56 protein-coding genes (1 of these 56 running past the window's edge) are annotated in these 55,445 nt (G+C 73.8%); 29 read left to right on the top strand and 27 right to left on the bottom strand.

Translation table 11 applies throughout. From position 1 onward, the window contains the following. Nucleotides 1–275, bottom strand: a 275-nt coding sequence (locus AB0I11_RS17615) for an endo-1,4-beta-xylanase (RefSeq protein ID WP_357320856.1), incomplete at its 3' end; no start/stop codon positions are given. A 366-nt stretch (nt 276–641) separates the two neighbouring features. After that, nucleotides 642–2,129, bottom strand: a complete 1,488-nt coding sequence (glpK, locus tag AB0I11_RS17620; protein ID WP_357320859.1) for a glycerol kinase GlpK — start codon at nt 2,127–2,129, stop codon at nt 642–644. 64 nt (nt 2,130–2,193) lie between these two features. On the opposite strand from glpK, the gene AB0I11_RS17625 reads away from it, so the two are divergent. After that, nucleotides 2,194–3,132, top strand: a complete 939-nt coding sequence (locus AB0I11_RS17625) for a ribose-phosphate pyrophosphokinase (protein ID WP_357320862.1) — start codon at nt 2,194–2,196, stop codon at nt 3,130–3,132. A 67-nt stretch (nt 3,133–3,199) separates the two neighbouring features. On the opposite strand, the gene AB0I11_RS17630 is transcribed toward AB0I11_RS17625, so the two are convergent. Further along, the gene (locus AB0I11_RS17630; protein ID WP_357320864.1) at nt 3,200–3,667 is read right to left on the bottom strand and encodes an ATP-binding protein; all 468 of its coding nucleotides are present in this window, start codon (nt 3,665–3,667) and stop codon (nt 3,200–3,202) included. Nucleotides 3,668–3,782: 115 nt separating this feature from the next. Here AB0I11_RS17630 and AB0I11_RS17635 point away from each other — a divergent pair, with 115 nt between their 5' ends. After that, complete coding sequence (locus tag AB0I11_RS17635; protein ID WP_357320869.1) at nt 3,783–4,907, top strand: DUF5931 domain-containing protein; 1,125 nt, start codon at nt 3,783–3,785, stop codon at nt 4,905–4,907. Nucleotides 4,908–4,918: 11 nt separating this feature from the next. Continuing rightward, entirely contained in the window at nt 4,919–5,551 is a 633-nt protein-coding gene (locus tag AB0I11_RS17640) for a response regulator transcription factor (protein ID WP_357321174.1), read from the top strand. 4 nt (nt 5,552–5,555) lie between these two features. Here AB0I11_RS17640 and AB0I11_RS17645 read toward each other — a convergent pair whose 3' ends face one another. From AB0I11_RS17645 to AB0I11_RS17655, 3 genes are all read right to left on the bottom strand, one after another. Further along, nucleotides 5,556–6,128, bottom strand: coding sequence for a DUF5709 domain-containing protein (locus AB0I11_RS17645; RefSeq protein ID WP_357320872.1), 573 nt, complete (start codon nt 6,126–6,128; stop codon nt 5,556–5,558). An 80-nt stretch (nt 6,129–6,208) separates the two neighbouring features. Next, nucleotides 6,209–6,937: an ATP-binding protein gene (locus AB0I11_RS17650; RefSeq protein WP_357320874.1), complete on the bottom strand. Its 729-nt coding sequence runs from the start codon at nt 6,935–6,937 to the stop codon at nt 6,209–6,211. Nucleotides 6,938–6,995: 58 nt separating this feature from the next. Then, nucleotides 6,996–7,994, bottom strand: coding sequence for an SDR family oxidoreductase (locus AB0I11_RS17655; protein ID WP_357320877.1), 999 nt, complete (start codon nt 7,992–7,994; stop codon nt 6,996–6,998). A gap of 233 nt (nt 7,995–8,227) precedes the next feature. Here AB0I11_RS17655 and AB0I11_RS17660 point away from each other — a divergent pair, with 233 nt between their 5' ends. Next, nucleotides 8,228–9,478 (top strand): glycosyltransferase, encoded by a 1,251-nt coding sequence (locus tag AB0I11_RS17660; protein ID WP_357320879.1) that lies wholly within the window; start codon nt 8,228–8,230, stop codon nt 9,476–9,478. Between the two features lie 91 nt (nt 9,479–9,569). On the opposite strand, the gene AB0I11_RS17665 is transcribed toward AB0I11_RS17660, so the two are convergent. The 4 genes from AB0I11_RS17665 to aroA all read right to left on the bottom strand — a co-directional run bounded on the left by AB0I11_RS17665 (nt 9,570) and on the right by aroA (nt 13,877). Then, nucleotides 9,570–10,439 (bottom strand): hypothetical protein, encoded by an 870-nt coding sequence (locus tag AB0I11_RS17665; RefSeq protein ID WP_357321177.1) that lies wholly within the window; start codon nt 10,437–10,439, stop codon nt 9,570–9,572. A gap of 60 nt (nt 10,440–10,499) precedes the next feature. Then, entirely contained in the window at nt 10,500–11,318 is an 819-nt protein-coding gene (hisN, locus tag AB0I11_RS17670; RefSeq protein WP_357320882.1) for a histidinol-phosphatase, read from the bottom strand. Nucleotides 11,319–11,475: 157 nt separating this feature from the next. Continuing rightward, nucleotides 11,476–12,606, bottom strand: a complete 1,131-nt coding sequence (gene rsgA / locus AB0I11_RS17675; RefSeq protein WP_357320885.1) for a ribosome small subunit-dependent GTPase A — start codon at nt 12,604–12,606, stop codon at nt 11,476–11,478. Next, entirely contained in the window at nt 12,576–13,877 is a 1,302-nt protein-coding gene (aroA, locus tag AB0I11_RS17680; protein WP_357320888.1) for a 3-phosphoshikimate 1-carboxyvinyltransferase, read from the bottom strand. Before aroA ends, rsgA begins: the two co-directional genes overlap by 31 nt. 102 nt (nt 13,878–13,979) lie before the next feature. Between aroA and AB0I11_RS17685 the strand changes: the two genes are divergently transcribed. The 7 genes from AB0I11_RS17685 (at nt 13,980) to AB0I11_RS17715 (ending at nt 18,866) form a co-directional block, all read left to right on the top strand. After that, nucleotides 13,980–14,690, top strand: a complete 711-nt coding sequence (locus AB0I11_RS17685; RefSeq protein WP_357320891.1) for an SOS response-associated peptidase — start codon at nt 13,980–13,982, stop codon at nt 14,688–14,690. A gap of 211 nt (nt 14,691–14,901) precedes the next feature. Continuing rightward, nucleotides 14,902–15,294 carry a WhiB family transcriptional regulator gene (locus AB0I11_RS17690; RefSeq protein WP_046563345.1) on the top strand — a complete coding sequence of 131 codons (393 nt, stop codon included), beginning with the start codon at nt 14,902–14,904 and terminating at the stop codon, nt 15,292–15,294. A 262-nt stretch (nt 15,295–15,556) separates the two neighbouring features. Next, entirely contained in the window at nt 15,557–16,174 is a 618-nt protein-coding gene (locus AB0I11_RS17695) for an alpha/beta family hydrolase (RefSeq protein WP_357320894.1), read from the top strand. A gap of 496 nt (nt 16,175–16,670) precedes the next feature. Further along, nucleotides 16,671–17,477: a sigma-70 family RNA polymerase sigma factor gene (locus AB0I11_RS17700; RefSeq protein WP_357320897.1), complete on the top strand. Its 807-nt coding sequence runs from the start codon at nt 16,671–16,673 to the stop codon at nt 17,475–17,477. A 2-nt stretch (nt 17,478–17,479) separates the two neighbouring features. Next, nucleotides 17,480–17,767 carry a mycothiol system anti-sigma-R factor gene (gene rsrA, locus AB0I11_RS17705; RefSeq protein ID WP_357320900.1) on the top strand — a complete coding sequence of 96 codons (288 nt, stop codon included), beginning with the start codon at nt 17,480–17,482 and terminating at the stop codon, nt 17,765–17,767. 368 nt (nt 17,768–18,135) lie between these two features. After that, the gene (locus AB0I11_RS17710) at nt 18,136–18,357 is read left to right on the top strand and encodes a biotin/lipoyl-binding carrier protein (protein ID WP_357321180.1); all 222 of its coding nucleotides are present in this window, start codon (nt 18,136–18,138) and stop codon (nt 18,355–18,357) included. Continuing rightward, on the top strand, nt 18,354–18,866 hold the full coding sequence (locus AB0I11_RS17715; RefSeq protein WP_357320903.1) for a GNAT family N-acetyltransferase: 513 nt from the start codon (nt 18,354–18,356) through the stop codon (nt 18,864–18,866). The genes AB0I11_RS17710 and AB0I11_RS17715 overlap by 4 nt, the downstream gene beginning before the upstream one ends. Nucleotides 18,867–19,024: 158 nt before the next feature. Here AB0I11_RS17715 and AB0I11_RS17720 read toward each other — a convergent pair whose 3' ends face one another. Continuing rightward, entirely contained in the window at nt 19,025–19,657 is a 633-nt protein-coding gene (locus AB0I11_RS17720; protein WP_357320907.1) for a helix-turn-helix domain-containing protein, read from the bottom strand. Nucleotides 19,658–19,768: 111 nt separating this feature from the next. Between AB0I11_RS17720 and AB0I11_RS17725 the strand changes: the two genes are divergently transcribed. After that, a complete protein-coding gene (locus tag AB0I11_RS17725; protein WP_357320910.1) occupies nt 19,769–21,355 on the top strand; it encodes an MDR family MFS transporter in 1,587 nt (528 codons plus the stop codon). A 331-nt stretch (nt 21,356–21,686) separates the two neighbouring features. On the opposite strand, the gene AB0I11_RS17730 is transcribed toward AB0I11_RS17725, so the two are convergent. Next, a complete protein-coding gene (locus tag AB0I11_RS17730) occupies nt 21,687–23,513 on the bottom strand; it encodes a tetratricopeptide repeat protein (protein WP_357320913.1) in 1,827 nt (608 codons plus the stop codon). Between the two features lie 183 nt (nt 23,514–23,696). On the opposite strand from AB0I11_RS17730, the gene AB0I11_RS17735 reads away from it, so the two are divergent. From AB0I11_RS17735 to AB0I11_RS17755, 5 genes are all read left to right on the top strand, one after another. Then, the gene (locus AB0I11_RS17735; RefSeq protein WP_357321183.1) at nt 23,697–24,728 is read left to right on the top strand and encodes an SIS domain-containing protein; all 1,032 of its coding nucleotides are present in this window, start codon (nt 23,697–23,699) and stop codon (nt 24,726–24,728) included. Between the two features lie 25 nt (nt 24,729–24,753). Beyond that, nucleotides 24,754–26,280: a histidine kinase N-terminal domain-containing protein gene (locus tag AB0I11_RS17740; protein WP_357320915.1), complete on the top strand. Its 1,527-nt coding sequence runs from the start codon at nt 24,754–24,756 to the stop codon at nt 26,278–26,280. Nucleotides 26,281–26,547: 267 nt separating this feature from the next. Further along, the gene (locus AB0I11_RS17745) at nt 26,548–28,200 is read left to right on the top strand and encodes a glycosyltransferase family 2 protein (protein WP_357320918.1); all 1,653 of its coding nucleotides are present in this window, start codon (nt 26,548–26,550) and stop codon (nt 28,198–28,200) included. Beyond that, nucleotides 28,197–29,201, top strand: a complete 1,005-nt coding sequence (locus AB0I11_RS17750) for a glycosyl hydrolase (RefSeq protein ID WP_357320921.1) — start codon at nt 28,197–28,199, stop codon at nt 29,199–29,201. The genes AB0I11_RS17745 and AB0I11_RS17750 overlap by 4 nt, the downstream gene beginning before the upstream one ends. Next, nucleotides 29,198–30,739 (top strand): glycosyltransferase family 39 protein, encoded by a 1,542-nt coding sequence (locus AB0I11_RS17755; protein ID WP_357320924.1) that lies wholly within the window; start codon nt 29,198–29,200, stop codon nt 30,737–30,739. The genes AB0I11_RS17750 and AB0I11_RS17755 overlap by 4 nt, the downstream gene beginning before the upstream one ends. An 18-nt stretch (nt 30,740–30,757) precedes the next feature. Here the strand turns inward: AB0I11_RS17755 and AB0I11_RS17760 are convergent, their stop codons facing one another. Next, nucleotides 30,758–32,395 carry a glycosyltransferase family 39 protein gene (locus AB0I11_RS17760; protein WP_357321186.1) on the bottom strand — a complete coding sequence of 546 codons (1,638 nt, stop codon included), beginning with the start codon at nt 32,393–32,395 and terminating at the stop codon, nt 30,758–30,760. A 517-nt stretch (nt 32,396–32,912) separates the two neighbouring features. Here AB0I11_RS17760 and AB0I11_RS17765 point away from each other — a divergent pair. From AB0I11_RS17765 to AB0I11_RS17780, 4 genes are read left to right on the top strand one after another with little or no spacing between them, the layout of a single operon-like run. Then, nucleotides 32,913–34,619 (top strand): nitrite/sulfite reductase, encoded by a 1,707-nt coding sequence (locus AB0I11_RS17765; RefSeq protein ID WP_357320927.1) that lies wholly within the window; start codon nt 32,913–32,915, stop codon nt 34,617–34,619. Continuing rightward, complete coding sequence (locus tag AB0I11_RS17770) at nt 34,616–34,774, top strand: hypothetical protein (protein WP_197087885.1); 159 nt, start codon at nt 34,616–34,618, stop codon at nt 34,772–34,774. The genes AB0I11_RS17765 and AB0I11_RS17770 overlap by 4 nt, the downstream gene beginning before the upstream one ends. After that, nucleotides 34,771–35,538 carry a phosphoadenylyl-sulfate reductase gene (locus AB0I11_RS17775; protein WP_357320931.1) on the top strand — a complete coding sequence of 256 codons (768 nt, stop codon included), beginning with the start codon at nt 34,771–34,773 and terminating at the stop codon, nt 35,536–35,538. Before AB0I11_RS17770 ends, AB0I11_RS17775 begins: the two co-directional genes overlap by 4 nt. After that, nucleotides 35,520–36,305 carry a CbiX/SirB N-terminal domain-containing protein gene (locus AB0I11_RS17780; RefSeq protein ID WP_357320934.1) on the top strand — a complete coding sequence of 262 codons (786 nt, stop codon included), beginning with the start codon at nt 35,520–35,522 and terminating at the stop codon, nt 36,303–36,305. Before AB0I11_RS17775 ends, AB0I11_RS17780 begins: the two co-directional genes overlap by 19 nt. 97 nt (nt 36,306–36,402) lie before the next feature. On the opposite strand, the gene AB0I11_RS17785 is transcribed toward AB0I11_RS17780, so the two are convergent. Together AB0I11_RS17785 and AB0I11_RS17790 are read right to left on the bottom strand one after the other, a co-directional pair. Further along, on the bottom strand, nt 36,403–36,660 hold the full coding sequence (locus AB0I11_RS17785) for a WhiB family transcriptional regulator (protein ID WP_088975879.1): 258 nt from the start codon (nt 36,658–36,660) through the stop codon (nt 36,403–36,405). A 451-nt stretch (nt 36,661–37,111) separates the two neighbouring features. Further along, nucleotides 37,112–38,062, bottom strand: coding sequence for a diacylglycerol kinase family protein (locus AB0I11_RS17790; RefSeq protein WP_357320937.1), 951 nt, complete (start codon nt 38,060–38,062; stop codon nt 37,112–37,114). Nucleotides 38,063–38,105: 43 nt separating this feature from the next. Here AB0I11_RS17790 and AB0I11_RS17795 point away from each other — a divergent pair, with 43 nt between their 5' ends. After that, the gene (locus tag AB0I11_RS17795; RefSeq protein WP_357320940.1) at nt 38,106–38,513 is read left to right on the top strand and encodes a hypothetical protein; all 408 of its coding nucleotides are present in this window, start codon (nt 38,106–38,108) and stop codon (nt 38,511–38,513) included. Here AB0I11_RS17795 and AB0I11_RS17800 read toward each other — a convergent pair. The 3 genes from AB0I11_RS17800 to sodN are packed head-to-tail and all read right to left on the bottom strand — an operon-like array spanning nt 38,507 to nt 39,872. Continuing rightward, the gene (locus tag AB0I11_RS17800; RefSeq protein WP_357320943.1) at nt 38,507–38,914 is read right to left on the bottom strand and encodes an ATP-binding protein; all 408 of its coding nucleotides are present in this window, start codon (nt 38,912–38,914) and stop codon (nt 38,507–38,509) included. The genes AB0I11_RS17795 and AB0I11_RS17800 overlap by 7 nt on opposite strands. 32 nt (nt 38,915–38,946) lie before the next feature. Continuing rightward, entirely contained in the window at nt 38,947–39,471 is a 525-nt protein-coding gene (locus tag AB0I11_RS17805; protein WP_357320946.1) for a GNAT family N-acetyltransferase, read from the bottom strand. Beyond that, complete coding sequence (gene sodN, locus AB0I11_RS17810; protein ID WP_357320949.1) at nt 39,468–39,872, bottom strand: superoxide dismutase, Ni; 405 nt, start codon at nt 39,870–39,872, stop codon at nt 39,468–39,470. Before sodN ends, AB0I11_RS17805 begins: the two co-directional genes overlap by 4 nt. Before the next feature lie 85 nt (nt 39,873–39,957). On the opposite strand from sodN, the gene AB0I11_RS17815 reads away from it, so the two are divergent. From AB0I11_RS17815 to AB0I11_RS17825, 3 genes are all read left to right on the top strand, one after another. Next, the gene (locus AB0I11_RS17815; RefSeq protein WP_357320952.1) at nt 39,958–40,308 is read left to right on the top strand and encodes a S24/S26 family peptidase; all 351 of its coding nucleotides are present in this window, start codon (nt 39,958–39,960) and stop codon (nt 40,306–40,308) included. A gap of 142 nt (nt 40,309–40,450) precedes the next feature. Beyond that, the gene (locus tag AB0I11_RS17820; protein WP_357320955.1) at nt 40,451–41,629 is read left to right on the top strand and encodes an NADP-dependent malic enzyme; all 1,179 of its coding nucleotides are present in this window, start codon (nt 40,451–40,453) and stop codon (nt 41,627–41,629) included. 76 nt (nt 41,630–41,705) lie between these two features. After that, nucleotides 41,706–42,668, top strand: a complete 963-nt coding sequence (locus tag AB0I11_RS17825) for a zinc-binding dehydrogenase (RefSeq protein ID WP_357320958.1) — start codon at nt 41,706–41,708, stop codon at nt 42,666–42,668. A gap of 27 nt (nt 42,669–42,695) precedes the next feature. Here the strand turns inward: AB0I11_RS17825 and AB0I11_RS17830 are convergent, their stop codons facing one another. From AB0I11_RS17830 to AB0I11_RS17840, 3 genes are all read right to left on the bottom strand, one after another. Continuing rightward, a complete protein-coding gene (locus AB0I11_RS17830) occupies nt 42,696–43,658 on the bottom strand; it encodes a chlorophyllase (protein WP_357320960.1) in 963 nt (320 codons plus the stop codon). Nucleotides 43,659–43,743: 85 nt separating this feature from the next. Next, nucleotides 43,744–44,283: an aminoglycoside adenylyltransferase gene (locus tag AB0I11_RS17835; RefSeq protein ID WP_357320963.1), complete on the bottom strand. Its 540-nt coding sequence runs from the start codon at nt 44,281–44,283 to the stop codon at nt 43,744–43,746. Nucleotides 44,284–44,409: 126 nt separating this feature from the next. Beyond that, nucleotides 44,410–45,357 carry an alpha/beta hydrolase gene (locus tag AB0I11_RS17840; protein WP_357320966.1) on the bottom strand — a complete coding sequence of 316 codons (948 nt, stop codon included), beginning with the start codon at nt 45,355–45,357 and terminating at the stop codon, nt 44,410–44,412. A gap of 159 nt (nt 45,358–45,516) precedes the next feature. Here AB0I11_RS17840 and AB0I11_RS17845 point away from each other — a divergent pair, with 159 nt between their 5' ends. Then, nucleotides 45,517–45,687 carry a hypothetical protein gene (locus AB0I11_RS17845; protein ID WP_357320969.1) on the top strand — a complete coding sequence of 57 codons (171 nt, stop codon included), beginning with the start codon at nt 45,517–45,519 and terminating at the stop codon, nt 45,685–45,687. 55 nt (nt 45,688–45,742) lie between these two features. Here the strand turns inward: AB0I11_RS17845 and AB0I11_RS17850 are convergent, their stop codons facing one another. The 4 genes from AB0I11_RS17850 to AB0I11_RS17865 form a co-directional block, all read right to left on the bottom strand. Then, on the bottom strand, nt 45,743–46,861 hold the full coding sequence (locus tag AB0I11_RS17850; protein WP_357320971.1) for an acetate kinase: 1,119 nt from the start codon (nt 46,859–46,861) through the stop codon (nt 45,743–45,745). Then, on the bottom strand, nt 46,858–48,927 hold the full coding sequence (pta, locus tag AB0I11_RS17855) for a phosphate acetyltransferase (protein WP_357320974.1): 2,070 nt from the start codon (nt 48,925–48,927) through the stop codon (nt 46,858–46,860). Before pta ends, AB0I11_RS17850 begins: the two co-directional genes overlap by 4 nt. A 71-nt stretch (nt 48,928–48,998) precedes the next feature. Continuing rightward, entirely contained in the window at nt 48,999–49,706 is a 708-nt protein-coding gene (locus AB0I11_RS17860; protein ID WP_357320976.1) for a DUF998 domain-containing protein, read from the bottom strand. Between the two features lie 72 nt (nt 49,707–49,778). Continuing rightward, complete coding sequence (locus tag AB0I11_RS17865; protein WP_357320978.1) at nt 49,779–50,282, bottom strand: GNAT family N-acetyltransferase; 504 nt, start codon at nt 50,280–50,282, stop codon at nt 49,779–49,781. Nucleotides 50,283–50,331: 49 nt separating this feature from the next. Here AB0I11_RS17865 and AB0I11_RS17870 point away from each other — a divergent pair, with 49 nt between their 5' ends. The 3 genes from AB0I11_RS17870 to AB0I11_RS17880 all read left to right on the top strand — a co-directional run bounded on the left by AB0I11_RS17870 (nt 50,332) and on the right by AB0I11_RS17880 (nt 51,995). Beyond that, complete coding sequence (locus AB0I11_RS17870) at nt 50,332–50,907, top strand: TetR/AcrR family transcriptional regulator (RefSeq protein WP_357320981.1); 576 nt, start codon at nt 50,332–50,334, stop codon at nt 50,905–50,907. A 147-nt stretch (nt 50,908–51,054) separates the two neighbouring features. Then, nucleotides 51,055–51,480 carry a hypothetical protein gene (locus tag AB0I11_RS17875; protein WP_357320984.1) on the top strand — a complete coding sequence of 142 codons (426 nt, stop codon included), beginning with the start codon at nt 51,055–51,057 and terminating at the stop codon, nt 51,478–51,480. Next, the gene (locus tag AB0I11_RS17880; protein WP_357320987.1) at nt 51,477–51,995 is read left to right on the top strand and encodes a WHG domain-containing protein; all 519 of its coding nucleotides are present in this window, start codon (nt 51,477–51,479) and stop codon (nt 51,993–51,995) included. The genes AB0I11_RS17875 and AB0I11_RS17880 overlap by 4 nt, the downstream gene beginning before the upstream one ends. A gap of 53 nt (nt 51,996–52,048) precedes the next feature. On the opposite strand, the gene AB0I11_RS17885 is transcribed toward AB0I11_RS17880, so the two are convergent. Together AB0I11_RS17885 and AB0I11_RS17890 are read right to left on the bottom strand one after the other, a co-directional pair. Next, nucleotides 52,049–52,228: a DUF6104 family protein gene (locus AB0I11_RS17885; RefSeq protein WP_089009804.1), complete on the bottom strand. Its 180-nt coding sequence runs from the start codon at nt 52,226–52,228 to the stop codon at nt 52,049–52,051. 76 nt (nt 52,229–52,304) lie between these two features. Then, nucleotides 52,305–55,445, bottom strand: the 3' portion of a protein-coding gene (locus AB0I11_RS17890) for a multifunctional oxoglutarate decarboxylase/oxoglutarate dehydrogenase thiamine pyrophosphate-binding subunit/dihydrolipoyllysine-residue succinyltransferase subunit (protein ID WP_357320991.1). It continues 597 nt past the right edge of the window; the window shows 3,141 of its 3,738 coding nt (coding positions 598–3,738); the start codon falls outside the window, past its right edge; the stop codon is at nt 52,305–52,307.

The raw sequence follows: 55,445 nt of genomic DNA on the forward strand, positions 1-55,445 counted from the left end.
ATCTCGTTCTCAGCCGTGATCATGTTGAACTCACGCGCCGCGATCGTGCTGTACGTCGAGTCACCGAGCCGGCCCGCCGCGATCGCCGTGCCGAAATACCGGCCCGACTGCGCGGCCGCCGCACCCAACGTGCTCGCCGCGGCGTTCGCCGACGGCATCACCATCACGGCACCCATCGCCGCGACGGCGGCGACGGTGCCGCCGATCAGCAGGCGGAACCTTAACGAGCGGCTCTGGGGGGAGTCAGCGGAGCGGGCAGGGGAACTGGTTGCCACGGTGGCCTCCTTTCTCGGGTCTGGGCCCCGGACGCCGAGCACCACACACCGGGCTGGCCGCAGCCGCCGCGCGTGCGAATCGGGATCGGTGGATCGCGTGACCTGGACCGGCGAACGACAGGTTTCAATGCCAGGTCATGCTGGCATGGCAACATCCCGGAAACAATGGGTTCCGGAAAACTTCCGGCAAGCTCTACTCGGCAAGGGTTCCGGAACGGGGGCAGGCTGCCGCCTCTACCAGCGGTTCTGATGGTTCCGGCGGCCTCCGGGCGGACCAATGGCCGGCAGGAGTGGCGGATCCGGTGGGGTGCCGTGCCGGACCGAAAGGTTGAAACTTCCGGGATTCGCTCGGTCTGAACGGGGGCCCTAGTCGTCCACCCAGTCGAGGGTGCGCTGCACGGCCTTGCGCCAGTTGCGCAGCTCCCGGTCGCGGTGCGCCGGGTCCATGGCGGGCTCCCAGCGGGCGTCCGAACGCCACTGCTCGCGCAGGGTGGCCAGGTCCGGCCAGAAGCCCACCGCGAGGCCCGCGGCGTACGCGGCGCCCAGGCAGGTGGTCTCGGTGATCCGGGAGCGCACCACCGGCACGTCGAGCACGTCGGCGAGGAACTGCATGAGCAGCGCGTTGCCGGTCATCCCGCCGTCCACCCGCAACCGCCGCAACGCCACGTCGGAGTCGGCGTCCATCGCGTCGACCACCTCGCGGGTCTGCCAGGCGGTCGCCTCGAGCGCCGCCCTGGCCAGGTGCCCCTTGGTGATGTAGCCGGTCAGCCCGGCGATCACCCCCCGGGCGTCGCTGCGCCAGTGCGGGGCGAACAGCCCGGAGAACGCCGGCACCACGTAGCAGCCGCCGTTGTCGTCGACGGTGCGGGCCAGCTCCTCGACCTGCGCGGCGGTCGAGATCAGGCCGAGGTTGTCCCGCAGCCACTGGACCAGCGAGCCGGTGACCGCGATGGCGCCCTCCAGCGCGTACACCGCGGGCTGGCCGTCGATCCGGTAGGCGACCGTGGTGAGCAGGCCGTGCCGGGACGGGACCGCGCTGGCGCCGGTGTTGAGCAGCAGGAAGCTGCCGGTGCCGTAGGTGCACTTGGCCTCGCCGGGCTGGAAGCAGGTCTGCCCGAAGAGGGCGGCCTGCTGGTCGCCGAGCGCGCTGGCCACCGGCACCCCGGCGAGCAGCTCGTCGGCGGTGCCGTAGACCTCGCTGGAGGAGCGGATCTCCGGCAGCATGGCCGCCGGCACCCGCAGCGCGTCGAGCAGCTCCGGATCCCAGTCCAGGGTTTCCAGACCCATCAGCATGGTGCGGCTGGCGTTGGTCACGTCGGTGACGTGCCGGCCGGTCAGCTTCCAGATCAGCCAGCTGTCCATGGTGCCGAAGAGGACCTCGCCCCGCTCGGCGCGCTCGCGCAGCCCGTCCACGTGGTCCAACAGCCAGCGCAGCTTCGGCCCGGCGAAGTAGGTGGCCAGGGTGAGGCCGGTGCGGGCCCGCAGCCGCTCCTCACCGTACGTCTCGGCCAGCTCGCGCAGCACCGGGCCGGTGCGGGTGTCCTGCCAGACGATGGCCGGGGCCACCGGGCGGCCGGTGGCCCGGTCCCAGACCACGGTGGTCTCCCGCTGGTTGGTGATGCCGACCGCGGCCAGCCCGTCCGGCCCGGTGCCGGCGGCGGCGAGCGCCTCCGTCACCACCTGCCGCACGTTGGCCCAGATCTCCTCGGCGTCGTGCTCGACCCAGCCGGGCTGGGGAAAGATCTGCCGGTGCTCGCGCTGGGCCACGGAGACGATCGCTCCGGACCGGTCGAACACGATGCACCGGGAGGAGGTGGTGCCCTGATCGATGGCGGCGACGAAGTCTCCGGTCACGGCAGCACCGTACCCGGCGGAAGCGTCCGGCGCCTCCCCCGGCCGCCCCGTACGATCATCAGGCGTGCGTGACATTGCCGTGTTCAGCGGGACCGCCCACCCCGACCTCGCCGCCGAGATCTGTGCCCACCTGGGCGTGCCGCTGCACCCGGTGCGGGTGTCCCGGTTCGCCAACGACTGCCTCGAGGTGCAGTTGCAGGCCAACTGCCGGGAGCGCGACGTCTTCCTGATCCAGCCGTTGGTGCCACCGGTGCAGGAGCACCTGGTGGAACTGCTGCTCATGATCGATGCGGCCCGGGGCGCGTCGGCCGGCCGGATCACCGTGGTGCTGCCGCACTACGCGTACGCCCGGTCGGACAAGAAGGACGCGCCGCGCATCTCCATCGGCGGCCGGTTGGTCGCCGACCTGCTCACCTCGGCCGGCGCGGACCGGGTGCTCGCGATGACCCTGCACTCGCCGCAGGTGCACGGCTTCTTCAGCGTGCCGGTGGACCACCTGCACGCGCTGCGCGAGCTGGCCGCCCACTTTACCCGCTACGACCTGGCCAACGCCGTGGTGGTCTCGCCGGACCTGGGCAACGCCAAGGAGGCCGCCGCGTTCGCCCGGATGCTCGGCACGCCGGTGGCGGCCGGGGCGAAGCAGCGGTTCCGGGACGACCGCGTGAAGATCAGCACGGTGATCGGCGAGGTGGCCGACCGGGACGTGATCGTGCTCGACGACGAGATCGCCAAGGGCAGTACGGTGATCGAGTTGATGGCCCACCTGCGCGAGCGGAAGGTCCGCTCGATCCGGCTGGCCTGCACCCACGGCCTCTTCTCCGGCGACGCGCTGGAGCGGTTGAGCGCCCAGGACGGCGTGTTGGAGATCGTCTGCACCAACACGGTGCCGATCCCGGCCGAGAAGCGGGTGCCGGAGCTGACGGTGCTGTCGGTGGCGCCGGCCCTGGCCGAGGCGATGCGCCGGATCCACAACGGCGAGTCGGTGAGCGCGCTCTTCGCCTGAGGCGGCGAGGGCGGTCAGCTCTCGGCGGGCTCGGTGGGCGCGCTCTTCGCCTGAGGCAGTGGGGCGGTCAGTTCTCGGCGGGCTCGGCGACCTGCTGCCGAGCGGCCAGCGTGGCGCTGATCCGCACGATCGTGCCGGCCTGGCCGGTCTGCACCGCCATGGTGTCGCTCAGCTCCCGGGCCAACCAGAGCCCCCAGCCGCCGGCGGCGTCCGGAGCGGGCCGGTCGCGGTCGTTGAGCTGCCGCGCGCTGATCCCCTGGCCGTGGTCGGCGACCTCGCAGAGCAGTTGGCCGTCCTGCTGCCACAACCGCAGCCGGCCCTGGCCGCCGCCGTGCCGCACAGCGTTGGTGATCAGCTCGTTGACCGCCAGCACGAAGTCGTCGAGCCGCTGGCCGGCCAGCCCGGCGCCGCGCGCACAGGAGGTGACCGAGTGGCGTAGCTCGGTCACCCGCCCCTGGTCGAAGGCTTCGGCGATGAGGAGGGAAGGTTCGATGGGCACAACCGTACGCGGTGCGGGGGGTTCTGCATTCGTCATGGCCCCGTCCCGACGGTTGATCTCGACGATTTTCGCGGCATTTCCACCGTACGTCAGGGTTTCCCGAGCCGCACCCACCACCCCGTCCCGCGTCGGTTATGGGATGGTGGCGCGCATGCCGTCGTCCCCGGGTGGTCTGGAGGTCCCGCTCTGGCGGTCGATCGCGGTGTTCCGCTTCGCCTCGCTGGCGTACGTGGGGCTGCTGGTCCTGCGCGACGCGGACCGGTACGCGCACCCGCTCGCCGCCGGCGGCGTACTCCTGGTCATGCTCGCCTGGAGCACGGCGACCGCGGCCGGCTACGCGCGCCCGGCGGGGCGGCGCTGGCCGCTGCTCCTGGCCGACCTCGGCGTGGTCCTGGCGATCATGCTGGCCAACCCCTGGGTGGTGGGCCGCGCGGCGCTCGCCGCCGGCGTGCCCACGCTGACCGTGGCCTGGCAGGCCGGGCCGGTGCTGGCCTGGGCGGTCTCCGGCGGGCGGCGGCGCGGCGCGGTCGCCGCCCTGGTGCTCGGCGGGACCGACCTGGTCGCCCGGGAGCGGGTCAGCCAGTCCTCGCTCACCGGGGTGATCCTGATGCTGCTGGCCGGGGTGGTGGTCGGGCACGTCGCCCGGCTCGCGGTGACCGCCGAGCAGCGGCTGCAACGGGCGGTGGAGCTGGAGGCGGCCAGCCGCGAGCGGGAGCGGCTGGCCCGGGACATCCACGACTCGGTGCTCCAGGTGCTGGCGCTGGTGCAGCGGCGCGGCGCCGAACTGGACGGCGAGGCGGGCGAGCTGGCCCGGCTCGCCGGTGAGCAGGAGGCGGCGCTGCGGGCGCTGATCGGCCGCGCCGGCGCCGCCCCGGCCGAGGAGGGCGACGCCCGGGACCTGCGCGACCTGCTCGACCGGTACGCCTCGGCGACGGTCGAGGTGGCCGCGCCGGCCACGCCGGTGCAGCTGCCCGCCCGGGTGGCCGGCGAGCTGGCCGCCGCCGTGGGCGCGGCGCTGGACAACGTGGCCCGGCACGCCGCCGGGCGGGCCTGGGTGCTGATCGAGGACGAGGGGGAGACGGTGACGGTCTCGGTACGCGACGAAGGGCCGGGCATCCCGGCTGGGCGGCTGGTCGAGGCCGTCGCGCAGGGCCGGCTCGGGGTGGCCCAGTCGATCCAGGGCCGGGTGGCCGACCTGGGCGGCCAGGTGCGGATCGTCTCCGCCCCGGGCGCCGGTACGGAGATCGAGTTGAGCGTGCCGAGGGGTGACCGGTGAGCATCCGGGTGATGGTGGTCGACGACCACCCGATGTGGCGCGAGGGCGTGGCCCGCGACCTGACCGAGGCCGGCTACCTGGTGGTGGCGACCAGCGGGGAGGGCCGGCAGGCGATCCGGGTCGCCCCGGCGGCCCGCCCCGACGTGGTCGTGCTCGACCTGCAACTGCCGGACGTCTCCGGGGTCGAGGTGATCCGCGGGCTGCGCGCCGCGCTGCCGCAGGTGCGGGTGCTGATGCTGTCGGCCAGCGGCGAGCCGCAGAGCGTGCTGGACGCGGTGAAGGCCGGCGCCACCGGCTACCTGGTCAAGTCGGCCGCGCCGGCCGAGTTCCTGGACGCGGTGGGCCGGACCGCGGCCGGCGAGCCGGTCTTCACGCCCGGGCTCGCCGGGCTGGTGCTGGGCGAGTACCGCCGGCTGGCCGCCGGGCCGGCCACCGCGGACGACGCGGCACCCCGGCTCACCGAACGGGAGACCGAGGTGCTGCGACTGGTGGCCAAGGGCCTGTCGTACAAGCAGATCGCCGAGCGGCTCGGGCTCTCCCACCGCACGGTGCAGAACCACGTGCAGAACACGCTCGGCAAGCTCCAGCTGCACAACCGGGTCGAGCTGACCCGGTACGCCATCGAGCGGGGCCTGGACGGCTGACCGGTCAGCTCGCCTCGGGCGGGCGGGTCTCGTGGATGGCCAGTTCCTCCGCGGTCGCCCCGCCGCCGGCCGAACCGGCGTCGTACGCGACGTTGTCGGTCTCCTGGTCGGTGTGGGCGCCCTCGTCCGGCTCGACCAGGCGGCCCACCTGGTGGTCGGCGACCGTACCGAGTTGGCCGTGGTCGTAGAGGGAGACCGGCGAGTGCGGGTCGGAGGTCGGGCCCGGGTCGATCACGTCCGCGTCGAGCTGGGCCTGCGCGGCGGCCTCCTCGCTGTCCGCCTCGGCGGCGATGTCCGGGTCGACCGGGCCGGCGAGCGGGTCGTCGGCGGGCCGCTCGTACTGCTCGCGATGGATCTTGTAGTCCAGTGACTCCCCGTCGAGCTGCTCCTCGGCGGTGGTGCCGAACTGGTCGACGGCCACCGGGGTCCGGTCGCCGGGCAGCTGGGCCGGCTCCGGGCCGTCCGCCTCGCGCCCGGTCAAGACGTCGTCGTTGGCCGTGGAGTCGTCGTCGGCGGTGTCGGGCAGGCCCTCCGCCTCGGGGTCGGACACGGGGGTGGGGTACTCGTCGTCGCGCATGACGGGGAACTACCCACTGCGCTCGCCGGATTAACCGCAACCGGCGGGGTGGATCGGGAGAAAGAGGGTCAAACCCGGCCTCAGCTCCGGAACGCCGCCTCGTCCTCGGCGTGCAGCACGCACCAGACCACCTTCCCGTCCGGCAGCGGAGTGCTGCCCCAGCACCGCGAGACCGTGTCGATGAGCAGCAGCCCGCGGCCCCCGGTCGAGGTCAGCGGCGCCAGCCCGGCGTACGCGGGCGGCCGCGACGAGTGATCGCGGACGGCGAGGTGGAGCGTGCCGTCGCGGGGGCCGACCCGCAGCGTCATCGGCGACCGGGCGTGGGCGACCCCGTTGTTGACCATCTCGGTCACCGCGATGCACGCCGGCTCGGCCAACTCCGGCATCCGCCACCGGGCGCAGCCGTCGGTGACCAGCGCGCGGGCCTCCCGGGCCGCCGCCACCACCGGCGGCAGGTCGGCGCTGAGCATCGCGGCCAGCGGTGCGGCGACCAGCGCGGCCTGCGCGGCGTCCAGCGTCGGGAAGACCGGGGCGTCGCCCGCCGGCGCGCCCGCCGGGTCCAGCACCAGCAGGCCGGCCGCCGGCCAGCCCGCCACCGCCCGGTGCACGTCGTCGACGACCGCCCGCGCCTGCGGCGCGACGATCCGCACCCCGGACAGGTCGACGATCACCGGGCCCGGCCGCTGCCAGAGCCGGGCCAGCAGCGCGTCCCGGACGGCATCCGCCCCGGGCAGGTCGAGCACCCCGGTCAGCCGGACGACGGCGGACGACTCGTCCGTCTCCACCAGGCATCGCACGTCCGTCGGCATGATCGTCCCATTGTGCATGCCCGCAGCGGCACGCGCACCCGGCCGGCTCACCCGTTCCTCACCGATCCGCCCTGGCCCGCCGGTTCATCGCGGCCATCGTGCCCACCGCGGTGCCCGCCGCGGCCAACCCGAAGGCGGCCGTCATCCGCACCAGCTGGCGGCGCCGGCCGTGCCAGCCGCCGGTCTGCTCGCCCGCCGCGTCCGGCCGGAACACGTTGCCGGTGCTGTCCAGCCGCACCCCGGGACCGAACTGGGTGCGCGCGGTGTACCAGCCGAGCACCCGCTCGGCCAGCGCCGGGGCGAGCCGCCACTGGAGCCCGAGCAGCCGCGCCGCGCCGCCCGCGTACGCCTCCCGACGCGGCCGGCGCAGCAGCCGGACGATCGTCTCGGCGACCACCTCCGGCGGGTAGACCGGCGGCGGTGGGACCAACTCCTGCCCGGTGTGGTTGGCGGCGTGCCGGAAGAACGGGGTGTCGATGGTGGCCGGCAGCACCGTGCAGACGGAGATGTGGCCGCGCCCGGTGACCCGCAGCTCCTGGCGGACCGTGTCGGACAGCCCGCGGATGCCGTGCTTGGCCGCGTTGTACGCCGACTGGTAGGGCATCGCGGCCTCGGCCAGCACCGAGGCGTTGTTGACCACCACGCCGCCGCCGGCCGCGTCCAGCCAGGGCAGCGCCGCCTTCGTCCCGTGCACCGTGCCGAGCAGGTTCACCGTCAGCACCCGGCGGAACTCCGCCACCGGGATCTCGTCGAAGAGCCCGACCACGCCCACCGCCGCGTTGTTGATCCAGGCGTCGATCCGGCCGAACTCCGCCGCCGCCTGCGCCGCGAGCTGCCGCACCGCCTCGGCATCGGTCACGTCGGTGGGCACCACCAGCGCCCGGCCGCCCAGCTCCCGGCAGTGTGCGGCGACCCGGCGCAGCGCGTCCTCGGAGCGGGCCGCGAGCACGACGTCGGCGCCCCGGCGGGCCAGCGCGTACGCGGTCGCCGCGCCGATCCCGCTGGAAGCCCCCGTGATCACCACCGTCGCGTCGTCCAGAGTGCGGGTGAGAGGCATTCCTCGCCCGTACCCCCGGCGCGGCCGGGTCATGCCGCCGGAGCAACGCGGATCACGGTTACCGCGCGGCCGTACGGGGCAGGTGTCACCAAGAACGGCGGAACGTCCGGGTGAGCAGCCCGGCCGGCCCGCCGGACCGGTCCCGATCTGCCAGGTTTCGGCGCAACGGGGCCGGGTTAATGGGACCCTCTGACCGGAGGACCACCGCTCGCGAGAACGCATGGAGGTGCACCATGCGCGTCGGCCTTGTGTGCGCGCACGCCGGCCCGTCCACCGACGGTCCCACCGTCGGCACGCACCAGCACGTCGCGCGGGTGGCGGCCGAACTCGCCGCACGGGGCCACGACGTCCGGGTGTACGAGCGCCGCGACGAGCCGAACCAGCCCGAGGTCGCCGAGGTCGGCGGGTACCGGCTGGAGCGGGTGCCGATCGGCCCGGCCAGCCCGCTGCCCACCGCCGAACTGGTCCCGTACGTGACCGACCTCGGCGCCTGGCTGGCCCGGCAGTGGTCGGGCGCCTGGGTGCCGGAGGTGGTGCACGGTCACTACTGGGTGGGCGGGCTGGCCGCCGCCCACGCCGTCCGCGAGACCGACATCCCGGTCGTGCAGACCTTCCACTCCCTCGGCGTCGAGCAGCTGCGCCACCTCGGGTCGCGCTACGACGGTCCGGGCGAGCGGATCCCGCTGGAACGGGCGCTGATCCGGGCCGTGGACATCGCCGTCGCCCAGTGCAACGACGAGGTCGACGAGCTGACCCGGATGGGGTTGCAGCGCACCTCCGTGGCCATGGTGCCCACCGGCGTCGACACCGAGCAGTTCCATCCCGACGGCGAGGCCGCCCCGCGCGACCAGCGCGCCCGCATCCTCTCCGTCGGCGGGCTCGCGCCCGGGCACGGACAGGAGGACCTGATCCGCGCCATGCGACTGGTCGGCGACGCCGAACTGGTCATCGCCGGCGGTCCGCCCGCCGAACAGCTCGCCGACCACGCCGAGGCCCGCCGGCTGCGCGAGCTGGCCGAGCACACCGGGGTGGGGGAGCAGGTCAAGCTCGTCGGCGCGGTGCCGCACGACCAGCTGGCCACCTGGTACCGCTCCGCCGACGTGGTCGCCTGCACCCCGCACTACGCCTCCGCCGGCCGGGTGTCGTTGGAGGCGATGGCCTGCGGCGTGCCCGTGGTCGGCTACGCGATGGGTGGCATCGCCGACGCGGTCGTCGACGAGGTGACCGGCAAGCTGATCCCGCCCGGCGACGTCCGGACCCTCGGGGTCACCCTGCGCCGGCTGCTCGCCGACAACGCCGGCCGGTTCGCGTACGGGCACGCGGCGGTCGACCGGGTCCGGTGCAGCTACACCTGGGAGCGGACGGCCGGCGCGCTGGAACGGCTCTACGAGCGGGTGATCGGCCGCCGCCGGCCGGCCGAGGCGGCGGAGCCGGCCCCGACCGTCGAGGTGGTCGCCGAGCGCGGGCCGGTCGAGGCGGCCTGACTCCGGCGCACTGCCGCGGCCGGGCCGGTCGAGGCTGGCTGACCCCGGCGCACTGCCGCGGCCGGGCCGGTCGAGGCTGGCTGACCCCGGTTCACTGCCGTGGCCGGGCCGCCGCCGCGGCGGCGATCATCGGGCGCTCCCGGGCGGCGCGGGCGACCGCGTGGTGGTGCTGCGGCTCCGCGTAGCGGGTCAGCCCGACCACCGCGGCCAGCGTGGCCAGGAAGCCGATCCCGGCCAGCCACTCCCGCCCCGGCCAGATCCGGTCGTTGAGCAGCAGCAGGCCGACGATCGCCGCGGGCACCGCGCCGGCGGCGTCCATCGCGGCCACCGCCGCCGTGGTGGAGCCGCGCTGCATGGCCAGGCCGAGCAGGAGCTGCCCGACCACCGAGTGGACGATCAGCAGGTAGAGCAGCGGATCCCGGACGAACGCCTCCGCCGAGTCGGCCGAGGCGAGCGGCCGGGCCGCCACCGCCGCCGCGGAGAACGCCATCCCGGCCAGCGAGCCGAGCACCACCGAGCCCGGCGGGCCGTGCAGCCGGGCCGCGAAGAAGCCGAGTACGGAGATCAGCCCGAGCGCGCCGACCAGCCCGACCAGCCCGGCCGTGCCGAGTTGCCGGGACGGCGCCGGCTCGGCGGCCAGCACCAGCGCGGTGATCCCGCCGAAGAGCAGCACCAGCAGCGCGACCTCGGCGGCCGGCAGGCGCCACTTGAGCACCACCACCCCGATCACCGCGGTCACCCCCAGCCCGGCCGCCACGCTGGCCTGGACCAGGAACAGCGGCAGGTCCCGGCGGGCCAGGAAGGCCAGCACGAACCCGGTGATCTGGCAGAGCAGCCCGACCAGGTAGGTGCGGTGGCCGGCCAGCCGCAGCAGCAGCCCCGGATCGAAGGTGTGGTGCACGGTGGTCCGCGCGGCGGCGATCGACTGGAGGAGGTTGGCGAAGCCGTACGCGACGATCATCGCCGCCAGGAAGCACCAACCGGAGGAAACCACCTGGCGAGGATAAGGGCTGTCGCCGGGTCAGTGCTCGGCCGGCCGGCCGAGCCGGGCCAAGATGTCGTCGTGCAGCAGGCCGTTGCTGGCGACCGCGCTGATCTCGTTCGGATTGGTCCCGGCGGGGGCCGGACGGCCGTCCAGGCTGGTGAAGGTCCCGCCCGCCTCGGTCACGATGGGCACCAGCGCGGCGATGTCCCAGAGCGACAGCTCCGGCTCCACCATCACCTCCAGCGCCCCCTCGGCGAGCAGCATGTAACCGTAGAAGTCGCCGTACGCGCGGCTGCGCCAGACGTCGCGCATGAGCTGGAGGACCGCGTCCAGCCGGCCCGCCTCCTCCCAGCCGGTCAGCGACGAGTAGCAGAAGCTGGCGCCGGCCAGCTCCTTGATGCCGGAGACCCGGATCGGCGTGCCGGCGGCCAGGTCCGGTCCCGCGTACGCGCCCGCGCCGCGCGCGCCCCACCAACGCCGGCCCAGCGCCGGGGCGGAGACCAGGCCGAGGACCGGGCGGTCCCCCTCCAGCAGCGCGATCAGGGTGCCCCAGACCGGCACGCCCCGGACGAAGTTCTTGGTGCCGTCGATCGGGTCGACCACCCAGCGCCGCCCGTCGGGGCCGGCCGCCGGCTGCTCGCCGTACTCCTCGCCGAGCAGGCCGTCGCCGGGCCGGTGCTCGGCCAGCAGGGCACGGATCGCCCGCTCGACGGCGGTGTCCGCGTCCGACACCGGGGTGAGGTCCGGCTTCGACTCGACCCGCAGGTCCAGGGCGCGGAACCGGGCCATGGAGATGGCGTCGGCGGCGTCCGCGAGTGTGTGGGCGAGGGCGAGGTCCTCGGCGTACCCGGTCATGGCGCAACGGTAGCGAGGCCGGCGCAGGCTCCCGGCCGCCGGGTCGTCGGCGTCCGCCGGTCGGGAGCGCCGGGTCGTCGGCGTCCGTCCGGGTCTGCAAGGTCGCCCGGGTCGGCGGGGTCCGCCCGGGTCGGCGGGGTCCGCCGGGGTCGGTGGGTCAGGAGCCGGCGAGGGGGTCGCCCGGGTTGCGCTCGACCTCGCGCGGGTCGCCCTCCCCGCTGCGGGAGGCCAGCAGCCGCCGGTACGACGCCAGCCGGCGCGGGTCCGCCCGGCCCGCCGCCACCCAGGCGTCCAGCGCGCAGTCCGCCTCGTCGGTGGTGTGCGGGCAGTTCGCCGGGCAGTCGACCGTCCCCTCCACGAGGTCGGGGAAGCCGTGCAGCAGGCTCTCGGCGGAGACGTGGGCCAGCCCGAAGCTGCGTACCCCGGGGGTGTCGATGATCCAGCCCGGGTCGTCGGTGCGGTCGTCGAGGGCGGGCAGCCGCAACGCCACCGCGCTGGTCGAGGTGTGCCGGCCCCGGCCGATCGCGCTGACCACGCCGACCGCCCGGTCGGCCGCCGGCACCAGCCGGTTGACCAGCGTCGACTTGCCCACCCCGGAGTGGCCCACCAGGACCGAGATCCGCCCGGCGAGCAGCGCGCGGAGCGCGGCCAGGTCGGCGTCCGGCTGGATCAGCACGTACGGCAGTTCCAGCTCGGTGTAGTAGCCGAGCACCGCCTCGGGGCCGGCCAGGTCGGCCTTGGTCAGGCAGAGCAGCGGCTCGATGCCGGCGTCGTACGCGGCCACCAGGCAGCGGTCGATGAACCCGGTGCGCGGCGGCGGGTCGGCCAGCGCGCTGACGATCACCAACTGGTCGGCGTTGGCCACGACCACCCGTTCCAACCGCCCTTCGGCGGTGGTGGCGTCGTCCTCGGCGGTGCGCCGCAGCACCGAACTGCGCTCGGCGATCCGGACGATCCGGGCCAGCGCCCCGGGCGCGCCCGAGGTGTCGCCGACCAGCCCGACCCGGTCGCCCACCACCACCGACTTGCGGCCCAGCTCGCGGGCGCGCATCGCGGTCACGGCCGGGACCGCCGGACCGTCGCCGGGGCGTACGCAGGTGTAGCGGCCCCGGTCCACGGCGATCACGAAGCCGTCGACCGCGTCCTCGTGCCGGGGCCGCGTCCGGGTACGCGGGCGCGAGGACTTCCCGGGCCGGACCCGGACGTCGTCCTCGTCGTACTCCCGCCGCCTGGTCGCCAGGACGTCCCCCCGTCGCGTCAGTTCTTGCCGGTCACCATCCCCGACCATAGTGCCGGGAACTCCGGCATGGTCTTCGAGGTGCACGCCACGTCGTCGACCTCGATCCCGGGGACGGCCAGCCCGGCCACCGCCGCCGCGTGCGCCATCCGGTGGTCGGCGTACGTCCGGAAGGTGCCGCCGCGCAGCGGGCGGGGCCGGATCTCCAGGCCGTCGCGGAACTCGGTGATGTCGGCGCCCAGCCCGGTGAACTCGGTGGCCAGCGCGGCGATCCGGTCGGTCTCGTGCCCCCGGATGTGCTCGACGCCGGTCAGCCGGGACGGCGAATCGGCGAGCATCGCCAGCGCGGTCAGCGCCGGGGTCAGCTCGCTGACGTCGGAGAGGTCCGCGTCCAGGCCGTGCACCACCCCGGTGCCCCGGACGGTCAGCCCGGCCGTGCCCAGCGTCACCTCCCCGCCCATCCGGGTGAGCAGGGTGCGGAGCTGTTCCACCGGCTGCATGCTGCTGTGCGGCCAGCCCTGGAGGGTCACCTCGCCGCCGGTGACCAGCGCGGCGGCGAAGAACGGCACCGCGCCGGAGAGGTCCGGCTCGATCTCCCAGCCCCGCCCGGTCAGCGGGCCCGGCTCGACGGCCCAGACGTCGGGCGTGCTGTCGTCGACCGCGGCCCCGGCGGCCCGCAGCATCTGCACGGTCATCCGCAGGTGCGGCGCCGAGGGCACCGGCGGCCCCTGGTGCCGGACCACCACGCCCCGGTCGAACCGGGGCGCGGCCAGCAGCAGGCCGGAGACGAGCTGGCTGGAGGCGGAGGCGTCGAGGACCACCTCGCCGCCGGCGACCCGGCCGGCGCCGAGGACGGCCAGCGGCAGGCTGCCGGTCTCCGGGGTGTCGATCCGTACGCCGAGGGAGCGCAGCGCGCCGATCAGCGGGCCGAGCGGGCGGACCCGGGTGTACGGGTCGCCGTCGAAGGTGACCCGACCCTCCGCCAGGGCGGCCACCGGGGGCAGGAAGCGCATCACCGTGCCGGCCAGGCCGACGTCGACGTGGGCCGGGCCGACCAACCGGTGCGGCCGGACCAGCCAGCGTTCGTCGTCGGAGACCGACACGTGCGCGCCCAGCTCCCGCAGCCCGCCGGCCATCAGCTCGGTGTCCCGGGCGCGCAGCGGCTGGGCGAGCGTGCTCGGCCCGCTGCCCAGCGCGCTGAGCACCAGGGCCCGCGCGGTCATCGACTTGGAGCCGGGCAGGCGCAGCGTGACGCCGACCGGATCGGTGGCGGTCGGCGGCGTCCACGGCTGCGGCGGGCGCGTAGCGGTCAGATTCCCCACGCTCACATTCTGCCAACTCCCGGAGCCGATGGAACCGCCCGTCGCCCCAGCTCCCGGCTGGCGGGACAACCGGGACGCCGGCGGCGCGTTAGCGTGTGCGCCATGTGCGGGAGGTACGCGACGACCCGGAGCGCGGGCGACCTGAGCGCGCTGTTCGAGTCGTACGACGAGACCGGCGGCGAGGTCGGCCCGGACTGGAACGTCGCCCCGACCGATCCGGTGCCGCTGGTACGCCTCGCGCCGGAGGGGCACCGGCTGCTGTCGGTGGGCCGCTGGGGTCTGCTGCCGCACTGGGCCCGCACCGCCGCGGGGGCGGCCCGCATGATCAACGCGCGGGCGGAGACGGTCGCCACCAGCCGGGCGTACGCGCCGTCCTTCGCCCGCCGGCGCTGCCTGGTCCCGGCCGACGGCTGGTACGAGTGGGTCCGCGAGCCGGGTGGCCGGCGGCAGCCGTACTTCATGACGCCCCGGGACGGCTCGGTGCTCAGCTTCGCCGGCATCTGGTCGGTCTGGGCGGCGGGCGACGCGGAGCTGCTCACCTTCAGCGTGCTCACCACCGCCGCCGTGGGCGAGCTGGCCGAGGTGCACGACCGGATGCCGCTGCTGCTGCCCCGCGAGCGCTGGGCGGACTGGCTCGGGCCGGCCGAGGATCAGGCCGCGCTGCTCGCCCCGCCGCCGGCGGAGTGGCTGGCCGGGCTGGAGATCCGCCCGGTCGCACCGGCGGTCGGCGACGTCCGGAACGACGGCCCGGAGCTCACTGCCCGGGTTCCCCTGGCGCGCGAGGAGGCGGCCGCGGACATGACGCTGTTCTGATCACGCTCAGCACATTGTCGTGTGCTGATTTGCCGGGGTTGGCCCTGAAAAGTCGCCCGGCCGTTCAGCCATGTTTGGGGATAGAGTCTTGTCTCCGTGTGCTCGAGTGCGATAGAACACAGCGCCGGCGTTGGGCGTCTGTCCGCACGGGGCGGATGGCACCCATCGATTCTTCATGATCAAGGCCGGTCCCACGGGGGAGGTGGGTGTATTGACACGGGCACGTATGCCCCGCCCGCACGAAGTCGCCGCCGCGCGCCGCGACCCGCGACTGTTGCGGGCGTTGCGCGAACGGCGACAGGACGAGGCGTGGCGGACCAGAGGGACCTGCCAGAGCGTGGATCCGGAGACGTTCTTTCCGGCACCCAACGAGCCGGCCGACGCGGCCGTCGCGCTCTGCCGCAGTTGTGAAGTCCAGGGATCCTGCCTGGCCTGGGCGCTGGAGGTGGGTGACTGCCACGGCGTCTGGGGCGGCACCACACCCCGCGAACGCCGGGCCATGCTGGTCGCCTGGCGTCAGGAGGTGCAGCCGGATCCGCACGCTCTCGACGAGGCCGGTCCGCCGGTCCGCGACCGCCTGCTCACCCTGGTGCCGCTGAGCTGACCGATGCCGCCGCCCGCGCTCCCGGTTCAGGGACCGTGGGCGGCGGCATTTCCCGGTGCTGCCGGGTTGCGGTCGACGGGGGATCGCCGGTCGGTTAACGGGCTTGCGGACCGTTTCCCGGCACCGCCGGGTCTGCCGGTCGGTGGACGGGGCGGTCCCGCGTTTCCCGGCACCGCCGGGTCTGCCGGTCGGTGGACGGGGCGGTCGCGCGTTTCCCGGCACTGCGGGGTTCGCGGGTCGGCGGGGGACGCAGAATGGGCCGGTGCCCCACGGCGACGAGATCGAGACACCGCGCGGCCCGGCCCGCGTCGACACCGACCTGCCCGGCGCGGCGTACTCCACCATGCTCGTGCTCGGTCACGGCGCCGGCGGCGACGTGGACGCCCCGGACCTGGTCGCCGTGCGGGACGCGCTGACCAAGGCCGGGCTGGGCGTGATCCGGGTGACCCAGCCCTACCGGGTCGCCGGCCGTCGAGCACCCGCCCCGGCCGGCCACCTCGACGAGGCCTGGCGAGCCGTACTGGCCGTGCTCCGGGAGCGCCACCCCACGGTGTCCCGCTGGATCGTGGGCGGCCGGTCCAGTGGCGCCCGGGTGGCCTGCCGTACCGCTCGGGAGGTCGGCGCCGCCGGCGTGGTCGCGCTGGCGTTCCCCCTGCACCCGCCGGGGCGTCCGGAGCGGTCCCGCGCCGACGAACTGGCCACCGGCCTGCCCACGCTGGTCGTCAACGGCGACCGCGACCCGTTCGGGGTTCCGGCGCCGGGGCCGGGCGTCGAGGTGGTCCTCCGCCCTGGCGAGCGGCACGACCTGCGCGGCGACCCGCCAGGGACCGCCGCGGTGGTGCGCGACTGGCTGCGCGCACAGGGCTGGACGCCGGCCTGACCCGACCTCCTCCCATCCGCCAGTCCTCAAGCCCTCGTCGCCCGCCGTCGGCCTCGGGCCTCGGCGTCCGGCGCCATCGACACGGGGCAGCTGGCCGGCGGCTTCCGAGCGCTCCGGGCGCGTGTGTCTGTCGCCCGAGCCAACCGGAAGCCAGTCGGGTGGAACGCCATGGCGGTCAAAACGGGCCGTTGACCTCCATGGCGTTCCACCGAGGCGCGTGCGGGCCGCGCCACGCCGCTCGCCCGGCGGCTCCGCGGGTCACGGGACGGGCACGGCGCGCGTGGTCGGCGTGACCGTGGGTGGCGGCGGTCGTTGCATCGGATGGTGCCGGTCGCCCGGTTCGGGCTTCCGGGGCCACCTCCCAGGCCCTTCCTGGTCCCAGCGCCGGTCGCGGCCGGGGCCGGGACCAGGAACGGCGGGGGCGGTGGCGGAATGCGCCGGCCCACGACCCGCGTTACTACCTCCGGATGACATTTCCAGGCGAGGGGGGTGACCGGTGCCGACCGAGACACGGAGCCGGGAGCGGGACGAACGGGACGCGCGGCAGCTCAGGGAGTTGCTCGACGCGCCGGAGTGGCCCGCGGCGGCGTCGGCCGTGAGCACCAGCACACAGTCCGGAAGTGAATCTGCCGTCAGGCGGGTACGCGTATTCTCGGCGGGACAGCATCCGACGCGAGGGGATGTGCGGTTGACCACCGAGAAGACGGACGAGCGCAGGGCCCGTTTCGAACGGGACGCGATGCCCTTCGTCGATCAGCTCTACGCTGCCGGGCTACGCATGACGCGTAACCCGGCGGATGCCGAGGATCTGGTCCAGGAGACGTACCTGAAGGCGTACGCGGCCTTCCACCAGTTTGAGCAGGGCACGAACCTGAAGGCCTGGCTCTACCGGATCCTGACCAACACCTACATCAACTCCTACCGGAAGCGGCAGCGCCAGCCCGTGCAGGCGCCCACGGACGAGATCACCGACTGGCAGCTCGCCGAGGCGGAGTCGCACACGTCCAGCGGGTTGCGCTCGGCGGAGACCGAGGCGCTGGACCGGCTGCCGGACAGCGACGTCAAGGGGGCCCTCCAGCAGTTGCCGGAGGAGTTCCGCCTGGCGGTCTACCTGACCGACGTCGAGGGCTTCTCCTACAAGGAGGTCGCCGACATCATGGGCACCCCGATCGGCACCGTGATGTCCCGGCTGCACCGCGGTCGACGTAATCTGCGCAAGCTGCTCGAGGGGTACGCCGCGGAGCGGGGCTTCAGCTCCGCGCCATCGAAGGGTTCGACCGCCGCCGCCGGCCGGGAGGTGTGACCGTGAGCTGTGGAGAGCCGCACGAGACGGACTGCCGTGAGGTGCTCGCCGAGGTCTACCTCTACCTCGATCTGGAGTGCGGTGAGGAGCGGCGCACCCTGATCCGGCACCACCTCGACGAGTGCGGGCCGTGCCTGCGCGAGTTCGGCATCGAGCAGGAGGTGAAGGCGCTGGTCGCCCGCTGCTGCGGCAACGAGACCGCGCCGGAGCAGTTGCGCGAGCGGCTGCGGGTACGCCTGACCGAGTTGGTGGTCTTCGAGACCACCGAGTCCCGCGAACTCGCCGACTGAGCGGGCGCGGCACGATCTGACGACAGCGGTGGCCCGGGTCCGTGCGGACCCGGGCCACCGCTGTGTCGCCCTCAGGAGTTGGGGCGCTTGCCGTGGTTCGCGCTGCTCTTCTTGCGGGCCTTCTTCTTACGGGCCTTCTTCGCCATGTTCTGCCTCCTTGTGCTGGTCACGGTCCGGCCGCGGCGAACGCGGCGAGGTCGCGTACCGGTGCTCCGGGAATGCCCGGGACCGACCCGCTGATGCTAGTGCCGCCGGGGCGGGCCGGGGGCCGCCGGGGCACGTTCGGGTGTGCAGGCGGTCAGGGGTCGGGACGTGACGGAAGCCATGATTGGATACCGTTCGCAGGCAGACCGGTGGAGAGGGAGGGCCTGGAGATGGCCGAGGAGATCCGCGCCGAGATGGTGGCGAACGTCTGGAAGGTCGTCGCGTCGGCCGGGGACACCGTGTCCGAGGGGGACACCCTGGTGATCCTGGAGTCGATGAAGATGGAGATCCCGGTGGTCGCCGAGTCCGACGGGGTGGTCCAGCAGCTCGCCGTCAACGAGGGCGACGTCGTGCAGGACGGTGACCTGATCGCGGTGATCGGTTGAGTGCCCTGGTCGTCCGCCGTGCGGAGCCGGCCGACCACCCGGCGGTGGCCCGGCTGACGGTCGCCGCGTACGAGGCGGACGGGCAGCTCAAGGGCGAGAACGGCTACGGCACGGTGCTCGCCGACGTGGCCACCCGGGCGGAGACCGGCGAGGTGCTGGTCGCCGTGGACGAGGCCACCGGCGAGGTGCTGGGCGCGGTGACGTTCGTGCTGGCCGGCACCCCGTACGCGGAACTCTCCGGGCCCGGCGAGGCGGAGTTCCGGATGCTCGCGGTCGACCCGGCCGCGCAGGGTCGCGGCGCCGGCTCGGTCCTGGTCCGGGCCTGCGTGGCGCGGGCCACCGAGCTGGGCTGTTCGGCGGTGGTGATCTGCGTACGCAGCGGGATGGCCGCCGCGGCGCACCGCCTCTACGAGCGGCTCGGCTTCGTCCGGCTGCCCGAGAAGGACTGGTCCCCGCTGCCGGGGGTGGACCTGCTGGGCCTGCGCCTGGAGCTGCCGGCCCGCGCCTGACCCGGGACCCTCGGCGCGCCGGGCCGGTCGGGCGACGCGGGGTCGGTCCGGCGGCGCGGGACCCGTCGGGTTCGTCGGGTCGGTCGGGCGGCGCCAGGCCGGTCCGGCGGCGCGGGGTCGGTCAGGCGGCGCCAGGCCGGTCGGGTTCGTCGGGTGAGTCAGGCGGCGCGGGGCTGGTCAGGTTCGTCGGGCCGGTCGGGTGCGCTGGGCCGGTCGGGGTCGTCGGGTCCGGCGATCTTTGCCAGCAGCTCGTCGGCCACGTCCAGGGCGATCCTCTTGCGCTCGTCGGCGGTGATGTGCGGGGCGCGGATCGCGAACCAGCTGGTGTGCACCGCGAACAGGGTCAGCGCCGCGCGGAGCTGAGCCTCCGGCGAGTCGTCCCCCCGGCACAGCTCGTTGGCCAGCCGCATCATCCGGTCCCGCATCTGCATGCCGGCGCTGAGGCTCTTCAGCACGGTCTGGTTCTGCTCGAAGAAGCGCATCACCGACGGCAGGTCGCCGCCGAACATGGTGTCCGCGTACCGGCCGATCAGGGTGCGCCGGGTGGCCAGGGTGGCGGGCTGAGCGGCGCCCCATTCGATGAGTTCGTCCATCCGGCGCAGCCGGTCCTCGACCAGGCTGTTGACGATCTCGTCCTTGCTCTTGAAGTGGTAGTAGAGGGCGGCCTTGGTCACCCCGAGACGCTCGGCGATCTCCCGGAGCGAGGTCTTCTCGTACCCCTGCTCGGTGAAGAGCTCCAGCGCGACGGCCTGGATCCGGTGCCGCGTGCCGCCTGTGCTCTCCCTCACCATTACCACCTAACTCGCTTGACGGGTTTCTGCTGTCCAACTTACCGTCCGGCTAGTAAGGTGACTAGCCGGACGGCAAGTAAGTAGGTCACAGATCTTCGGGGGAGCTTACCGATGAGTGAACAAGTCCAGGCGACAGTGCGACCCAACGTCCGGGTTGTCCTGTTCGGTCTGATGATCGCGATGATGCTCGCGATGCTCGACAACATGATCGTCAGCACCGCGCTGCCGCGGATCGTCGGCGACTTCGGCGGGGTCGACCACTTCACCTGGGTGGTCACCGCGTACGTCCTGGGCACCACCGTCTCCACCCCGATCTGGGGCAAGCTCGGTGACCTCTACGGGCGCAAGACGGTCTTCCTGACCGCCGTGGTCATCTTCCTGATCGGCTCGGCCCTCTGCGGCATGTCCGGTTCCAGCGTCTTCGGCGGCGTCGAGGACGGCATGGTCGAGCTGATCGCCTTCCGGGCCGTCCAGGGTCTCGGCGCCGGTGGCCTGATGGTCGGCGTCATGGCGATCATCGGCGACCTGGTGCCGCCCCGCGAGCGGGGCCGTTACCAGGGGATGATCGCCGGCATCATGGCCATCGCCATGGTGGCCGGCCCGCTGGTCGGCGGCTTCATCACCGACCACCTCTCGTGGCGCTGGGCGTTCTACGTCAACTTGCCGCTGGGCGGGGTGGCGCTGCTGGTCCTCGCCACCACCATGCACCTGCCGAAGTACCGTACCGAGCACAAGATCGACTGGTTGGGTGCCGCGCTGCTCTCCGTCGGCATCACCGCGATCGTGCTGATCACCACCTGGGGCGGCAACGAGTACGACTGGGTCTCCCCGCAGATCCTCGGCCTCGCGGCGCTGGCCGGGGTGGCCCTGGTGGTCTTCGGCTTCGTGGAGCGCCGGGCCGTCGAGCCGATCCTGCCGCTGCGCCTCTTCGCCAACCGCAACTTCGCCCTCATCTCGGTGATCGGCTTCCTGCTCGGCTTCGCCATGTTCGGCGCGATGAACTTCCTGCCGATGTTCCAGCAGACCGTGCAGGGCGCCTCGGCCACCAACAGCGGCCTGCTGCTGCTTCCGCTGATGTTCGGCATGCTGGTGGTCTCGCTGGCCGTGGGCCGGACCATCACCAAGACCGGCCGCTACCGGATCTTCCCGATCGTCGGCGGCGTGGTGATGGCCGCCGGCATGGGCCTGCTGACCCTGCTCGACGTCGGCACCAGCAAGACCGAGTCGTCGCTCTACATGGTCGTACTCGGCGTCGGCATGGGCTTCCTCATGCAGACCTCGATGCTGATCGCGCAGAACAGCGTGGAGCAGAAGGACCTCGGCGCGGCGAGCGGCGCGGCCACCTTCTTCCGTTCCATCGGCGGCTCGTTCGGCATCTCGCTCTTCGGCGCGATCTTCGCCAACCGGCTCGCCGACTCGGCGGCGGGCGGCGCGTTCAACGGCGGCGGCGAGGGCGGCGGCATGGACCTGGAGAAGCTCAAGGACCTGCCGGCGCAGCTGCGGGAGGTCGTCCTGGGCGGCCTGGCCGACGCCATCTCGCACGTCTTCGTCTGGGCGATGCTGTTCACCGTGGCGGTGCCGGTGCTCGCCTGGTTCATCAAGGAGGTCCCGCTGCGCTCCTCGAACGACGCCCCGCCCGCCGGCGGCACCCCCGAGGAGCAGGCCGAGGCCGCTCTCGGCACGGCGCCCGTCGCCTGACCCACCCTCCGTCGCGGCCACGCCCACCCCACCAGGGGTACGGCGTGGCCGCGCCACTTTCCGGCCCAGCCAACCGGGACGTGGCGCTCGACCCCGGCGCCGAGGGCCACGAGCGTCGACGGCCCGTGCCTCGAGATGCGGCAAAGTGTTGCTTCCCGCGGGCGGGAAGGCCCGGAATGCCGCAACCGGAGTTGATCTTGCGCGACCGGCCGGCCCGGCCCGGCCCGGTGGCCGACGTGGGCATGACCGGCCGGGGGCGTCGAGGCGCGACCGGTTCGGTCGGGGTCGGCCGGGCCGCCGGCGCCGGGCACGGTCGGCCGGGGTGGGCTGGTCAGGGGTGGGGGCGGAAGAGGTGGGTGAGGCGGTGCCAGAGGCGGCGTAGCGCTCCGGGCGGGGTGTCCCGGGCCGGGCCGCTGACCAGCTCGCCGGCCAGGTCGCGGGTGGCCGGGTCCAGGTCCGGGGTGGCCAGGGCAAGGTGGGCCAGGGACACCGCGATCGGCACCCGGCGCTCGCGGGCCACGACGGCCGCGTCGGCGAGCCGCTCGGCCACCACCCGGGCCACGTCGGGACGTACGCCGGGGTCGACCCAGGCGGCGGTGACCAGGGCGAAGAGCGCGGCCTCGGTGATCCAGTCCTCGACGCCCCAGACCAGTTCGAGGAGCACCCGGCGGCGGGTGGACTCGGCCCACGGCTCGTCCGTGCGGTGATGCAGCAGGCCGAGGCAGGCCCAGACCTGCACGCAGCGGACCCAGAGCGAGGGGTCCTGGCCGGTGAGCACCTGGCCCAGCGCGGTGCCCGGTGCGTCGGGCGGGTGGACCAGCAGCCCGAGCAGGTCGTCGAGGTCCACGGTGGCCAGCGCCACCGCGGCGTCGTACGCGGCCGGCGGGTGGGGCCAGGCCGGGTGGGCGAGCTGCCGGATCCGCTCGGCGGCCTCGGCCGAGGGCGCCGGCAGGGTGGGCGCGGCGGTGGTGCCCTCGTAGCGCCAGAGCGGGCGGGTCGAGTCTCGGCGGGGTTCGCGCGGATCCGGCTCGGCCACCATGGCCACCTCGACGTCGAGGCCCGGCACGGCGGCCGCGGCGGTACGCATGGCGCTGGGCGGTTCCAGCGCGTCGAGGCGTACCGCGACGGGGGCGGCGCCCTCGGCCGCGAGGGCCTGGCGCAGCGCGTCCAGCACCGGCCCGGCCGCCGGGGTCACCTGCCCGAGCCAGGGCCGGCTGCGGCAGGACTCGGCCAGGTCGCCGTGCTCGTGGGTGTCGTCCGGGTGGTCACGGACGAAGTCGGCGAGGGCCACCAGGTGGGCCACGTCCCCGTCGCGCTGGAAGCGCAGCCGGTGCGCGGTGTGCACGGCGCAGTCGAAGGTGGGGTCCTTGGCCAGCGCCCGGTCGATCCAGTCCAGCGCCTCGTCGAGCCGGCCGTTGTCGGCGAGGGTGCCGGCGATGTCGGCGTAGACGGCCAGGTCGTCGGGGTCGAGGTCGACGGCCCGGCCGAGCGCGGCGAGCGCGTCCCGGGTGCGGCCGGCGCTGCGGTAGGCGTACCCGAGCCAGACCTCGCCGAGTTTGCTGGGCTCGGCGCGTACCCCGCGGGCGGCCCAGGTGACGGCGAGGGCGACCTCGCCGAGCCGGCGGGCCAGCGCGGACGCCGCGCCGAGCAGCAGCGGGTGGCGGGGATGCACGGTGATCGCGTTGCGGGCCAGCGTCAGGTACGGGCGCAGCGGGTCGCGTCGGCGGCGCGGCACCGGGTCGGGCACTGCCGCGCAGATCTGCATGAGGATCCGGGCGGTGCGTTCGGGGTCGAGCCGTTCCGGCAGGCCGGGCGCGGTCACCCAGGGCACGCCGGCCCAGTCGGCGCCGGGCGCGTATCCGGTGGCCGCGGCGAGCAGGTCGAGCCCTTCGGCCGGTCGGCCGGCGGCGGCGAGCAGGTGGGCGCGGGCCACCACCGCGCCGACGAAGGCGTGCTGGCCGAGCGGGAAGAGGTCGAGGTCTCCGCCGCTGGCGGCGTTCAGCCGGGCGAGCGTCTCGTGCACCTCGGGGAGGGTGGGTGCCTGTACGAGGGCGGCGGCGACGTGGCCGGCGGCGTGCCGGAGGTCCCCCTCGCCCAGCGCCAGCCGGGCCAGCGCGAGCTCCTCCTGGGCGGAGAGCGCGGGGTCGTCGTCGGGCACGTCGTCCTCTCGATGATCGAGCAGTCAGCCGGGCCAGCGTAGGGGATCACTGGTCGGATTGGTGATCCACTGCGCACTACTGCTCGTTCGATTGCTCGTCGACGTTCAAAGGTGCAAGACTGAGCATGGATCGCGCGGGAAACGCGCAGAAGGGGGTCGTACGTGACGCGTCCAGGGGCCGGGATGGCCGCCGACATCGACGAGCAGCCGGCCGGCTACGACCGCCTGCTCTCCGCCGAACACGCCGGGGCGATCGCCCGGGTCGCGGCGGTGATCGCCGAGCGTCGGCCCCGCCACGTGGTCTTCACCGCCCGGGGCACCTCCGACCACGCGGCCCTCTACGCGGCGTACCTGACCGAGATCCGGCTCGGCCTGCCCGCCGGGCTCGCCTCGCCCAGCGCGGTCACCGTCTACGGCGCCCGGCCGGACCTCTCCGAGGCCCTGGTCGTCGGGGTCAGCCAGAGCGGCGGCTCACCCGACCTGGCCGAGGTGCTGCGCACCGCCCGCGCCTCCGGCGCGCTGACCCTGGCGGTCACCAACAACCCCGGCTCGCCGCTGGCCGAGACCGCCGAGCTGAGCATCGACATCGCCGCCGGGCACGAGCGGGCGGTGGCCGCCACCAAGACCTACACCGCCGAGCTGCTCGCGCTGCTGATGCTGGTCGAGGGGGTACGCGCCGGCGCCGGCGAGCTGCCCGCCGAGGAGCGGGCCGCCCTGGCCCGCCTGCCCGAGCTGGCCGAACGCACCCTGTCCGACGACACCCCGGCCCGGCTCGCGCCGCGCTACCGGTTCGCCGCCCAGCTGGTCACCACCGGGCGCGGTTACGCGTACCCGACGGCCCGCGAGGCGGCGCTCAAGCTGATGGAGACCTCGTACCTGCCGGCACTCGCCTTCTCCGGCGCCGACCTGCTGCACGGCCCGCTCGCGATGACCGACCCGGACGTGCCGGTGCTCGCCGTGGTCGGCTCGGGCCCCGGCGGGCGCTCGATGGGCGAGGTGCTGCCCCGGCTCGGCGAGCGCCGCGCCGACGTGGTGGTGGTCGGCTCCGCCGACGTCGGGGCGACCGCCCGGATGGCCGTTCCCGAGGTCGACGAGCGGTACGCCCCGCTGCTGGACATCCTGCCGTTGCAGCGGCTCGCCCTGGCCCTGGCGCTGGCCCGCGGCGAGGACCCGGACGCGCCGCGCGGGTTGAAGAAGGTCACCGCGACGATGTGAGCCCGGGCGTGGCACGCTGTTCAGCGTGTCCACCCTCCGTGACCTCGCCGAGGAGCACACCCAGCTCCGCCCGGCCGACATCGACCACCTGCACCGGGTCGCCGGCGACTGGCAGCTGCTGTCCGACCTGTCCTTCGCCGATCTGCTGCTCTGGGTGCCGGTGGACGCCGAGGGCACGTACCTCTGCGTGGCCCAGGTCCGCCCGACGACCGCGCCGACCGCGTACCTCGACGACCAGGTCGGCCGGATCGTCGGCGGGCCCGAGGTGGCGCACCTGGAGGTGGCCCACCGGCAGGGGCGGATCTGGCGGGAGGGCGACCCGGTCTGGTACGGCGACGTGCCGGCCCGGCACGAGGCCATCCCGGTCCGGTTGCGCGGCGGCGACGGGGAGGCCGGCGAGGTGATCGCGGTGGTCGGCCGGGACACCAACCTCTCCACCGCGCGGACGCCCAGCCAGCTCGAACTGAACTACCTGACCACCGCGGACGACCTGGCCCAGATGGTCGCCGACGGGACCTTCCCGCCGCCCCGGCACCCGGGCGAGACCACCTCGGCGCCCCGGGTGGGCGACGGCCTGGTCCGGCTGGACGCCAACGGCAAGGTCACCTACGCCAGCCCGAACGCGCAGTCCGCGTACCGCCGGCTGGGCTACGCCTCGCACCTGGTCGGGGAGGACCTGGCCGAGCTGCACCGCCGGCTGGCCGGTGATCCGCTGGAGGGCACCGACGCGGGCAACGCGGTGCTGGCCGCGCTGCGCGGCGAGGCCCCGCCCCGGCGCGAGATCGACGCCCGGGGCGCCACCATGCTGACCCGGGCGCTGCCGCTGATGCCGGCCGGCGTGCCGATCGGGGCGCTGGTGCTGGTCCGCGACATCACCGAGGTGCGCCGCCGGGACCGCGCCCTGATCACCAAGGACGCCACCATCCGGGAGATCCATCACCGGGTGAAGAACAACCTGCAGACCGTCGCGGCGCTGCTGCGCCTCCAGGCCCGCCGGGTGTCGATGCCCGAGGCCCGGGTCGCCCTGGAGGAGTCGGTACGCCGGGTCGCGTCCATCGCGCTGGTCCACGAGACGCTCTCCATGTCCAGCGACGAGGCGGTCGAGTTCGACGGCATCGTCGACCGGGTGGCCAGCGCCGCGACCGAGGTCGCGGCCACCGAGGTGTCCGTCGGGATGCGCCGCACCGGCAGCTTCGGCGTGCTGCCCGCCGAGATCGCCACCTCGCTGGTGATGGTCCTCAACGAGCTGCTGCTCAACGCCGTCGAGCACGGCTTCCCGCCGGCCGGCGAGGACGGTGTGGCCGGCCCGGAGGGCGCGCCGGTGCCCGAGGTGGTGGTCTCCGCGCACCGGTTCCGCAAGCAGTTGCACGTCTCGGTGGCGGACAACGGCCGTGGCCTGCCCGGGGCGTTCGACGCCGAGCGGGGCGGCAACCTCGGCCTGCAGATCGTCCGGGCGTTGGTGACGGGGGAGCTGCGCGGCAGCATCGAGCTGCGCAACGGGGCGGCCGGTGGCACCGAGGCGGTGCTGGTCGTGCCCCTGGCGCGGGCCTGAGCGGGCCGGCGACCTCGGACATCCGGACGATCTTGGGGTGTCGTTCGGATCGATGTGAGCAAGGCCTCTGGGCGGTTCGGGGCACGACGCCGCTTTCGACGAATTTCAACGCATTGACACCTTGCGCGAATCTGAATAACTTTGTCGCGACCATCAAGCAGACACGGCCGATCTTGCCGTGCCCGGCTTCCTGGCTGCGTCAGGCGAAACACCCTCGCCCGCTCGACGGAGGAGGGAGTCACTGCTTGACGACGGGGGGAGACGGGGATGACCTCACCACCTGCGATCGACCCGGCAACCATGCCGGATCCGACCGCCGAGTTCCGCGTACCGAGCCAGTTCTCACGGTGGACCCCGCGCCGCGCCGACCAGGGTCCGACCCGGCCGGCGTACGCGGTGGTGCCGCTGCCGCCCACGGACGAGGAGCTGGTCTCCTACCGCAAGCGGCGGATGGCCGCGCTGATGCTCCCCTCGCTGGTGAGCTTCGGCTGCCTGATCACCAGCCAGGTGCTCTTCGTCCGGCTGACGCCGTGGCTGTGGCTGCTCGTCCCGCTGCTGGCGTTCACCGTCGTCTACTACCTCATCTCGCTGGCGGTGAACCTCTGCACGCCCGGCTTCGACCTGGCCCGCCACCAGGAGCTGGTGCGCACCTGGCGGCCGGCGCGCTACCCGAGCGTCGACGTCTTCCTGCCGGTCTGCGGTGAGCCGCCACACGTGCTGCGCAACACCTGGGAGCACGTACGGGCGATGAGCCAGCACTACCGGGGTGACGTCACGGTCTACATCCTCGACGACTCGCCGAACGAGGCGATGGAGCGCACCGCGCTCGCCTTCGGCTTCGTCTACCAGCGCCGGCCCAACCGGGGCTGGTTCAAGAAGGCCGGCAACATGCGGTACGCCTTCGAGCGCACCATGAGCGACTTCATCCTGGTGCTCGACGCCGACTTCGTGCCGCGCAAGGACATGCTGGACCAGATGCTGCCGTGGTTCGACGCCGAGCCCCGGGCCGGCATCGTGCAGTCGCCGCAGTACTTCCGGGTGCACCGGGGACAGACCTGGGTCGAGCGCGGCGCCGGTGCCGTGCAGGAGCTGTTCTACCGCTCGGTGCAGGTGTCCCGCCAGGCGCACGACTCGGCGATCTGCGTCGGCAGCTGTGCCATCTACCGGCGGGACGCGCTCTTCTCCATCGGCGGGTCCACCCTGATCGAGCACTCCGAGGACGTGCACACCGGCTTCGACCTGCGGATGAAGGGCTGGAACCTGCGCTACGTCCCGGTCGTGCTGGCCGCCGGCCTCTGCCCGTCGGACGTGGACTCGTTCTTCACCCAGCAGTACCGCTGGTGCGCCGGGTCGATGAGCCTGCTCGGCTCGAAGAAGTTCTGGCAGACCAGGCTGAAGTGGCGCGCCCGGCTGAGCTACATCTCCGGGTTCTGCTACTACCTGCACACCGGGCTGTTCACCTTCGTGGCGCCGATCATTCCGGTGCTGATGCTGACCGCGTTCGCGCACCAGATCGCCATCGCCAACTACGTGCTGATCCTGCCCAGCATCATCTACAACATGATCATCTTCCCGCTCTGGCACCGCAACCGGTACGGCCTGGAGAGCTGGACGGTCAAGATGATCTACGGCTGGGCGCACGCCTTCGCCATCTTCGACATCATCCGGGGCCGGCGGATGGGCTGGCAGCCCACCGGCGGCACCGCCAAGAAGAGCAAGACCAAGCGGCTCTGGACCGGCATGAAGGTGTGGACCGCGGGCACCGGCCTGGTCTGGGCCGGCCTCGCCGCCTGGCGGATGCTCACCGACCCGGAACCGTGGATCTTCGCGCCGGCCTTCCTCAGCGCCGTGTTCTACCTGACCGTTGTCGGGCAGGCGCTGCTGGTGAAGCCGGAGCAGGATGTCGAGGTCGTGCGGTGAGGACCAAGTACCTCGTCACGTTCGTGGCGGTGCTGGCGCTGGCGTTTACCGAGATCGCGGTGCTCCGGGCGGTGGACCTCAAGGTCACCCCGGGCGCGGCCGGCGGGCCCGCCGCCGTGGCCGGCGCCGCCGAGGAGCAGGTGCCGGCGTACGACGTGACGAAGCTGAAGTCGCCCCCGGGCAAGTACCTCGGGGTGACCGTGCAGGGCGGCGCCGAGATGAGCCGGGTGCGCGGCTTCGCCGACGAGATCGGCAAGGCCCCGAACCTGGTGGCCATCTTCGAGAGCTTCGACGACAAGTTCGCCGCCAGCGAGGTCCGCGAGCTGCACCAGTACGGCGCGCTCGCGGTCATCCGCTGGGAGCCGCACGACGTGGCGCTGCGCGACATCGCGGACGGCAAGCACGACGCGTACGTGAAGGAGTTCGCCACCGCGGTGCGGGCTTTGAACCTGCCGATCGCGCTCACCTTCGCGCACGAGATGAACGGCCACTGGTACTCGTGGGGCTACCGGGACACCAAGGCGGCCGAGTTCGTGGCCGCGTGGCGGCACCTGCACGAGATCTTCGAGCAGCAGGGTGCCACCAACGTCATCTGGACCTGGACCCCGAACGTCGTCAACTATCTCCGCAAGATCAGCCTCAAGGCGCTCTACCCCGGTGACGGCTATGTCGACTGGGTCGGCATGGACGGCTACTACACGGTCCGTGGCCAGAAGACGTTCTCGGACCTCTTCGGCCCGACCATCAAGGCGGTGCGCGGGTTCACCCGGCGGCCGCTGCTGATCGTGGAGACCGGCTGCGAGCCGGCCGCCGGGCGCCCCGGCCAGATCACCGACCTGCTGACCAACGTGTCCCGGCGCAAGGACGTGATCGGGGTGGCCTACTTCAACATCAACGGCTCGGGGAAGTGGAACATCGACCAGGACCGCCGCGCGCTGTCGTCGTTCAAACGGGCCGCCGCGAAGGACGCCTTCGGCTTCGACATCAGGACCGTCAAGTGACCGCGCCGGCGGTCCAGTGGACCGGGCGGCCCACCCCGGCGGAGGTCAGGGCGGTGGCCGCCGCGACGCCGCCGGCACGGCCGCGGGCCCGGGGCGGGTGGTGGGCGCTGCTGCCCGCGCTCGCCGCCACCGCGCTGGCCTGGTGGGGGCTGGAGTCGCGGGACCTGTGGAACGACGAGTTGGTCACCTGGCACGCCACCTCGCTCTCCGCCGGCCAGTTCCGCATGATGATCGGCAACATCGACCTGGTGCACGCCTTCTACTACCTCATCATCTCGACGGTCACGGCGGTGGCCGGCGATTCGGTGACGGTGCTGCGGCTGCCCTCGGTGCTGGCCATCGGGGCCAGTGCCGGGCTGATCGGGCTGATCGGGCGGCGGCTCTTCGACACCCCGGTCGGCGTGCTCGCCGGTCTGCTGTTCGCCCTGCTCCCCGCCGTCTCCCGGTACGCCCAGGAGGCCCGGTCGTACGCGCTGGTCACGCTGGCCGCGGTGGCCGCCACCTGGCTCTTCCTCCGGGCGGTCGAGCGGCCGACCCGGGGGCGCTGGTGGGCGTACGGCGTCCTGCTGGTGATGGTCGGCTGGCTGCACTTCGTCGCGCTGCTCGTGGTGGCCGCGCACCTGCTCTACCTGTGGCGCGCCGTGCCCGGCGAGGAACCGCGGTGGCGCTGGTCGGCCACGGTCGGCATCGCCGGGCTGTTCGTCCTGCCGCTGCTGCTGCTCGGCAGCCGGCAGTCGGGCCAGATCTCCTGGGTGAAGAACGACGGCGACGCGGTGCTCCGGTTCCTGGAGAACCTGACCGGCACGACGGCCGCCCTCGCGGTGGCCGGGCTGCTCGCGGTCCTGGCGGTGGCGGTGGCGGGGGCGCCGCGTCGCCCGGCCGTCCTCATGCTGGTGGTCTGGGCCCTGCTGCCACCGCTCGTCGGCTACCTGACCTTCGCCTGGCTGCACCTCTTCCTGGCCCGGTACTTCCTCTTCACCGTGCCGGCCTGGACGCTGCTCGCGGCGTTCGGCGTGTGCCAGTCGCTGCGGCTGCTGACCCGGGACCGGCTGCCCGCGGTGTGGCTGGTCGGGGCACTGCTGCTGCCCGCACTGGCCTGGCAGACCCTGCCCGCCCAGGAGAAGGTGCGGTCCAACGAGGCGGACGGCCAGCCGCACTACCTGGACGCGGTCCGCTACCTCGGCCAGCAGGTGAAGCCGGGCGACGGCGTCGCGTTCAACGACGGCTTCGGCGGATCCAGCGACGTCGCGCGCAAGGCCGTCAACTACGGGTTGCGCGACCAACTCCAGCCCCGGGACGTCTTCGTCGCCGTCCCGGCGCGGGAGACCGGCTGGCTGACCGCGAGGGAGTGCAAGGTCCCGACCGTCTGCCTCGGTGACACCAAGCGGCTCTGGCTGGTCGAGACCGGTCACCTCAACGACCCGCTGGCCGGGATGCCGCCGGCGCGGGAGGGGTTGCTGCGGCAGAAGTTCCTGATCAAACACGTCGAACGGTTCGACCGGGTCCGGGTGGTCCTGCTCGAACGGAAGCCGGCCTGACCCGCGCCGTGGCGCTGCTCAACCCCGCCGGGTGAGCAGCGCCACGGTCAGCCCCGGCCGGGGCGCGACCGTCGTCACCGCGAACCCGTCGCGCAGCGCCGCGCCCTTGGCGCCGCCGACCGCGGCCAGCGGGTCGTCGCGGCGGCCGGACACCACCAGCCAGACCCGGCGCGCGCCGGCCAGGCACTCCGCCGGCCGGTCGCACTCGCTCGCCCAGAGGTCCGCGCGCTGCCGCTCGTCGCGGACCACCAGCACGTCACGCGGCTCCCGCGATCCCAGGTGGTACGCGATCCCGAGGTCGAGGAAGAGCCAGCTGCGCCGGGGCGAGAAGACGATCGCGTCACCGGGCCGGGCCTGGCCGGCGATCACCCGGGCCGCACCCGCGTAGTCGATCGGGGCGGTACGCGGCCATTCGTGCGTGCGGCGCAGCGCGGCCTGGTCGGGCAGGCCCAGCAGGCCGGCCAGGGTGACCACGGCGAGCGCCGGCGCCAGCCGTACCCCGGCCAGCGCGGCGCCGGCCAGCAGGCAGGTGAACGGCACGGTGAAGACCAGGTACCGGGTCACCCAGAGGGGTTGCGCGGTGCCGGCGGCGTAGAGCAGCAGCACCGGCAGCAGGACGGCGGCGGCCGGCAGCAGCGCGCGCCGGCCGAGCCGGCCCGCTCCCAGCGCGGCGAGGCCGACCAGCAGGCCGCCGACCACCCCGCTCTGTGCCACCCCGCCGGGCAGGGCCGACAGGTCGGGGAGGCGGGCCAGGTCCACCCAGTTCAGCTGCCGGGACCGCTGTCCCCGGGCGAGCAGCACCAGCGGGGCGACCAGCAGGACGGCCGGCAGCAGCGCGATCAGCCAGCGCCAGAGCAGGCCACGACCGCCGGGGTGCCGGCGTGCCCGTCCGGTCGCGGTCGAGAGGTCAGCCGACCCGGCCGCCGGACCACCGGCCGCCGGACCACCGGCCGCCGGGTCGCCGGCCGCCGGGTCGCGGGCCGCCGCGCTGGCTGCCGGGTCGCCAAGCGCCGGGTCGGCGGCCGGCCGGTGGCCGGTCGGCGGGAGGTCGGCCGGGTCCGCCGGCTGCCGGGGGTCCGGCGGGGCGAGGCCGGCCGCCGCCGGTCCGCGGCCGGCGGCGAGCAGCACCACGAGTCCGTGCGCGGCGAGCAGGGTGAGGGCGATCAGGTGGGTCAGGCCGAGGGCGGCCACCGCGAGGGCGTACCCGGTGAACCACCGCCAGCCGGGCCGGCGCAGCGCCTCGACCAGCAGCAGCGTGGCCAGCACCGCCAGCAGGGTGGCCGCCGCGTACGGGCGGGCCTCCTGGCCGTACCGGGAGGTGCCGGGCAGGACGGCGAAGAGCAGCCCGGCCAGCAGTCCGGCCCGGTCGCCGACCAGCCGCGCGCCGAGCCGGGCGGTGAGCGCGGCGGCCCCGGCCATGGCCAGCGCGGACGGCAGCCGCAGCGCGGTCGGCGAGGTCCCGGCCAGCGCGGTCCAGGCGTGCATGAACAGGTAGTACGGCCCGGTGGCCGCGTCGATGGTGCCGGCCAGCCGGACCAGGTCGCGGACCGGGCGGGTGGCGGCGCTCCAGGTGGCCAGCTCGTCCCGCCAGAGCTGGGCCCGCCCGACTCCGGCGAGGGTGACCGCCAGCGTGCCCAGGCCGGGGACCGCCCACACCGGCCAGCCCCGGTGGGCACGGGGCGGGCGGGACGCTGCGGGCGCGGTCACATCCCGCAGCCTCACACGCCGGCGCGGCCCGCCGGGCCGGTCCGCCGATCCCGGCAGCCACGCCACCGGCCCCGGGACCGGATGAGGTAGCGCGGCGCAGCCCACCGGCCCACGCATCCCGGCCGGCCGGCTGGTGGCGGGCGAGGGGTGCGGCAACCTATCACGGTCGATGCGGTGGCGGCGGCCCGTGATGTGGGATCACATCGGCGGCCGGTGGTCCGGGCCTGGCGGGTGTGGCAGCATGTTCCGCATGACCGCCGCTGTCATCCGCCGCTTCGTGGCTCGCCGCCACGTCGATTACGGCCGCGTCCGCAGCGCGATCTGTCCGGCCCACTGACGACGCCCGACCCATCCGTCTCGGGCGCGTTCCGCGCCGGCCGTCTTTGACATCGCCGTCCTCGGCCCCTACCCGGGCCGGCCGCCGCGTCCGCGCTTCCAGGCACACCAGACAACGGAGGACGCCGCGATGGCGGTCAGCAGCACCACCACGACCCGGCCCGACGCGCCGGCCGCCCGGGCTCCCCGCCGGCCCCGCGGCGAGGGGCAGTGGGCGCTCGGGCACCGCGAGCCGCTCAACCCCAACGAACGGATCAAGAAGGACGACGACCCGCTGAACGTGCGGGCCCGGATCGAGACCATCTACGCCCACCGGGGCTTCGCCTCGATCGACCCGCAGGACCTGCGCGGCCGGTTCCGCTGGTGGGGCCTCTACACCCAGCGCCGGGCCGGCATCGACGGCGGGCGCACCGCCGTGCTGGAGCCGCACGAGCTGGAGGACGAGTTCTTCATGCTCCGGGTGCGGGTGGACGGTGGTCAGCTCAACCTGGCCCAGCTCCGCGTCATCGCGGACATCTCCCGCGAGTTCGCCCGGGACACCGCCGACATCACCGACCGGCAGAACATCCAGTTCCACTGGATCCGGATCGAGGACATGCCGGAGATCTGGCGGCGGCTGGAGGAGGTCGGCCTGCAGACCACCGAGGCGTGCGGCGACTGCCCGCGGGTGGTCTGCGGCAGCCCGGTGGCCGGCGTGTCGGCGGCCGAGCTGCTCGACCCGACCCCGGCGCTCGACGAGATCGTCGACCGGCACATCGGCAGCAAGGAGTTCTCCAACCTGCCCCGCAAGTTCAAGACCTCCATCTCCTGGCTGGCCGACATCCCGTACGAGGCGAACGACGTCGCCTTCCTCGGCGTCGACCACCCGGAGCACGGCCCCGGCTTCGACGTCTGGGTGGGCGGCGGCCTCTCCACCAACCCGATGCTGGCCAAGCGGCTCGGCGTCTGGGTGCCGCTGGCCGAGGTGCCGGACGTCTGGGCCGGCGTGGTCGGCATCTTCCGCGACTACGGCTACCGCCGGCTGCGCAACCGGGCCCGGCTGAAGTTCCTGGTCGCCGACTGGGGCGTGGCCCGGTTCCGGGAGGTCCTGGAGAAGGAGTACCTGGGCCGGACCATGCTGGACGGCCCGGCGCCGCAGCTGCCCGACCGGCCGATCGACCACATCGGCGTGTACCGGCAGCGGGACGGCCGCAACTACGTCGGGGTGGCCCCGGTGGTGGGTCGGGTCGCCGGCCCGCAACTGGCCCGGCTCGCCGACGTGGTCGAGGCGCACGGCAGCGACCGGATCCGGCTCACCCCGTACCAGAAGCTGCTGGTGCTGGACGTGGCGCCGGAGCGGACCGACTCGCTGGTGGCGCGGCTGCGGGAGATCGGCCTGGAGGCCCAGCCGTCGGCCTGGCGGCGCGGCACCATGGCCTGCACCGGGATCGAGTTCTGCAAGCTCGCCATCGTGGAGACCAAGCGGCGCGGCGAGGAGCTGGTGGCCCGGCTGGAGGAACGGCTGCGCGACTTCGACGCCGACATCTCGATCCACCTCAACGGCTGCCCGAACGCCTGCGCCCGTACCCAGGTGGCCGACATCGGCCTCAAGGGACAGCTCGTGGTGGGCCCGGACGGCCGGCAGGTGGAGGGCTTCCAGGTGCACCTGGGCGGTGGCCTCGGCATGGCCCAGGGGCAGACCGCCGGCTTCGGCCGCAAGCTGCGCGGCCTGAAGACCACCGCCGACGAGCTTCCGGAGTACGTGGAACGACTGGCCCGCCGCTACCTGGCCGGCCGGACCGAGGGCGAGACCTTCGCCAACTGGGTGATCAGGGTCGACGAGGAGGAACTCCGATGAGTGAAACCCGTTCCGTGCCGCTGTACTGCCCGTACTGCGGTGAGGAGGACCTGCGGCCGAGCGAGACCGGGCACGGCGCCTGGGAGTGCCACGCCTGCGCCCGGGTCTTCACCGTGCGGTTCACCGGTCTGCTCGCCGAGGCGGTGGCCCGATGAGTGGGGGCCTGCTCTCCGCCGCCGGTCTGGGCCTGGTCGGGCTGGGTGGCCCGGCGCCCGCCGACCCGGCGCGGCGCGACCCGGAGCAGCTGCGCGCGCTGGCCGAGGAGGCCGGCCGGGAGCTGGAGGGCGCGCCGGCCCTGGAGATCGCCCGGTGGGCCGCCGGGACCTTCGGCGACCGGTTCTGCGTGACCAGCTCGATGGCCGACGGGGTGCTGGCGCACCTGGTGTCCCGGGTGGCGCCCGGTGTCGACGTGGTCTTCCTGGACACCGGGCTGCACTTCCCGGAGACGCTCAAGGTCCGCGACGAGGTGGCCCGCCGGCTGCCGGTGACGGTGCGGTCCATCCGGCCCCGGATGACGGTGGGGCAGCAGGACGGCCAGTACGGCCCGCGGCTGTTCAACCGCTCCCCGGACGACTGCTGCCAGCTGCGCAAGGTGGAGCCGCTGGAGCGGGCGCTGACCGGGTACGACGCCTGGGCCGCCGGGCTGCGCCGGGACGAGTCGCCGACCCGGGCCAACACGCCGGTGGTCGCCTTCGACGCCCGGCGCGGCAAGGTCAAGGTGAACCCGATCGCCGCCTGGTCCCAGCGGGACGTGGATGCCTACATCGCCCGCTACGACATCCCGGTCAACGAGCTGTTCGCGCGGGGCTACGGGTCGATCGGCTGCTGGCCCTGCACCCGCCGCACCAAGGCCGGGGAGGACCCGCGGGCCGGCCGGTGGGCCATGTTCGAGAAGACCGAGTGCGGGCTGCACACCTGACCGCCCCGCCCGTGGTGCTGGTCGCGCACGGCAGTCGTGACCCGCGGGCGGCCGAGGCGACCCGGGCGCTGGCCCGGGCCGTGGCGGCCGCCCGCCCCGGCGTCCCGGTGCTGCCGAGCTGGCTGGACCACACCGAGCCGGGTCCGGCGGTGGTGCTGCGCGAGCTGGCCGCCGCCGGTCGGCCGCGGGCGGTGCTGGTGCCGTTGCTGCTGACCGCCGCGTACCACCGGAAGGTGGACATCCCCGCGGCGGTGGCGGCCGTGGGCACCGGTGGCGCGTCGATCGACGTGCGGGTCACCGAGGTGCTGGGCCCGGCGGACGGGGTGGTCGACGCCCGGCTGCTGGGCGGGTTGCGCCGCCGGCTGGCCGAGGCGGGGCCCGGCGGGTACGACGCCCTGGTGCTGGCCGCCGCCGGCACCCGTGATCCCCGGGCCCGTGGCTCGGTGGGGCGGGTCGCCGCGGCGCTCGGCGCCGAGTTGGGCGTGCGCTGCCGGGTGTCGTACGCCTCGGCGGCGCCCCCGGCGGCGAACGTCGCGGTGGCGAAGCTACGCGCGGGCGGGGCGGGCCGGGTGGCGGTGGCCGCGTACTTCCTGGCGCCGGGCCTGTTCCACGACGGGGTGGTGGCGGCGGCCGGCGGGGCCGGTGCGGTGGCGGTCGCCGATCCGCTCACCGACCTGCCGGAACTGGCCGAGCTGGTGCTGCGGCGGGTGGATGACGCCAGTGCCGGTTGGGCCGGGGCCGTGACGGACGTCGCCGCCGTCCGATGATCATGGACGGCGGCGACGGGGTAAGGGGGATGGCATGGGTCCGGACAGCAGAACGCCCCGGCGGGTGACCCGGCCGGGGCGTGCGGCTGTGGTGCGATCAGGCGGAGTGAGCGCGCAGCACCCGGAGACCGCCGCGGCGCTTCACCGCGCGGCGCTCCTCTTCGCTCATCCCGCCCCAGACGCCGGCGTCCTGACCGGACTCCAGCGCCCACTGCAGGCAATGGTCAGTCACCGGGCAGCGCCGGCAGACGGCCTTGGCCTGTTCCACCTGCAGGAGGGCCGGACCGGACGTCCCGATCGGGAAGAACAGCTCCGGGTCCTCGTCGCGGCAGACGGCATCGTGGCGCCAGTCCATGGCGGCAACACTCCTCATTCTTAAGTGGGTGGCCAGATAAACGCTTCGTTGCTATTCCTATATGCGTCCGCATTGCCGATCGGTGACGGTCAGCATCCGTCAATTCGGCGCTGCGTGAGCAGGCTGTGGGCTCCGCGGACCTGCTGGAACAGCTCAACCTGCCGAGCATATCCAGGCAATGTCCCGGTAACACGAGTTCGCTTGTGAATACTTTCACGAACTGCCGCGATGTCAAGGGTGACGCTCGGAAAAACTCCGAACAGTGAGCGGGCTCACCACCCATTTGTCCGGGTTTCCGAGGGCTCTGGTTACCCGGCGTGCCACAGTCGAGAATCAATGTAGTACGGTCTGCGTGACGTTGCTGACATTTCCGGCACCTGTCCTTCGGGTGTCGCGGTCACCGCACGGCGTGCGGTAGGTCACCGCGTCAACCGACGGGAGTACCCGAGACCTAACAGATTACTCTCAGTGCCGCCGGTACGGAGGTGAATCTGACTTTCTCCCGCTCGCCCAGATAGTCGCCGTCCAGTTGGAACGGTTGCGGACGGGCCGAGAGCAGGGTGAACTCCGCCAGGTCGTGCAGCCGGAGCACCTGCTTGCCGTGCGGGTCGGGGCTGTGGGAGAAGAACTGGGTCACGGTGCGTGCGGTGCTGGCCACCTTCAGTTGCCGCATCGCCAGCACGTCCAGGCCGAGATCGAAGGACGCCTCCGGGTTCGGGTTGATCTCCCGCTCGCCCAGGTACGTCCACGGTGCGGTGTTCTGGATGATGACCGTCGCCAGATCCGCCTCGGCGGCCTCGCCCGGCCGTTCCAGGGTGACGGTCGGATGCCGCCGGTCCGAGCCGAGGAAGAACTGCGCCGCCGTGGAACGGAAGTAGAGCGCCGGAGTGGAGACCCGGCCCCGCTTGCGGGCCTGCTCCACCCGCTTGATCACCGCCGCGTCCAGCCCGAAGCCCGCGCAGAAGGTGAAGTAGCGGTCGTCCGCGCGGCCCAGCCCGATGGTCCGGGACCGGCCCAGCCGCAGCCCTTCGAGGATCATGCTGGTGCCGTCGGGCCACTCCCGGGGCAGCCCGAGCGCGCGGGCGAAGACGTTGGTCGAGCCACCCGGCACGGTGGCCAGCGCGGGCAGCCGCTCGGCCAGGCTGCCGCCGGTACGGAAGGTCGGCGGATCGGCGGCCATCAGGCCGTTCACCACCTCGTTGACCGTGCCGTCGCCGCCCAGCGTCACGACCAGGTCGACGCCCTCCTGGGCGGCCTCCCGCGCCAGGTCCACGGCGTGGCCACGGCGGCGGGTGTACCGCACTGACAGATCGACTTCGCTGCGCAGGGCCCGGACCAGGACGTCCCGGCTGCGCTCGCTGGTGGTGGTGGCCTTCGGGTTGACCACCAGGACGGCCCGCATGGGCGGCACTGTACCGCGCCTACCCACGGGTATCGTGTCGCGCGTGACGATCCACTCCGAGCCGGCACCCGCCCCGCTCCGCTGGGCGGTGCTCCTGCTGCGCGCCGAGGCGGTCGCCCTCGGCCTGGTCGCGGTGTGGCTGATCTGGTCCGACCTGACCGCGCGGACCACCCACCTCACCTCGGCGCTGCTGGTGACGGCGTTCGCGGCCGGCGGGGCGGCGGCGCTCTGGGCGCTGGGCGGCGGGCTGCTCCGCCGGCGGGCCGGCGCCCGGGCACCGGCCATCGTGCTCCAGCTGATGCTGCTGCCGATCGGCTGGTACATGATCCAGGGCGGGCTGGGCTGGCTCGGCCTGCCGCTGATGGCGCTCGGCCTCGGCGTCACCGGTCTGCTGGTGAGCGCGCCCACCAACCGGGCGCTCGGCGTCGACCGGCCGGCCGGCGGTCAGTAGCCGGAGGCGCGGCGGGTCAGCAGGGAGATGGTGGCCCGGCCGTCGACGGCGCGGGCGGCCGCCGAGGTGGTCAACGCGGTGAGCACCTTCCAGGCGAACGACGACTCCGACGGCAGCGCGGCGCCGCGCACGGTCGGCACGGTCACCTCGACCGTGAGCGCGTCCTCGGTGACCGCGAACCGGCACTCCAGCTCGGCGTTGCGGGTGGCGATGGCGAGCAGCATTGCGCAGGCCTCGTCGACCGCGATGCGCAGGTCCTCGATCTCGTCCAGGGCGAACTGGAGCCGGGCCGCGAGGCCGGCCGTGGCGGTGCGGAGCACGCCCAGGTAGCCGCCGTCCGCGGGCACGGTGAGGTGCACCACGTCGTCGTCGGTGGTCGGCTGGCCGGTCAGTTGAGTCACGCCTCATCCCCCCGGTGCGGGACTCTACCCGGTCAGGCCCCCGGACGGGTGGGCGCGGCCGACACCTGCGCGGCGAGGGCGTGCAGCGCCGGACCGGTCAGCCGGTACGGCACCCACTCGTCCATCGGGGTCGCCCCGATCGCGGCGTAGAAGCGCGCCGCCGGATTCCAATTGATCATCCACCAGTCGAGCCGGCGGTAACCCCGCTCGACGCAGATCGCGGCGAGGGTGGCCAGCAGCCGGCGACCGGCGCCGGTGCCCCGGGCGGCCGGCCGGACGTACAGGTCCTCCAGGTAGATGCCGTGCACGCCCGCCCAGGTGGAGAAGTTGAGGAACCAGAGGGCGAAGCCGATCGGCTGGTCCGCCGCGTCCACCGCGACGTGGCCGAAGAGCGCGGGCGCCGGCCCGAAGAGCGCGACGGTCAGCTGCTCCTCGGTGAGATGGCACTGCTCCGGGGCGCGTTCGTAGTCGGCGAGTTCGTGCACCATCGCGACGACGGCCGGCACGTCCTCGGGACGCGCCGGCCGGATCGTCGGTGCCGGGTCGGGCAGGGTCACGCCTGCTTGGTCTCCCAGAAGATCTTGGCGATCTCGTCGATCTTCTGGAGCAGCTGGTCGGCGACCGCCGGGTCCATGCTGCCCTTGGCGCCCCCCGAACCGGCGAGCTTGGTGGTCTCGTTGAAGAGCTGGTGCAGGTGCGGGTACTTCTCGAAGTGCTGCGGCTTGAAGTAGTCGGTCCAGAGCACCCAGAGGTGGTGCTTGACCAGCTCAGCCCGCTGCTCCTTGATCAGGATCGCCCGGGTGCGGTACTCCGGGTCGGTGTTGGCCTGGTACTTCTCGCAGATCATTTTGACCGACTCGGCCTCGATCCGGGCCTGCGCCGGGTCGTACACGCCGCAAGGCAGGTCGCAGTGGGCGCTGGCGGTCACGCGGGGCGTGAGGAAGCTCCGAAGGCGCATTAGGGTCCTCCATGGGATGTTTGCGATGATCCGAGACGACATTACTCCTGGACATGCTCCCCGGCGGGCGGGAGGTGAAACCCCGGTGCCCACCCCGAGCCGGTCCGGCCCGGCGCTGCCACGCGGGCCGCTCGCCGCGGTGCTGGTCACCGGTCCGTCCATGGCCCCCACCCTGCGCCACGGCGACGCGGTGCTGGTGCGTACCGGGGGGCGGCTGGTGCGCCCGGGCGACGTGGTGGTCGCCGTCTTCCGCAGCCGCCCCGACCTGCTGGTGGTCAAGCGCGCGGTCCGCCCGCAGGACGGCGGCTGGTGGTTGCGCGGCGACAACGACCTGGTCACCGACGACTCCCGGGCGTACGGGGTGGCCGACGTGCGGGGCCGGGTGGTGGCCCGGTACTGGCCGCGGCCGCGCCGGATCCGTCCGCGACGGATATGACCCCGCTCACATCCCGGCACGGGCCGCGTGACTATGCTCGGAAAGTGCCCGGGTGACCCCCCGCACCAGCCGCCCCGCTCGCCGCTGACACATGGCGCGCCGAGCCGGCCGGTCCGTCTGCTCGACAGATCCTGGAGTCACCATGCCTTCGTCCACCCCGGACCCTGCTGATCCCGTCTTCCGGCTGCACGTCGGCGGCAAGATGGCCGTCGCCTCGACCGTGCCGCTCACCAGCCGGGAGGACCTCTCCCTCGCGTACACCCCGGGTGTGGCCCGGGTCTGCGAGGCGATCGCCGCCGATCCCGACCTCGCCGACGACTACACCTGGGTGTCGCACACCGTCGCCGTGGTCACCGACGGCTCCGCCGTACTCGGGCTGGGCAACATCGGCCCGCGCGCCGCGCTGCCGGTGATGGAGGGCAAGGCGGTGCTGTTCAAGCAGTTCGGCGGCGTGGACGCGGTGCCGATCTGCCTGGACACCCAGGACGTGGACGAGATCGTGGCCACGGTGCGGGCGCTCGCCCCGTCGTTCGGCGGGATCAACCTGGAGGACATCAGCGCCCCGCGCTGCTTCGAGGTGGAACGCCGGCTGGACGAGGCGCTGCCGATCCCGGTCTTCCACGACGACCAGCACGGCACGGCGATCGTGGTGCTGGCCGCGCTGCGCAACGCGGCCACCCTGCTCAACCGCAAGCTCGGCGACCTGCGGGTGACGATCAGCGGGGCCGGCGCGGCCGGGGTGGCGGTCACCCACATGCTGGTCGCCGGGGGAGTGAACCCGGACCAGGTGGTGGTCTGCGACTCCCGGGGCATCATCGGCCGGCACCGGCCCGACCTGACCGAGACCAAGGCGTACCTGGCCGAGACGACCAACGCCGAAGGGCGCCAGGGCGACATCACCGAGGCGCTGCGTGGCGCGGACGTGCTGGTCGGGGTCTCCGGCGGGCAGATCCCCGAGGAGGCGGTGGCCGGGATGGCCGCCGGTGGCATCGTCTTCGCGCTGGCCAACCCGACCCCGGAGGTGCACCCCGAGGTGGCCGCCCGGCACGTCGCGGTGGTGGCCACCGGGCGCAGCGACTACCCCAACCAGATCAACAACGTGCTCGCCTTCCCCGGCGTGTTCCGGGGCGCCCTGGACGCCCGGGCCACCCGGGTCACCGACGGGATGAAGGTGGCCGCCGCGGACGCCATCGCGAACGTGGTCGCCGAGTCGCTGACCGCCGACGCGATCGTGCCCTCGCCGCTGGACCCGCGGGTCGCCCCGGCGGTCGCCGAGGCCGTCGCCGAGGCGGCCCGCCGCGACGGCGTCGCCCGCCGCTGAGCGGTAGGGGAGGGGCCCCTCTTATCGCGTTATGCACAGGAAGGGCCCCTTCTTAACCGCCGCTCAGCTTGTTACCGTGCCGATCATGCGTGCCGCCTATGCCTCGGCCTTCGACGCCGACAACCCGCTCGCCGCGCTCACCGTCGGCGACCGTCCCGAGCCGACCCACCCGCAGGACGACTGGGTCACCGTGCAGGTACGGGCCAGCTCGCTCAACCACCACGACCTCTGGTCGCTGCGCGGCGTGGGCCTCAGCGCCGACCAACTCCCGATGATCCTCGGCTGCGACGCGGTCGGCACCGACCCGGACGGCAACGCCGTGGTCATCTACCCGGTGGTGCCCACCCCGGGCGACCCGCGCGGGGTCTCCATCCTCTCCGAGCACTTCGCCGGCACCTTCGCCGAGCGGGTGGCCGTACCCCGGATGAACCTGCTGCCGCTGCCCGACGGCCTCTCCGAGACCGACGCGGCGTGCCTGCCGACGGCCTGGCTCACCGCCTGGCGGATGCTCACCACCAAGGGCCGGGTGGACGAGGGCGAGTCGGTGCTGGTCCAGGGGGCCGGCGGGGGCGTGGCCACCGCGGCGGTCGCGCTCGGCGTCGCGCTCGGCAAGCGGGTCTACGCGACCAGCCGCAACGCCGAGAAGCGGGAGCGGATCACCGAGCTGGGCGCGACCGCGCTGGAGCCCGGCGCCCGGCTGCCCGAGCGCGTCGACGTGGTGATCGAGACGGTCGGCGCGGCCACCTTCGAGCACTCGCTCAAGTCCGCCGCGCCGATGGCCCGGATCGTCGTCTCCGGCGCCACCGCCGGGCACGAGCCCAAGGTCAACCTGCGCCGGGTCTTCGCCATGCAGCTGGAGATCCTGGGCACCTCGATGGGCACCCCGGACGAACTCACCCAACTGCTGGCGTTCTGCGCCGAGCACGTGGTGCGCCCGGTGGTGGACCGGGTGGTGCCGTTCAGCCGGATCGAGGAGGCGTTCGCCCGGCTGAACTCCGGCGAAGTCTTCGGCAAGCTGGTCGTCGACCACACCGCCTGACCCGCGCCGCCGCCCTGGACGGCCCGCTCAGAGGTGGTCGTCCAGGGTGGCCAGGCCGCCCCGGGCGGCGTCGGCGGGCAGCCGCTTCTTCGCCGTCGCGTCGCCGTACAGCGTCCAGCGGAGGAACTCGACCGTGGTGTCGGCGACCACCCGCAGCGCCGTGCCGTCGCTGAGCAGCGCCCGCCCGTGGTCGCCCTTGGGCAGGCTGAGCATCGCCTTCGGCCACGGCACCGCGTCGTAGACCGCCTTGCCGGCGGCGTAGCTCACCACCTCGTCGGCCTCGCCGTGCACGAAGAGCTGCGGCGCCGCCGCCCCGGCGAAGGCGGTGCCGACGCCCAGCGCCGTACCGGCGAAGACGATGCCCGCGTCGAGCCGGTCGTCCCGCCCGGCGGTGAAGAGCCCGATCGTGGTCACCCCGCCCGCGCTGTGCCCGGCCGCGGCGACCCGGTCCGGGTCCAGGTGCCCGCGCAGCGGGTCGCCGGCCTTCCGGTCCAGGGCGAGCACCCGGGTGAGCGCGTACGACACGTCGGCCGGCTGGTTGAGCACGTCCAGCGGATTGCCGTCGCCACCGGCGCCGGTGTGCGGGAACGTCGGGGCGGCCACCACGAACCCGGCCGCCGCCCAGCGGCGCAGCAGCAGTTGGTAGTCCGCCGGCCGGCCGCCCAGCCCGTGGCTGAACATCACCACCGGGAACCGCCCGGCCGCGGCCGGTGCCGACCGCTCCGGCGTGCCACCCGCCGCGCCCCGGGCCGGGTACCAGATGGTCACCGGCAGGGGGCGGTCGCCGTCGCGGTTGAGCTTCAGCTCGCGTACACCGACCGCGAAGCTCGTCGTGGGCGCGTGCCCGGCCGGCACCCGGGGGGCCGGGGTGGTCGCCTTCGGCGGATCCTCGGGTGCGGGCCGCGCGGTCGGGGCGGCGCCGCCGGAGCAGCCGGCCAGACCGGCGGCGACCAGCGCGGCGACGACCAGGGCGGTACGGCGACGAAGCATGAAGACGATTGTGCCTCGCGGCCGGGGGCGGCCGGCCGGACATCGGCCGAGGGGGCGCGGATCGGCGCCCCGGACGGGGATGATCTCAGCGGGTCGGGTGGCCGTCCCGGCTCGCCCGAAGGCGGGCCAGGTCCGCGGCGTCCTTGGCGCGACGGGGCCGCTCCGGCATCCACACCGGGTACATCTCCTTGAACTCGATCTGCGCCGCCAGGCTGATCACCGGTGCCCGGTGCGGGCCGATCCGTCCGGGCGGGCCGTCCAGCATGCCCTCGGGCAGCGGCGTGCCGGCCCACGGCCCGGCCCCCACCACCACCCGGCCCCGCGCGTCCCGGTCCAGGTACGCGAAGCTCACCTCCACGTCGTCGCGGAGCAGGTCCAGTTGCCGCTCGACCGGCAGCCGGGGGTCGGGCCGCCAGCCGTGCGCGTCGAGCAGGGCGGCCAGGCGGGCGGCGTCGGACCGCCAGCAGTACCAGTCGACGTCGACGTGCGGCCGGGTCACCTCGCCCAGGTGGAAGTCCATCGCCCAGCCGCCGCGCAGCCAGACCGGGATCCCGGCCGACCCGGCCAGCTCCCGCACCTCGCGGATCGCGGTCAACTGCCGCTCGGGCAACCCGTCGTTCGCCACCGGACCGACCCTAGCGGCCAGCCGCCGGCCGTACCGTCCCCGGCCCGCTCCGGTCCCGGCTGCCTGAGGGGCCGCCACCGCCGCCCTTGCCCGGGCCGCCCGGGACCAGGCGGGCCGGGGGCGGGCTCAGCCGGGCAGGGCGCGGGTGGTCAGGGTGGTGGTGCCGGCCAGCAGCGCGTCCGCCGGCAGCCGGCGCAGCGCGGCCGGGTCGTCGTAGAGGGTCCACCGGAGGAAGTCGGTGGTGGCGGCGAGGACCTGGGCGAAGCCGGGCCGGCCCGGGGTCAGGTACTCGCCGTGGCCCTGGCCGGGCAGGCTCAGGAAGACGGCCGGCCCGTGGCTGCGCTGGTAGGCGGCCCGGCCCACGGACTCGGGCACGATCGGGTCGGCGGCGCCGTGCACGAACAGCAGCGGCGCGGCCGGCCCGGCGAAGCTGCCGGCCAGCCCGCCCCCGGCGAGCACGATGCCGGAGCGCAGCCGCGCCGAGTGCCCGGAGGTGAACATGCCGGCCGTGGTGAAGCCGCCGGCCGAATGGCCGGCCGCCGCGAACCGGGCGACGTCCAGGTGCCCGGCGAGCGGGTCACCGCGACGGGTGTCCAGGCCCACCAGGTGGCGGATCAGCCGCCAGCCGTCGGCCGGCTGGTTGCGCACGTCGGCGCGGGTGAAGTCGCGGGCCCGCAGGTTGGTGCGGGGGAAGGTGGGCGCGGCCACCACGAACCCGGCGGCGGCCCAGCGGCTGGTCAGCGGCGCGTGCAGGGCGGGGAGGCTGCGCAGGCCGTGGCTGTAGACCACCACGGGGAACCGCCCGGCGGCCACCGGCGCGGCGGCGCGTACCACCGGCCCCGCGGGCCCGCCGACCGGGCTCCGGTCGGCCGGCCCGGCGGGATACCAGACGGTGACCGGCAGCGGCCGGGGGCCGTCCGGGTCGAGCACGAACTGCCGGATCCCCACCGGGTACGACCGCGACGGGGCGTGCCGTGCGGCGACCGGGCCCGACTCGCCGGTCGCGGCGGTGGCCGGGCCGCAGCCCGCCAGCAGCGCCGCCACCAGCGCGGCGATCAGCCGCTGCACCCTCATCCCCGCACGGTAGGCGGTCACCGCGCCGGACCGGTCCCACCGTCCGGACCGGTCGCCGCCACCACCCGGTCCGCGCCCGCCTCCACCGGCCGGGTCGGGTTTCCGGCACCGGCCCGGCCGGGACCATGCCGGTGGACGCGCTTCGCTAGGGTCACCCGCATGGCTGAGAACTACACCGACCCGAGCGGCAACACGGCGCAGTTCCGCGCCTTCGTCGACTCTCCCGAGGCGACCCCCGCCGCGGCCGCCCCGTCCCGGCTTCCGCTGGTCGCCGGCATCGTCGCCGCCGTCGTGGTGGTCGCCCTGGTGGCCTGGCTGGCGCTGGGCTGAGCCGGGCCGGCCGGGTCCCGGCGCGGCGCCGGCCCGTCCGTCGTGCCGCGGCGGGTCAGCCCGCCGCGGCCAGCACCTCCCGGGTCTCCCGGGCGATCTCCCGCTCCTCGTCGGTGCCGATCACGCAGACCGCGACCTCGGCCCCGTCGGGGGAGATCACCCGGTCGCCGCTGTCGGCGTTGCGGGCCGGGTCGACCGCGATCCCGAGCCGCTCCAGGCCGGCCAGCGACGCCGCCCGGACCGGCGCGGCGTGCTCGCCCACCCCGGCGGTGAAGACCACCGCGTCGACCCGTCCGAGCAGCGCGTAGTACCCGCCCACGTAGCTGGTGATCCGCCGGCAGTAGACGTCGAAGGCGAGGGCGGCGGCGGCGTCCCCGGCGTCCCGGCGGGCCAGCACCTCGCGCATGTCGTTGACCCCGGTCAGGCCGAGCAGGCCGCTGCGGTGGTTGAGCAGGTCGTCGATCTCGTCGACGCCCAGCCCCGCCTCCCGCCGCAGGTGGAAGATGACGGTCGGGTCCAGGTCGCCGCTGCGGGTGCCCATCACCAGGCCCTCCAGCGGCGACATGCCCATCGAGGTGGCCACGCTCCGGCCGCCCTGGACGGCACAGGCGCTCGCCCCGTTGCCCAGGTGCAGGGTGATCATGTTCGACTCGGCGTACGGCCGGCCCAGCAGGTCCGCCGCCCGGCGCGACACGTACGCGTGCGAGGTGCCGTGGAAGCCGTACCGGCGGATGCCGTACCGCTGCGCGACCTCCCGGTCGATCGCGTAGGTGGCGACGGCCTCGGGGAGGGTGTGGTGGAACGCGGTGTCGAAGATGGCCACCTGCGGGGTGTCCGGCAGCGCCTCCCGGGCCACCCGGATGCCGGCCAGGTTCGCCGGGTTGTGCAGCGGGGCGAGCGGGACCAGGTCCTCGATCGCCGCGAACACGGCGTCGTCGATCAGCACCGGTTCGCTGAACTTCCGGCCGCCGTGCACCACCCGGTGCCCGACGCCGGCCAGCCCGGTGAGGTCCAGCCGGTCGATGATCTCCCGGACCGCGCTCTCGTGGTCGGCCGGCCCGCCGCCGGGCTCACCGACCCGCTCGACGGTGCCCTTGTCGCGGACCTGGTCGCCGTCGTACAGCCGGTACTTCACCGAGGAGGACCCGCAGTTGAGGACGAGGATGCGACTCATCGTGACGCTCCGGCGGTCGCGGCCTGGATGGCGGTGATCGCCACCGTGTTGACGATGTCGGGCACGGTGGCACCCCGGGACAGGTCGTTGACCGGCTGGCGCAGGCCCTGCATGACCGGGCCGACCGCCACCGCGCCGGCCGAGCGCTGCACCGCCTTGTACGTGTTGTTGCCGGTGTTCAGGTCGGGGAAGATGAACACCGTGGCCCGCCCCGCGACCGGGCTCTCCGGCAGCTTGGTCGCGGCGACCTGCGGGTCGATCGCCGCGTCGTACTGGATCGGCCCCTCCACCAGCAGGTCCGGCCGGCGTTGCCGGACCAGCGCGGTGGCCGCCGCGACCTTCTCCACGTCCTCCCCGGCGCCCGAGCTGCCGGTCGAGTAGGACAGCATCGCCACCCGCGGCTCGATGCCGAACCGGGCCGCGGTCTCGGCCGACGAGATGGCGATGTCGGCGAGCTGGGCGGCGTCCGGGTCGCGGTTCACCGCGCAGTCGCCGTAGACCAGCACCCGGTCGGCGAGCAGCATGAAGAAGACGCTGGACGCGACCGAGACGTCGGGCAGCGTCCGGATGATCTCGAACGCCGGCCGGATGGTGGCCGCCGTGGTGTGGGTGGCCCCGGAGACCATGCCGTCGGCCCGGCCGGTCCCCACCATCATGGTGCCGAAGTAGTTCGGCTGCGCCACGATGTCGTGCGCCAGCTCGACGGTCATCCCCCGGTGCGCGCGCAGCTTCGCGTACTCGGCGGCGAACTCGTCCCGCCACTCGCTGCGCGCCGGGTCGACCACCTGCGCGTCGGTGATGTCGACGCCCAGCTCCCGGGTGCGCCGCGCGACGTCCTCGGGCCGGCCCAGCAGGGTCAGGTCGGCCACGCCCCGGCGCAGCAGGATCTCCGCGGCCCGCAGGATGCGTTCCTCGGTACCCTCCGGCAGCACCAGCCGGCGGCGCTGCCCGCGGGCCCGGTCGATCAGGTCGTTCTCGAACATCAGCGGGGTGACCCGCGCCGAGCGGCTGACCCGCAGCCGGCGGGCCAGGTCGACGGTGTCCACGCAGCGTTCGAAGGCGCCGAGCGCCGCCTCCACCTTGCGCGGGTTCGCGGTGCTGGGCCGCCCCTCGATCCGGCTGGACGCCGCGACCGTGTCGTAGCTGTCGCTGGTCACCGAGAGCACGGCCAGCCCGGTGTTGAGCCGCTCGACCAGCCGCATCGCCCGCGGGTCGGGTTGCTCGCCGAGGGTGAGCACCAGCCCGGCCACCGAGACCTGGCCGGCCACGTGCGCGGCGCTCGCCGCCACCAGCAGGTCGGCCCGGTCGCCCGGGGTGATCACCAGGGCCCCGTCGGTCAGGTGGTCCAGCAGGGTGGGCACGTGCGCCGCGCCGACCACGTAGTCCAGCACGTCCCGGTCGAGCGCCGTGTCGTCGCCGGCGAGCAGGGTGGCGCCGAGCGCCGCGGCCACCTCGGCCACCGTCGGCGCCGACACGGCGGGCACCTCCGGGATGGCGTACGCGGGGACCGGCAGGTCGGGCAGGGGCATCGGCTCGGGCACCCGGTTGGCGACCACCGCCACCACCGTCGCGCCCAGGTCGGCCAGGTCGTGGTACGCCCCGCGGACCGCCGCCGCGATCGCCTCCGGCTGCTGCCCGAAGCCGTCGACCACGGGCACCACCACGCTGCCGAACTCGGTGGCCAGCCGGGCGTTGAAGGCCAGCTCGCGCGGCCCGGCCCCGTCCCCGTCGGCGAAGTCGCTGCCCACCACGACCACCGCCGGGCAGCGCCGCTCGACCTCCCGGTAGCGGGCCACGATCCGGGAGATCAGCTCCTCCCGCCGGCCCTCCGCGACCAGCGCGGTGGCCTCGGCGTACGTCGCGCCGTGCAGCTCCTCGACCGGCAGTTCCACCCGGTAGCGCTCGGTGAGCAGGGCGAGGATCTGGTCGGGCCCCCGGCCGGGGACCAGCGGCCGGAACGCGCCGATCCGCTCGACCTGACGGGACAGCAGCTCGGCCAGCCCGAGGGCGACCGTCGACTTGCCCCCACCCGATCCGACACTCGTCAGGTACACGCTGCGCGCCACGGCCTCACGCTACAAGATCGCGGTGTCCCTCGCGCGGGTCCTTGGGCCTGGGGCGGAGGACCCTTCCTCGCTCAGGAGGGGGCCGGTGTGACGGTGCCGCGGTCCCGGTCCGTGCCGGGCTCGTCGCTCGGCTGCGCGGCCAGGAAGAGCGCGTCGCTCTTCACCACCCAGGCCGCCCCGAAGGCGAACACGGCCACCGTCTCGCACCAGAGCACGGGCTTGAGGGTGTGCCGTACCTCGGCGGAGAGCAGCGTGCTGGCCAGGGCGAGAGCGATCGCCCCCAGGATGAGCCCGCCGCAGAGGTGGTAGAACCGGGCCGCCGACCGGGACGGCGGCACGCCGGCCCGGTCCGGGCGGGTGAAGAGGACGAGACAGTAGACGGCGAGGAGCAGGAAGAGCGCCCCGGCGGCGACCTGGTGCACCAGGCCGATGATCCGGTCGCTGGCGCTGATGGTGCCGGCCCGGGCGCCCATCGTGGTGGGGAAGAGGGCCACCACGACCGCCAGGACGCCGGCGACCGTGCCGAGCGAGTCGTCCGGCTGGCGGTACCGGTAGGCGATCAGGAACACTCCGACGGCGCACAGGGAGCCGACGAAGACGTCGCGCAGCTCGGTGTGGTAATACCCGCTGAGCGAGTCGAGCAGGGTGAGCCGACGGGCGACGATCAGGTGGCCGACCACCAGCACGATCGGCAGGGCGATCCCGACGGATCCGACGCCCAGTCGCAGGTGGCGGACGGTCACGGCGTCCTGCGGTGGCCTGCGGCGCTCGGGGTTCATCGCCGCCTCCCGTCGTCGGTCGGTGCTCTCTCCAGTGGACGCGACGGGTGCCGTCCGCGTCAACGGTCGGCGTCAGTTGCCGGCCGCCGCCAGCTCCCGTTCGTACACCTGCCCGGTCAGGTCCGCGCCGAAGCTGTGGTGCGGTTCCTCCCGCACCAGCCGGAAGCCGCGGGAGAGGTAGATCCGCCGGGCGGCGACCAGGGGGTGGTTGGTCCAGAGCCGGATGCGGGGGTAGCCGACCCGCCGGGCGAAGGCGAGGCACTCGTCGACCAGCCGGCCGCCGAGGGACCGCCCCCGGGCCGCGGGATCGACCAGCAGGATCCGTAGCTGGGCCGTCTCGTCGTCGGCCGCGACGCAGAAGACGCAACCGACCCGCTTCCCGTCCACCTCGGCGATCCAGGCGGCCTCCCGGGCCGGATCGTGGTCGACGGCGTAGTCGGCGACGATCCGGGCCACGAGCGCCTCGAAGCTGCTGTCCCAACCGAACTCGGCGGCGTACGTCTCGCCGTGGGCCAGCACCACCCAGCCGAGGTCACCGGGCCGGCCCAACGGACGTATGAGGACCTGCTCGCTCATCGACACCCCTCCACTACTGAAACAGTCGTTTCAGTGGCAGAGTAGCGCTGTGAGCGACCACGAGCGACCCCCCAGCGCCCGCCGGGCCGAACTCCTCGAGCGGGCCTACCGGTACGTCCTGACGCACGGGCTGGCCGAACTGTCGCTGCGCCCGCTCGCCGCCGCCATCGGCTCCAGCCCGCGCGTCCTGCTCTTCCTCTTCGGCTCCAAGGATCAGCTCATCCGTGACCTGCTCGGGCGGGCCCGGGTCGACGAACTGGCCGCGCTCCGGCGGGCCCGGGAAGCGGGCGGCACCGACGACTTCGCCGCGGCGGTGCGGGCGACCTGGGGCTGGCTGGTGGACCCGGCACACCGTCCGATGCTGGTCCTCTGGGTCCAGGCGTACGCCCGCTCGCTGAGCGAGCCGGGCGGACCGTGGGCGGGGTTCGCCCGGCAGACGGTGGAGGACTGGCTCGGGCTGCTCGCCGAGATCGGCGGCCGGGCCGACGGCGGTGGCGCGGACCCGGCCCTCGGCCTGGCGCTGCTGCGCGGGGCCCTGCTCGACCTGCTGGCCACCGGCGATGCCGAACGGACCACCGCGGTCGTCGAGCGCTACCTGGGCCTGCTCGCCGCGGCGGCCCGCTGAACCCGGGCCGGCGCCGGCCCGGGTAGCGCTCGATGACCACGTCCGCGTACCCAGCGCCGAGGTGTCACCAGGCTGTCCCTTGACCCGGCTAACGCTGTTCGCTAGCGTCTAGGCTAACAGCGTTAGCCAGAGAGAGGGCGTGCCGTGATGACCGCAGCGACGACCGTGCAGACCCGACCGGTGACGACCGACGGCGGGCGCGTCCGGGACCGGGCCGGCCGGGTGCTGCTCTGGCTGTCCGCGGTCGGCGCGGTGGGGGCGGCAGCGGGTGCGTACGGCGCGGTCGCCGACGCCGAACCCGCCGTCACGGTGGTCGAGACGTGGCGGGCGTACGGCTTCGTGGTCTTCGCCGGGCTCTTCGCCCTGCTGGCCGTGCGTCCCCGGGGCTACCGCGGGGTATGGCCGCTGGTGATCTTCCACAAGGTGGCGATGACGGTGACCGCGCTGGTCTACGCGCGGAACGCCGCGATCGAGGGGACCGGCACCATCCTGGTCTGGGACGGCACCCTGTCGGTGCTGCTCGTGCTGGCCTTCGTGCTCTGCCGCGGGTGGGTGGCGGAGCCGCGCCGGTGAGCCGCCGCGAGGAAATCGTCGACGTCGCGGAACGCCTGCTGGAGCGCACCGGGCCGGAGGCCGTCACGATGCGCCGGCTCGCCGACGAACTGGGCATCCAGGCGCCGTCGCTGTACAAGCACGTCGCGGGAAAGCCGGAGATCGAGGCGGCCCTCCAGCAGCGCGGGCTACAGCGGCTCGCCGCAGCCCTGGAGGCGGCGCCGGACCTGCCGTCCCTCGCCGCCGCGTACCGCGACTGGGCGCTCCGGCATCCCCGGCTGTACGAGATCGCCACCCGGCTGCCGCTGGCGCGCGAGCGCCTCGCGCCCGGCGTGGAGGCGGCCGCCGCGGCGCCGCTGCTCCGGGTGACCGGTGGTGACCTGACTGCGGCGCGCGCCCTCTGGGGCCTGGCACACGGGCTGGTCGACCTGGAACTGGCCGGCCGGTTTCCACCCGGGGTCGACCTCGATGCGGTCTGGGCGCACGCCATGGCCGAACGGGTCGTGGCCGGTCCCGGCTCGGGCGCCACGGGCTGAGCAGCCAGGCGGGTGGCTGGCGCGGCGCGCGCCCGGCGTACCGGGTCAGCCGGTCACTCGTCGTCCTCGTCGTCCAGCCGGGCCAGCCAGGTGGCGAACCGCTCGATCGGCGTCTCGAACTCCGGGTTCAGGTCGACGAAGTCGCGCAGCCGCTCGCCCAGCCACTCCAGGCTGACCTGCTCGTCGCCCCGGCGCTCGACCAGCTCCTCGATGCCACGGTCGGTGAAGTACATCGGTTCGTCCTCTCGTCGTCGGCCGGCCGACGGCAGCGGCCCGCCCCGGCGTCGGGACGGGCCGCTGCCGATCGGGTCACGGGCGGGGCAGGGCCGCCTCGATCAGCGCGTTCTGCTCGACCTCGTGCATCTTCGCCGAGCCGACCGCCGGGGCGGCGGCGGCCGGGCGGGAGATGCGGCGCAGCCGGACTTCGGGCAGGTGCTCCAGCAGGTTGAGCGCGACGAACGACCAGGCGCCCTGGTTGGCCGGCTCCTCCTGGACCCAGGCGAAGTCCTCGGCGTTCGGGTAGCGCGACAGGGCGGCCCGGACCTCCTCCACGGGCAGCGGGTAGAGCTGCTCCATCCGGATGATCGTGGTGTCGGTGACGCCGCGCTCCTGGCGGGCCTGGAACAGGTCGTAGTAGACCTTGCCCGAGCAGAGCAGCACCCGCTTCACCTGTTCCGGGGCCGGGGCGGCCGAGTCGGCCAGGACCGGCTGGAAGGTGCCCGTGGTGAAGTCCTCCACCGGCGACACGCAGAGCTTGTGCCGCAGCAGCGACTTCGGCGTGAACACCACCAGCGGCTTGCGCTTCGGCGACAGGGCCTGGCGGCGCAGCAGGTGGAAGTAGTTCGCCGGGGTGGTCGGGATGGCCACCCGCATGTTGTCCTCGGCGCAGAGCTGGAGGAACCGCTCCGGGCGGCCGGAGGTGTGGTCCGGGCCCTGACCCTCGTGGCCGTGCGGCAGCAGCAGGGTGACCGCGGAGCGCTGGCCCCACTTCACCTCGCCGGAGGAGATGAACTCGTCGATCACCGACTGGGAGCCGTTGACGAAGTCACCGAACTGGGCCTCCCAGCAGACCAGCGCGTTGATGTTCTCCACCGAGTAGCCGTACTCGAAGCCCATGGCGGCGTACTCGGAGAGCAGCGAGTCGTGCACGAAGAAGCGGGACCGCTCGCCGTCGCCGGTGAGCGACTTCAGCGGCAGGTAGTCCTCGCCGGTCTTCGCGTCGACGATCGAGGCGTGCCGCTGGACGAAGGTGCCCCGGCGGGAGTCCTGCCCGGCGAGCCGGACGGTGACCCCGTCGTGCAGCAGCGAGCCGAACGCGATGATCTCGCCGTAGCCCCAGTCGATGTTGCCCTCGACGGACATCTTCGCCCGCCGGTCGAGCAGCTGCTGGATCCGCTTGTGCGGGGTGAAGCCCTCCGGCAGGTTGACGTGCGCCTCGCCGATCGCCTTCACCACCGCGGCGTCGGTGGCGGTCTCCACCTGCGGCTCCGGCTCCTCCTCGCGGCGCGGCCGGCTGAGCTGGCGCGGCGTGGTGGCCGCGTCCCGGGTGGCCTTGAAGACCCGCTCCAGCTGCGACTGGTAGTCGCGCAGCAGCTCCTCCGCGTCCTCCACGGTGATGTCACCCCGCCCGATGAGCTCCTCGGTGTAGAGCTTCCGGACCGACCGCTTCGAGTCGATGATCTTGTACATCTGCGGGTTGGACATCGACGGGTCGTCGCCCTCGTTGTGCCCGCGCCGGCGGTAGCAGACCATGTCGATCACGACGTCCTTGTTGAACGCCTGCCGGTACTCGAAGGCCAGCCGGGCCACCCGGACGACCGCCTCGGGGTCGTCGCCGTTGACGTGGAAGATCGGCGCCTGGATCATCCGGGCCACGTCGGTGCTGTAGAGGCTGGACCGGCTGTACTCCGGTGCGGTGGTGAAGCCGACCTGGTTGTTGACCACCACGTGCACGGTGCCGCCGGTGCGGTAGCCGCGCAGCTGCGACAGGTTGAGCGTCTCGGCGACCACGCCCTGGCCGGCGAAGGCGGCGTCACCGTGCACCGCCAGCGGCAGCACGGTGTAGCCCTCCAGCTTGAGGTCGATCCGGTCCTGCTTGGCCCGGACGATGCCCTCCAGCACCGGGTCCACGGCCTCCAGGTGCGACGGGTTGGCCACCACCGACACCTTGACCGCGTGCGCGCCGTCGGGGGTGGTGAACTTGCCGTTCTGGCCGAGGTGGTACTTCACGTCGCCCGAGCCCTGGGTGGAGCGCGGGTCGAGGTGCCCCTCGAACTCGGAGAAGATCTTCTCGTACGGCTTGCCGACGATGTTGGCCAGCACGTTGAGCCGGCCGCGGTGGGCCATGCCGATGACGACCTCGTCCAGCCCGCCCTCGGCGGAGCACTCCAGGATCTCGCCGAGCAGCGGGATCAGCGACTCGCCGCCCTCCAGCGAGAAGCGCTTCTGGCCGACGTACTTGGTCTGCAAAAAGGTCTCGAACGCCTCGGCGGCGTTGAGCCGGTTGAGCACGTGCTTCTGCTCCTCCGGGCTCGGCTTCTCGTACTTGCGCTCGACCCGCTCCTGGATCCAGCGCCGCTCCTCCGGGTCCTGGATGTGCATGTACTCGATGCCGACCCGGCGGCAGTACGAGTCGCGCAGCACGCCGAGGATCGAGCGCAGCTTCAGCCGCTGCTTGCCGGCGAAGCCGTTGACCGGGAAGGTCCGGTCCAGGTCCCAGAGGGTCAGCCCGTGCTGGAGCACGTCCAGGTCTGGGTGCTTGCGGATGGTGAACTCGAGCGGGTCGGTGTCGGCCATCAGGTGCCCGCGCACCCGGTACGCGTGGATCAGCTCGTGCACCCGGGCGGTCTTGTTGATCTGGCCCTCGGAGTCGACCGCCACGTCCTGCACCCAGCGCACCGGCTCGTAGGGCAGGCGCAGCGAGGTGAAGATCTGGTCGTAGAAGCCGCGCTCACCGAGCAGCAGCTCGTGCATCACCTTGAGGAACTCGCCGGACTGCGCGCCCTGGATGATCCGGTGGTCGTACGTGCTGGTCAGCGTGATGACCTTGCTGACCGCCAGCTCGGCCAGGGTGGCCTCGCTCATGCCCTGGTACGGCGCCGGGTACTCCATGGCGCCGACGCCGATGATGGCGCTCTGGCCCTGCATCAGCCGGGGGATCGAGTGGACCGTGCCGATGCCGCCCGGGTTGGTCAGCGAGATGGTGGTGCCGGCGTAGTCGTCCATGGTCAGCTCGTTGCGGCGGGCGCGCCGGACCACGTCCTCGTACGCCTGCCAGAACTGCCGGAAGTCCATCTGCTCGCAGCCCTTGATGGAGGGCACCACCAGGTTGCGGGAGCCGTCCGGCTTGACCAGGTCGATCGCGATGCCCAGGTTGACGTGCTCCGGGCGGACCATCGCCGGCTTGCCGTCGACCTCGGCGTAGGAGTTGTTCATCTCCGGGTGCTCGAC

Source organism: Micromonospora sp. NPDC050495 (assembly GCF_040655175.1).
GTDB lineage: Bacteria > Actinomycetota > Actinomycetes > Mycobacteriales > Micromonosporaceae > Micromonospora.

Excerpts from the sequence above, each read along its gene's own strand:
- AB0I11_RS17745 (WP_357320918.1), top strand. The coding sequence starts at position 26,548 with ATGACCTCACCACCTGCGATCGACCCGGCAACCATGCCGGATCCGACC.
- AB0I11_RS17735 (WP_357321183.1), top strand. The coding sequence starts at position 23,697 with ATGGCCGCCGACATCGACGAGCAGCCGGCCGGCTACGACCGCCTGCTC.
- AB0I11_RS17765 (WP_357320927.1), top strand. The coding sequence starts at position 32,913 with ATGGCGGTCAGCAGCACCACCACGACCCGGCCCGACGCGCCGGCCGCC.
- AB0I11_RS17630 (WP_357320864.1), bottom strand. The coding sequence starts at position 3,667 with ATGACGAATGCAGAACCCCCCGCACCGCGTACGGTTGTGCCCATCGAA.
- AB0I11_RS17850 (WP_357320971.1), bottom strand. The coding sequence starts at position 46,861 with ATGAGTCGCATCCTCGTCCTCAACTGCGGGTCCTCCTCGGTGAAGTAC.
- AB0I11_RS17655 (WP_357320877.1), bottom strand. The coding sequence starts at position 7,994 with ATGCCTCTCACCCGCACTCTGGACGACGCGACGGTGGTGATCACGGGG.
- AB0I11_RS17885 (WP_089009804.1), bottom strand. The coding sequence starts at position 52,228 with ATGTACTTCACCGACCGTGGCATCGAGGAGCTGGTCGAGCGCCGGGGC.
- AB0I11_RS17640 (WP_357321174.1), top strand. The coding sequence starts at position 4,919 with ATGGTGGTCGACGACCACCCGATGTGGCGCGAGGGCGTGGCCCGCGAC.
- AB0I11_RS17840 (WP_357320966.1), bottom strand. The coding sequence starts at position 45,357 with ATGAGGGTGCAGCGGCTGATCGCCGCGCTGGTGGCGGCGCTGCTGGCG.
- AB0I11_RS17660 (WP_357320879.1), top strand. The coding sequence starts at position 8,228 with ATGCGCGTCGGCCTTGTGTGCGCGCACGCCGGCCCGTCCACCGACGGT.
- AB0I11_RS17820 (WP_357320955.1), top strand. The coding sequence starts at position 40,451 with ATGCCTTCGTCCACCCCGGACCCTGCTGATCCCGTCTTCCGGCTGCAC.
- AB0I11_RS17775 (WP_357320931.1), top strand. The coding sequence starts at position 34,771 with ATGAGTGGGGGCCTGCTCTCCGCCGCCGGTCTGGGCCTGGTCGGGCTG.
- AB0I11_RS17875 (WP_357320984.1), top strand. The coding sequence starts at position 51,055 with ATGACCGCAGCGACGACCGTGCAGACCCGACCGGTGACGACCGACGGC.
- AB0I11_RS17860 (WP_357320976.1), bottom strand. The coding sequence starts at position 49,706 with ATGAACCCCGAGCGCCGCAGGCCACCGCAGGACGCCGTGACCGTCCGC.
- AB0I11_RS17830 (WP_357320960.1), bottom strand. The coding sequence starts at position 43,658 with ATGCTTCGTCGCCGTACCGCCCTGGTCGTCGCCGCGCTGGTCGCCGCC.
- AB0I11_RS17645 (WP_357320872.1), bottom strand. The coding sequence starts at position 6,128 with ATGCGCGACGACGAGTACCCCACCCCCGTGTCCGACCCCGAGGCGGAG.
- AB0I11_RS17685 (WP_357320891.1), top strand. The coding sequence starts at position 13,980 with ATGTGCGGGAGGTACGCGACGACCCGGAGCGCGGGCGACCTGAGCGCG.
- AB0I11_RS17865 (WP_357320978.1), bottom strand. The coding sequence starts at position 50,282 with ATGAGCGAGCAGGTCCTCATACGTCCGTTGGGCCGGCCCGGTGACCTC.
- AB0I11_RS17650 (WP_357320874.1), bottom strand. The coding sequence starts at position 6,937 with ATGCCGACGGACGTGCGATGCCTGGTGGAGACGGACGAGTCGTCCGCC.
- hisN (WP_357320882.1), bottom strand. The coding sequence starts at position 11,318 with ATGACCGGGTACGCCGAGGACCTCGCCCTCGCCCACACACTCGCGGAC.
- AB0I11_RS17725 (WP_357320910.1), top strand. The coding sequence starts at position 19,769 with ATGAGTGAACAAGTCCAGGCGACAGTGCGACCCAACGTCCGGGTTGTC.
- AB0I11_RS17785 (WP_088975879.1), bottom strand. The coding sequence starts at position 36,660 with ATGGACTGGCGCCACGATGCCGTCTGCCGCGACGAGGACCCGGAGCTG.
- AB0I11_RS17635 (WP_357320869.1), top strand. The coding sequence starts at position 3,783 with ATGCCGTCGTCCCCGGGTGGTCTGGAGGTCCCGCTCTGGCGGTCGATC.
- AB0I11_RS17790 (WP_357320937.1), bottom strand. The coding sequence starts at position 38,062 with ATGCGGGCCGTCCTGGTGGTCAACCCGAAGGCCACCACCACCAGCGAG.
- AB0I11_RS17845 (WP_357320969.1), top strand. The coding sequence starts at position 45,517 with ATGGCTGAGAACTACACCGACCCGAGCGGCAACACGGCGCAGTTCCGC.
- sodN (WP_357320949.1), bottom strand. The coding sequence starts at position 39,872 with ATGCGCCTTCGGAGCTTCCTCACGCCCCGCGTGACCGCCAGCGCCCAC.
- AB0I11_RS17720 (WP_357320907.1), bottom strand. The coding sequence starts at position 19,657 with ATGGTGAGGGAGAGCACAGGCGGCACGCGGCACCGGATCCAGGCCGTC.
- rsgA (WP_357320885.1), bottom strand. The coding sequence starts at position 12,606 with ATGGTCGGGGATGGTGACCGGCAAGAACTGACGCGACGGGGGGACGTC.
- AB0I11_RS17665 (WP_357321177.1), bottom strand. The coding sequence starts at position 10,439 with ATGATCGTCGCGTACGGCTTCGCCAACCTCCTCCAGTCGATCGCCGCC.
- AB0I11_RS17770 (WP_197087885.1), top strand. The coding sequence starts at position 34,616 with ATGAGTGAAACCCGTTCCGTGCCGCTGTACTGCCCGTACTGCGGTGAG.